Here is a 57,671-nt window from a genome sequence, read left to right as displayed (position 1 = left end):
CGCGAAGCCCGGGCCCTCTACGTCTCCGCCGTCCAGGAAGGATCCTGGGGCGACGAATGCCTCTTCGCCGAAACCGCCGATGAGGCCTACCAAATCCTTGACGCAGAACTCCAACCAGGGGACCTGGTGCTGTTCAAGTCCTCCAACAGCGTTGGGCTTCGCCATTTGGGCGATCGGATAGCATTACCCACATCCCCGACACCTGCCGACGAAAGGAGCACTCTGCTGTGATTGCTCTCCTGATCGGTGCGGGCCTTGCCCTGCTCTGCGCCCTCGTCGGCACCCCGCTGTTCATCCGGCTGCTGGTCCGCCGCGGCTACGGCCAGTTCATCCGCGACGACGGTCCAACTTCGCACCACACCAAACGCGGAACGCCCACCATGGGCGGCACCGTGGTGGTGGCCGCGGTCCTGCTCAGCTACGGGCTGACCCACCTCATCATGCTGATGATGAACCCGGACTCGCCCGGCCCCTCCGCCTCGGCCCTCATCCTGCTGTTCCTGATGGTGGGCATGGGCCTGGTGGGATTCCTGGACGACTTCATCAAGATCTCCAGGCAGCGGAGCCTTGGCCTCAACGCCAAAGCGAAACTGATCCTCCAGGCAGCCGTCGGCATCATCTTCGCCATCCTGGCCCTGAACTTCCCCAACGACGCCGGACTCACTCCGGCGTCCACCAAGATCTCCCTTGTCCGCGACCTGCCGTGGCTGGACCTCGCATTCGGTGGAACAGTCCTGGGTGCGATCCTGTTCGTCATCTGGTCCAACCTGATCGTCACGGCGGCCACCAACGGCGTCAACCTCACCGACGGCCTGGACGGCCTGGCCGCGGGAGCCTCCATCATGGTGTTCGGTGCATATACGCTCATGGGCATATGGCAGAGCAACCAGGCGTGCGGCTCTCCACGGGAAGCCGGCAGCGGCTGCTACTCCGTCAGGGACCCGCTGGACCTCGCCCTGCTTGCCGCAATCCTGAGTGCGGCCCTGGTGGGCTTCCTCTGGTGGAACACCTCACCGGCCAAGATCTTCATGGGCGACACCGGCTCCCTTGCCATCGGTGGAGCGGTGGCCGGATTCGCCATCCTGTCCAGGACGGAGCTTCTCCTGGGCATCGTGGGCGGCCTCTTCGTGCTGATCACCCTCTCCGTCATCATCCAGGTGGGCTACTTCAAAGCCACGGGCGGAAAGCGCGTGTTCAAGATGGCGCCGCTGCAGCACCACTTCGAGCTCAAGGGGTGGGCCGAGGTTACCGTTGTGGTCCGGTTCTGGATCCTGGGCGGACTCTTCGTCGCCGTGGGCCTGGGCATCTTCTACGCTGAATGGGTTGTACTGCTGTGACCGTTTCCTCCCGCCTGGCCAATCTCGTCTCCTGGGACTCCGACTGGGCCGGCCTGCGCGTTGCCGTCACCGGCATCGGCGTCTCCGGGTTCGCAGCGGCAGACACCCTGATCGAACTTGGCGCGCGCGTGGTGGTGGTGGACGCCGCCACCAGCGACACGGCGCGGGCGCATGCCGACACCCTGAAAATCGTTGGTGCCGCCGACGTCCTGTTGGGCCCGGGTGCCGTCACCCATATTCCCCGGATTGACGGCGAACTCCCGGAACTCATTGTCACCTCGCCTGGCTGGCGCCCGGACCAGGCCCTTCTCGCGGCCGCGGCCCGTGCGCACATCCCGGTATGGGGGGACGTCGAGCTTGCCTGGCGCGTACGGATCAGGGAAGGCCGGAAGACGGCGGACTGGCTGGCCATCACGGGGACGAACGGAAAGACCACCACGGTTGGTCTTACGGAATCGATGCTGCGGGCCGCCGGGCTCAAAGCCATCGCCGTCGGCAACGTCGGCACACCCATCCTCGACGCCCTCCGGGACCCGGTTGACTACGACGTGTTCGCCGTCGAGCTCTCCAGCTTCCAACTGCACTGGGCCGAATCGCTTTCGCCCGTGGCCAGCGTGTGCCTCAACGTCGCTGAGGATCATGTGGACTGGCACGGCTCCTACGATTCCTACCTGGCGGACAAGGCCAAGGTTTACGAGCACACCCAAAGAGCGTGCATCTACAACGCCGAGCAGATTGAAACCGAGCGGATGGTGGAAAACGCCGACGTCGTTGAAGGCTGCCGCGCGGTGGGCTTCACCACGGTCACCCCCGCCATCAGCATGCTCGGCGTCGTGGAAGGTCTGCTGGTGGACCGGGCGTTCATCGAAGAACGCCGGGACAGCGCAGCGGAACTTGCGTCCATGGCCGACCTCGGACCGCTGGCACCGCGACACATGGTCGCCAACGCCCTCGCCGCTGCCGGCCTGGTGCGCGCCTACGGTGTTGACGCCAAGGCCGTCCGCCAGGGCATCCTGGACTATGTCCCGGGGGACCACCGCATCCAGCCCGTGGCCCGCTTGAACGGCGTCCTCTGGGTCAACGACTCCAAAGCCACCAACCCGCACGCTGCCTCGGCGTCCCTCTCGGCCTTCACCAAGGTGGTCTGGATAGCCGGCGGACTGTCAAAGGGCGTCAGCTACGACGATCTCGTCAGGCAGCACTCCGCCCGGCTCAAGGCGGTGGTCCTGATCGGAACAGACAGGAGCCCCCTGCGTGAGGCCCTCCGGCGACACGCGCCGGATGTCCCGGTCATCGAGCCGGACGCGGGCGACACTGAAGACGTGGAGACTGCTTCGGCGCCTGGTGCCACACCGGCCGGTTCCTCCGGCAACGGAGAACTGGTGATGACCCGGGCCGTCGCGTCAGCAGCCCGGCTCGCCGACTCAGGCGACACCGTGCTGATGGCCCCGGCCGCGGCCTCCATGGATCAGTTCTCTTCCTACGCTCACCGTGGTGGTACTTTCATCGACGCTGTCCGCGAGCTGGTGGAAGGGCAGGCCCAGACCGGCGAGGAGTAACAATGGTCAGCACGCCCACCCGGCCACAGGGCAGCAAGCCGCGCTCCGGCTCCGCAGCCAAGGCCGCGCGGCCGCCGGCTTCAGCCGGTGCGAAACTGCGGGCCGTCCACCATAAATTCTGGTCGGCCCTGGAGGGCACCGGAACCTCCAGGAACGGCTCCACCTACTACCTGATCCTTGGTGCCACCCTGGCGCTGACCGCCATTGGGATCATGATGGTCCTCTCCGCCTCCAGCGTCGAATCGATCGCCGCCGGTAAATCCCCCTACGGCGACGCCCTGAAACAGGGTGGCTTCGCGGCGATCGGGATCTTCACCATGTTCGTCCTCTCGCGCGTCAATGTGGTGTGGCTCAAGCGGCTGGCATGGCCCGCCGTCGGGGTCGCCGTGCTGTTATTGGGGCTGGTCCAGGTGGTGGGCTCCGAAATCAACGGCAACAAGAACTGGATCGACGTCGGCGGCATCACCTTCCAGCCCTCCGAGGCCGCCAAGCTTGCCCTTGCCCTCTGGATGGCAACGGTCCTGGCCATGAAAGGCAGGCTGCTCAACCGCTGGCAGCACGTGCTGGTTCCCGCTGTGCCCATGGCCGCCGTCGTCATCGTCCTGATCCTGGTGGGCAACGACCTCGGCACGGCCATGATCATCATGATGATCGTCGCCGCCGCCCTGTTCTTTGCCGGTGTGCCGCTCTACCTCTTCGGGATCGCCGGCCTCATCGCCGCCGCAGGCACCGCCTTCATGGCCGTCACCAGCTCCAACCGGATGTGCCGCATCACGTCGTGGTGGACCGGGCAGTCCTGTGCTGACGGCGTCGACGCCAACTACCAGGCAACCAACGGCCTCTACGGCCTCGCCTCGGGAGGCTGGCTCGGCGTGGGCCTGGGCCAGAGCCGGCAGAAGTACAGCTGGATCCCCGAAGCCCACAACGACTTCATTTTCGCCATCATCGGCGAGGAACTCGGCCTGGTGGGGACCGTCGTCGTACTGGTCCTGTTCGCCATCCTGGGCGCTGCCATCTACCGCGTCGTGGTGGCGCAGGAAGACATGTTCCACCGCGTCCTGGCAGGCACCATCATGGTGTGGCTCCTGGGCCAGGCCACGGTGAACATGTCCGTCGTCACCGGCCTGATGCCCGTCATCGGCGTGCCCCTGCCGTTCATCTCCTACGGCGGCTCGGCCCTGCTGATGTCGCTCTGCGCCGTCGGCGTGGTTCTCTCGCTGGCCCGGGAACAAATGGCACCTTCCATGCGGCCCAAAGGAATGCTGAAGTTCAAGGCCAGGAAAAACCGCGACAAGAGCCAACCAAAGAATTCCAGAAAGCGTGCATAACCCGAGATGACACCAGCCACCCCCTCTATCGTCTTGGCCGGCGGCGGAACAGCCGGCCACATCAGCCCGCTCCTCGCCATCGCCGCGGCCCTCCGGAACGAAGCACCGGGGGCGGAAATCCTCGCTGTCGGAACGCCATCGGGGATGGAAACCCGCCTGGTTCCCGCTGCCGGCGTGCAACTGGCCACGATCGACCGCGTGCCCTTTCCGCGGAAGCCGTCAGCGGATCTGTTCCGCCTGCCCGGCAGGCTGGCCGGTGCGGTCCGCCAGGCCGGCGCAATCCTGGACCAGGCCAACGCCGATGTGCTGGTGGGAGTGGGCGGGTACGTGTGCACCCCGATGTACCTGGCGGCACGCAAACGCCGCATCCCCGTGGTGATCCACGAAGCCAACGCACGCCCGGGTTTGGCCAACCGCGTGGGAGCATTCCTCAACGGCACGGTTGCCGTGGCATTCGAGGGCACCCCGCTCCGGCACGCCGTCCACGTCGGCATGCCCATGCGGAAGGAAATCTCCGGGCTGGACCGGAAGAGCGCCCGGACCGCGGCCCGGGCAGCCTTGGGGCTCGATCCGCAACAGCCGACGCTGATCGTCACCGGCGGGTCTTCCGGGGCGCAAAGCATCAACCGGACCATCGCCGCCGCGGTGGGCCGGCTTGCCGGTGCCGGCATCCAGACACTTCATGTCACCGGCCGCGGCAAGACCGTGCTGGACGAGGCCGGCCAGCCCCTCGCCGCGGACGGGTACCGGCAGGTGGAGTACATCGATGGCATGGAGCTCGCCTACGCCGCAGCCGACCTTCTGCTGGCACGCTCGGGCGCCGCCACTGTCTGCGAGGTGGCTGCCGTTGGCGTTCCCGCGGTCCTGGTGCCCCTGCCCATCGGCAACGGTGAACAGGCCCTGAACGCGGCCGGCCTGGTGGCCGCAGGCGGCGCGCTGCTGGTGGCCGACCGTGATTTCACGCCCGACTGGGTGGCACGCGAACTGATCCCCCTGATCACCGACAAAGCACGGCTCGCGGCCATGGAAGCCAAGTCCTACCGGCTCGGTATCCGAAACGCCGACCAGCGGATGGCTGGTCTTGTCCTGGAAGCGGTATCCGCATGAATCCCCACACCAACGCACGCCCTGACACCCTCGGCAAGGTGCACTTCATCGGCATCGGGGGAGTGGGCATGTCCGCCGTAGCCCGGATCATGGTGGCGCGCGGGGTCCCGGTCAGCGGATCCGATGCCAAGGACCTCCCCGTCATGGCTGACCTCGCGGCCGCCGGCGCCCGCATCGCGGTCGGGTACGCCGCGGAGAACCTCGGGGACGCGCAGACAGTGGTGGCCGGGTCCGCCATCAGGGAAGACAACCCGGAGCTGGCTGCCGCGAAGCAGGCGGGGCTGCCCGTACTCCACCGCTCCGAAGCCCTGGCAGCCACCATGGGGGACGACGCCGTGGTGACAGTGGCGGGAACGCATGGAAAATCCACCACCACGTCCATGATCACCGTATTGCTGCGGGCCGCCGGCCTGGACCCCTCCTTTGCCGTGGGGGCGAATATTCCTGCCCTGGGCGTCAACGCCGCCCACGGGACATCCGGCATCTTCGTAGCGGAAGCGGATGAATCCGACGGCTCCTTCCTGAACTACCGGCCCCGGATCGCCGTCGTCACCAACGTCGAGCCGGACCATCTTGACTACTACGGCACGGCCGAGGCCGTCTACGAGTCGTTCGACCGGTTCACCGCCCTGCTGCCCGCTTACGGGCTCCTGGTTGCCTGTGCAGACGACGCCGGGGCGTTGGCCCTCGCGGAAAGGACCCGGCACCGCGGCGCCACGCGCGTTGTCCTGTACGGCACCAACGAGGCGGCGGATGTACGGCTGCTCGACGACGGCCCGGGCCAGGCGGCCGTGGCAACCTCCGCCGGGCAGTGGGCGCTTGCCCTGCAGGTTCCCGGCCGGCACAACGCGCTCAACGCCGCAGCAGCGTTTGCCGTGGCCCTTGAACTCGGCGTGGAGCCGGCGGCCGCCGCGGCCGGCCTTGCCAGCTTCTCGGGCGCCTCGCGCCGGTTTGAACTGAAAGGCACAGCCCGGGGGGTGCGGGTTTTCGACGATTACGCCCACCACCCGACGGAAGTCCGCGCTGCCCTTGCCGCGGCCCGCTCCGTGGCCGGAGACCACAAGGTCCACGTCCTGTTCCAGCCGCACCTGTTCTCCCGGACCAGGGAGTTCGCCGCCCAGTTCGCCGACGCCCTGAACCTGGCGGACACGGCCTTGGTCCTGGACATCTACCCGGCCAGGGAGGACCCCATTCCGGGCGTCACCAGCCAGCTCATCGCCGACCACCTCACTGGCGGAGGACGGCTGGTGGCCGCCGCCGACGCCGTCGCCACCCTGGCAGCAGCCGCCGGCGATGGCGACGTCGTCCTGACCGTCGGTGCCGGTGACGTCACCGCCTACGGCCCGCGGATAGTGGAGGCGCTGGATGCCTAGCTCCCGCCGCCCCACCTACGCTCCTCCGAAGCGGAACAACCGCACTGACGCTGCGGCAGGCACCGGCGCCCGGAAGGACCCGGAAAAAGACGCACCCCGTCTCGCCGGTGGCGATGTCATTACCGCTTCCCGCAGCATTCCGGAGCAGACGGTGCAAAAGCCGGCCAAGGCGCAGGAACCCGCCGGTGCGACGGTCCTGGCGTTTCCGGAGCCTAAAGCCAAGCGGCGCCGGAAGAAAGTCCTGCTTGCGATCGGCACCGTGCTGGTGCTCGTGGCGGGACTCCTCGCCGGGGCCATCTATTCGCCCGTCCTCGCCCTGCAGACCATCTCGGTCAGTGGCACCCGGTTGCTGACGCCCGCCCAGGTGCAGGCCGCCCTGGAACCCCTCCGCGGCAAGCCGCTGCCGCAGATCAGTGACGACGACGTACGCGGCCTCCTTGGGCCCCTGGTCCAGGTCAAGTCCGTCTCGGTCGAGGCACGGCCGCCCTCCACGCTGGCCATCGCCGTGCATGAGCGGGTCCCGGTGGCCCTGGTCAAGCAGGGGGAGCAATACCAGCTGGTGGACGTCGACGGCGTCCAGCTGGGCACCACGGCTGACCCGGCTTCGGCTTCCCTGCCGGTGATTGACGGCGGCGCCGGTGCGATCGGCCAGGATCTTTTCCGTGCCACGGCAGCAGTCCTGGGGGCGTTGCCGGCGGACGTGCTGGCCAAGCTTTCCAATGCGTCCGCCCAGTCCGTGGACGCCGTGGAGCTGAAGCTTGTGGACGGCCAGACGGTCGTGTGGGGCAACGCCTCGGAGAAGGAACTCAAGGCCAAGGTGCTGGCCGCACTGCTCAAGGTTCCGGCGGATCCGAAGAATCCCGTCAGGGTCTACGATGTCAGTGTGCCCCGGCACCCCGTGACGCGCTGAGCGCTTTCTTTCCCGGTATTAATCCGACACGCGGACCCGGTTATTGAATGTCGGAACCAGAGGAAATACCGTCACAGACATGAGTTACTTGACATAACTATAACCTTCAAGTCGAAGGTTAAGGTTGCAGGCTTCAAGCTCACCATCAGTTTTCGCAATACAGACACGAACAAGGGACACGTAACGTGGCAGCTCCGCAGAATTACTTGGCCGTCATCAAAGTCGTCGGCATCGGCGGCGGTGGCGTGAACGCAGTCAACCGCATGATCGAGGTCGGCCTCAGGGGTGTTGAATTCATCGCCATCAACACCGACGCCCAGGCCCTGCTGATGAGCGACGCCGACGTCAAGCTCGACGTCGGGCGCGAGCTGACCCGCGGCCTGGGGGCCGGCGCCAACCCGGAGGTGGGGAAGCAGGCTGCCGAGGACCACGCGGACGAGATCGAGGAAGTCCTCCGCGGCGCCGACATGGTGTTCGTGACCGCCGGCGAAGGCGGCGGGACGGGCACTGGCGGCGCGCCCGTCGTCGCCCGCATTGCACGCTCCCTCGGGGCCCTGACCATTGGCGTGGTAACCCGTCCGTTCACCTTCGAGGGCCGGCGCCGCGCCGGTTCCGCCGAGGCCGGAATCGACGCCCTGCGCGACGAAGTCGACACCCTGATCGTGATCCCCAACGACCGCCTGCTTTCCATCAGTGACCGGAACGTCTCGGTGCTGGACGCCTTCCGCTCCGCCGACCAGGTCCTGCTGTCCGGCGTCCAGGGCATCACCGACCTCATCACCACCCCTGGCCTGATCAACCTCGACTTCGCGGACGTCAAGTCCGTGATGCAGGGTGCCGGCTCGGCCCTCATGGGCATTGGCTCGGCACGCGGTGAGGACCGCGCCGTCAAGGCTGCCGAACTGGCCATCGCGTCACCGCTGCTGGAAGCCTCCATCGACGGCGCCCACGGCGTGCTGCTTTCCATCCAGGGCGGCTCGGACCTGGGCCTGTTCGAGATCAACGAAGCCGCGCGGCTGGTCCAGGAAGTGGCCCACCCCGAGGCCAACATCATCTTCGGTGCCGTCATCGACGACGCCCTGGGCGACGAAGCACGCGTCACCGTTATCGCTGCCGGCTTCGATGACGTCAAGGCCACTTCACCTTCCATGGACCAGTCCCAGCCGCAGGCCGCCCCCCAGCGGCCCGCTGCCCCCGCGGCAGCTCCCGCCTCGGCCCACCCCCAGGGCGGAAACCACCAGGGCAATGGAAGCCACCAGCAGAACGCCCAGCCCATCCACGCCGGTGTCGGCGCAGCGGGCCTGAGCAACTGGGGCCAGCAGCGTCCGTCTGCTGTCCCGGCCGACTCCGGCTTCGACGTAGACCTCCCCTCCGTCGTGGAGCCGGACATCACCGGCAACCACCCGGATGACCTGGATGTCCCCGACTTCCTGAAGTAGGCACCGGCTTGTTCCATTGGCAGGCCGACATCCTGCCCGGGGTGTCGGCCGCATTTACCGACGCCACTGCGGGAAACCTGGCCCTCCACGTGGGGGACGACCCCGCGCAGGTCATGGAGCGCCGGAGCCGCCTGGAGGAATCCATCGGTGCCGCCCGGCGGTCACTGCGCTTCATGAACCAGGTTCACGGCACCACCGTCGCCCTGATGGAGTGGGACTCTCCCGTGCCCGAGGCCGATGCCATGGTGTCCCGGGGCATTCCCCTGGCTGTCATGGTGGCGGACTGCATTCCCGTGGTGCTCGCCGGTGAATCGGGCAACGGGCCGGTCCTCGCCGCAGTCCACGCCGGCCGCCCGGGTACCGCCAATGGTGTCCTTCCCGCCGCCGTGGACGCCATGAAGTCCCTTGGGGCGTCCCGTATCCGCGCCTGGCTGGGGCCCTCGATCTGCGGAGCCTGCTACGAGGTCCCGGCCGCCCTGCGCGAGGAGGTAGCCGCCAAGGTGCCGGCAACGTGGAGTACCACCTCCTGGGGGACCCCCGGGCTGGACCTCCCGGCCGGTGCGCGGAGCCAGCTCGAGGCCGCCGGCGTGGAAGTGGCGTACTCCGGTCCCTGCACCCTCGAGACTGAAACCTTGTACTCCTACCGCCGCGACCGGAATACCGGCCGTTTCGCCGGGCTGGTGTGGTGCCATGACTGAGCATCCGCACGACGTTCAGGACCCGGCGCTCGACCCCCGCGCCGCAGAGCTGGCAGAGCGGCTCGCCGCGGTACGGAATAGGATCGCTGCTGCTGCTGAGGCGAGCGGACGCGGTGACCGGCCGCCGTCGCTCATCGTGGTCACCAAGTTCCACCCGGCCGCTGACATCCGGCGCCTCGCAGCGCTCGGGGTCACCGACGTCGGCGAGAACCGGGACCAGGAGGCAGCCGCCAAAGCCGCCGAACTGGCCGCGCTTGCCCTCAACTGGCATTTCGTAGGCCAGCTGCAGAGCAAAAAGGCCAAGTCGGTGGTCCGGTACGCCGCCGCCGTCCATTCAGTGGACCGCGTCCAGCTGGTGGACGCCTTGGCCAAGGCGGTGCGGAACGAGATGGATGCCGGCGGCCGGAACCCTTTGGCCTGCTTCATCCAGGTCAGCCTGGAGGACGACGGCGGCACGCACCGCGGCGGGGCGGCCCCGGCCGAGGTGCCGCTCCTGGCGGAGAGGATCGCCGGTTCCGCCGGCCTGCACCTGGCAGGCGTGATGGCGGTGGCGCCACTGGGTGCCCCGCCTGAACCGGCGTTCGAGAAACTCGCAGCTGTCTCGGCCCGGCTCGTGGCGGACCACCCGGGCGCCGCGGCCATCTCGGCAGGCATGAGCCAGGACCTGGAGGCGGCCATCAAGTTCGGGGCGACACACCTGCGAATCGGTTCCGATATTCTCGGATCGCGTCCCGCGGTGGGGTAGCGTCGGACCTGTTGGAAGTGATGGGCGGGGGACTCCAGTGCTGTCAAGTCATTGGGCGGCCCGCTTACGGGACACGATTAGGAGTCGACCATGGCCGGCGCTCTGCGCAAGACAATGATCTATCTTGGGCTCGCCGACGGCGATGAGCATTACGAGTCCGAGCACCAGACCACACGTAAGGATGAGGACGAACCCATGGAAGTCGACCGCGATGAGCGCCGTGCCCCGGCACCGGTCCGCGAAGTCAGCCGTGAGGCGTCTTACACCCCTGAAGAGGAATACCGCGCCCCTGTGACCCCGATTAAGCGTGCAGCGTCAAGCCGTGAAGAGAACACCGGACTTCGCCAGATCACCACCATCCACCCCCGCTCCTACAACGATGCCAAGCTCATCGGTGAGAGTTTCCGGGACGGTATCCCGGTGATCATGAACGTCACTGACATGGGCGAGGCAGACGCAAAGCGCCTGGTGGACTTCTCGGCCGGGTTGGTATTCGGCCTGCGCGGAAGCATCGAACGGGTGACCAACAAAGTGTTCCTGCTCTCACCGTCCTACGTCGAAGTGATCGGCGACGACAAGAAGGTCAGCGAAACGCAGGCCAGTTTCTTCAACCAGAGCTGACGGCCAAAGCCGCAGACAGATGCCAGGCAGGGACACCTGTCTGGCATCTGTGCTGAAATAGACAAGACAACAGCAGGACAACGCGGCATCCGGACGGGATGTCCGCACGAAATATGGAGATATGAAATAAGTCATGGGAATTGTTTTCGGACTTCTCTATCTCGCGCTGCTGCTGTTCTTCGTCGCCCTCATCATCCGCCTGGTCTACGACTGGGTGCAGATGTTCGCGAGGGAATGGCGGCCCCGGGGCGCGGCACTTGTGGTGGCACACGCTGTGTACTCCATCACCGACCCGCCGCTCAAGGGACTGAGGCGCATGATCCCGCCCCTCCGGCTCGGCGGCATCTCCCTGGACCTGGGCTTCCTGATCCTGTTCATCGGCGTCAGCATTGCGATGAGCATCACCAGGAACCTGGCCTGATTCACCAACAAAGACTTGGCAATGCAGGATGATCCTCCCGGGAACAGCTACTGTAAAGCAAAGAAACCTCCCGTTTGACACCGCAGTGTTGAATTAGAGTAAGCAGACCAAATTTAGGTACCGTAGTTTTGACGGCCGGAAGGCCTACTGACTAACCAGACCAGTGAGGTGACCAGATGGCTTTGACGCCAGAAGACGTTGTCAACAAGCGCTTTCAGCCCACCAAGTTCCGCGAGGGCTATGACCAGGACGAGGTTGATGACTTCCTGGACGAAATCGTCGTTGAACTCCGCCGCCTGAACCAGGAAAACGACGAGCTCCGCAAGAAGCTCGCCGAGGCCGGTTCCAGCGTTCCGGCAAGCACCGCTGCCGCACCTGTGGTGGAAAAGGTCCCCGCCCCGGTCAAGTCCGACAAGGATGAAGCCCGCGAGAAGGCTGAAGCCGAAGCGAAGGCTGCCGAAGCCAGCAAGAAGAAGGACGTCCAGCCGGCCGCTCCGGTCGCCGCCGCCCCCGCAGCGTCTGCCGCCTCCACTCCTTCCGCCGAATCCGCTGCCGGCCTGCTGGCCATGGCGCAGCAGATGCACGACCGCCACGTCGCCGAAGGCCAGGCCCAGAAGGACAAGATCATCGCGGAAGCGCAGATCGAAGCCAGCAGCCTCGTCAACGACGCACAGGAGAAGTCCCGCAAGATCCTGGGCGCACTGGAACAGCAGCGTTCGGTCCTGGAGCGCAAGGTGGAGCAGCTCCGCGGCTTCGAACGCGACTACCGTTCACGCCTGAAGGCCTACATCGAGGGCCAGCTCCGCGACCTGGACGCCCGTGGTTCCGTCGCGACGCCGGAAGTCAGCGAAGCGAACTAACCCTGGCAGCACGTATTCTGAAAGCCGGTGGCTGAGGATTCCTCGGCCACCGGCTTTTGGCATTGATACCTAAGTTTTTCGAAGTGAAAGCACCATGACTGACGAACTTGCAGCCGACGCCGCACGCCCTGTCCCATCCTCTCCGCGCCCCCGACGGGCTGTGCTGTTGTCCCTCTTCGGCGGGTTCGCGGTCTTTGCCTACGTCCTGGACCAGCTGACGAAACTCTGGGTGACTTCCACCATGGTGGAGGGAGAACGGATCCCTGTGCTGCCGCCCCTTCTGCACTGGTACTTCATCCGGAACTCCGGTGCCGCGTTTTCGATCGGGGAGAACGTCACGTGGGTGTTCTCCATCATCATGGCCGGCGTCGCCGTCGCCATCCTCTTCCAGGTCCGCAGGCTGGGCTCGGCCTGGTGGTCCCTCGCGCTCGGCCTGCTGCTGGGCGGCGCCCTGGGCAACCTGACGGACCGGCTCTTCCGCGAACCCTCCTTCGGCATGGGGCACGTGGTGGACTTCATCCAGCTCCCCAACTTCGCGATCTTCAACATCGCGGACTCCGCCGTCGTGTCCGCCGTCGCCATCATCTGCATCTTGACCATCCGCGGAATCGCCCTGGATGGCACACGCCTCGGGAACGCGCACAAGGACAAGCCCGGCCATGAGTGAGCGAATCGTTGTCGCCGAGGAATTCGGCGGAACACGGGCCGACGCCGGACTGGCCGGCCTCCTGGGCGTCTCGCGGTCTGTGGCCGCATCCCTGCTGGCAGAGGGCCATGTGCTCACCCGGGGGAAGGCGCTGGGGAAATCGGCAAAACTTGTGGCGGGGGATGTCCTTGACGTCACCGTCCCGGAGCGGCGGGACCCGCTGGAAGTCGTGGAGGAAGTTGTGGAAGGCCTGAAGATCCTGCTGGATGACGAGGACTTTGTCGTCGTCGACAAGCCCGTGGGTGTCGCGGCGCATCCCTCGCCGGGCTGGGTTGGGCCCACCGTGGTGGGCGGATTGGCCGGCGCCGGCTACCGCATCTCCACCTCCGGCGCGCCGGAGCGGGCCGGAATCGTGCACCGGCTGGACGTCGGAACTTCCGGGGTGATGGTGGTGGCGAAGTCCGAGCGGGCCTACACGGCCCTCAAGCGGGCCTTCAAGGAGCGCACGGTGGACAAGGTGTACCACGCGGTGGTGCAGGGCCTTCCGGACCCGCTGACAGGCACCATCGACGCCCCCATCGGGCGGCACCCCGGACACGACTGGCGTTTTGCCGTCATCGAGGACGGCCGCCCCTCAGTGACCCACTACGAAGTCCTGGAAGCCTTCGGCAAGGCCAGCCTGGTGGAAGTCCACCTGGAAACGGGCCGGACGCACCAGATCAGGGTCCACTTTTCCGCCCTCCGACACCCGTGCGCCGGCGACCTCACCTACGGTGCCGACCCGCGCCTTGCCGCCACCCTGGGGCTCACCCGGCAGTGGCTCCACGCCCGCCAACTGGGATTCGACCACCCGGTGACGGGGGAGCGCGTCACCGTCACCAGCGATTACCCGCAGGACCTGGCCTACGCCCTGGACGTGCTGGAATCGGGTCAGGCCTGACACGGGCAGCCTGCGCGGGGCCGCCAAGCGGCAGCGCTTAGAATAGTGCGGTGAGTTCCAGCAAAGATTCGTTTGTCCACCTGCACACCCACACCGAATATTCCATGCTGGATGGAGCTGCCCGCCTGGGCGAGCTGTTCGATGAAACCGAGCGCCTGGGCATGCCGGCCCTTGCCACCACCGACCACGGCTACTTGTTCGGGGCGTTCGATTTTTGGCGCAAGGCCACGGACAAGGGCATCAAGCCGATCATCGGTGTCGAAGCCTACGTAACGCCCGGCACCGCCCGCACGGACAAGGAACGTGTCCGCTGGGGCGATGAGTCCCAGCGCAAGGACGACGTCTCCGGCGGCGGCTCCTACACCCACATGACGCTCCTGAGCTACAACAACGTGGGCATGCGGAACCTTTTCCGGGCCTCCTCCATCGCCTCCCTGGATTCCGTGTTCGGCAAGTGGCCGCGGCTGGACCGGGAGCTGCTCAACACCTACTCCGAAGGGCTCATCGCCACCACCGGATGCCCCTCCGGTGAGGTGCAGACCCGGCTCCGGCTCGGCCAGTACCGCGAAGCACTGGAGGCGGCAGCCGAATTCCGGGACATCTTCGGGGCGGAAAACTACTTCTGCGAGCTCATGGACCACGGGCTGGACATTGAACGGCGGGTTACCGGCGACCTCCTGAGGCTCGCCAAGGACCTGAACCTGCCGCTGGTGGCCACCAACGACCTCCACTACACCCACGAGCACGATGCCAAGGCCCACGAGGCCCTGCTGGCCATCCAGTCCGGCTCCACGCTGCTCGAACCCACCTATGACAACGGCGGCTCCCGGTTCGCGTTCTCCGGCAGCGGCTACTACCTCAAATCCCCGCAGGAGATGCGCGAGCTTTTCCGCGACCACCCGGACGCCTGCGACAACACCCTGCTGATCGCCGAGCGCTGCGAGGTGTCCTTCAACACGGACGCCAACTTCATGCCCCGGTTCCCGTGCCCGCCAGGCGAGGACGAGACCTCATGGCTGGTCAAGGAAGTGGACAAGGGCCTGCAGTACCGTTACCCGGGCGGCATTCCGGACGAGGTCCGCAAACAGGCAGACTACGAGCTCGGCGTCATCACGTCCATGGGGTTCCCCGGCTACTTCCTGGTGGTTGCCGACTTCATCAACTGGGCCAAGAACAACGGCATCCGTGTTGGCCCCGGCCGTGGCTCGGGTGCAGGTTCCATGGTTGCCTACGCCATGCGCATCACCGACCTCGACCCCCTGCGCCACGGCCTGATCTTCGAACGCTTCCTCAACCCGGACCGCGTGTCCATGCCCGACTTCGACGTCGACTTCGATGACCGGCGCCGCTCGGAAGTCATCGACTATGTGACCCGCAAGTACGGTGACGAACGGGTCGCCATGATCGTCACCTACGGCACCATCAAGACCAAGCAGGCCCTGAAGGACTCCTCCCGCGTCCTGGGCTACCCGTTCAGCATGGGCGAGACGCTGACCAAGGCCCTGCCTCCCGCCGTGATGGCCAAGGACATTCCGCTCGCGGACATCCAGAACCCCGAAGCCAAGCGCTACAGCGAGGCCGGCGACTTCCGGCAGCTGATCGCCACCGACCCGGAAGCCGCCAAGGTCTTCGAGACGGCCCTGGGCATCGAAGGCCTGAAGCGCCAGTGGGGCGTGCACGCGGCCGGCGTCATCATGTCCTCGGACCCCATCATCGACGTCATCCCCATCATGCGCCGCTTCCAGGACGGCCAGGTGATCACCCAGTTCGACTACCCGACGTCCGAGGGCCTTGGCCTGATCAAGATGGACTTCCTGGGCCTGCGGAACCTGACGATCATTTCCGATGCCCTCGAGAACATCAAGATGAACCGCGGCATCGAGCTGGACCTGGAAAACCTCGAGCTCGACGACGCCCCGTCCTACGAACTCCTGGCCCGCGGTGACACCCTGGGCGTGTTCCAGCTCGACGGCGGCCCCATGCGGTCCCTGCTCAAGCTCATGAAGCCTGACAACTTCGAAGACATCTCCGCGGTGCTGGCGCTGTACCGGCCCGGCCCCATGGGCGCCAACGCCCACACCGACTACGCGCTGCGCAAGAACGGGATCCAGGAAGTCATCCCCATCCACCCGGAACTGGAGGAACCGCTCAAGGAGATCCTCGGCGGAACGTATGGCCTGATCGTGTACCAGGAGCAGGTGATGGCCGTGGCGCAGAAGCTGGCCGGCTACTCGCTGGGCCAGGCAGACATCCTCCGGCGCGCCATGGGCAAGAAAAAGAAGTCGGAACTGGATAAGCAGTTCGCCGGATTCTCCCAGGGCATGCAGGACAACGGCTACTCCATGGAGGCGGTCAAGACCCTCTGGGACATCCTCCTGCCCTTCTCCGACTATGCCTTCAACAAGGCCCACTCCGCCGCGTATGGGGTCATCTCCTACTGGACCGCTTACCTGAAAGCGCACTACGCCCCCGAGTACATGGCGGCACTGCTGACCTCCGTCGGCGACGACAAGGACAAGTCCGCCATCTACCTGAACGAATGCCGGCGCATGGGCATCACGGTGCTTCCGCCGGATGTCAACGAGTCCGCCCTGAACTTCACCCCTGTGGGCAATGACATCCGCTTCGGCATGGGCGCCATCCGCAACGTGGGTGCCAACGCCGTCGAGGCCATGGTCACCGCACGTGAGAGCGAAGGCGCCTACACGTCCTTCAAGGACTACCTGATGAAGGTGCCGGCGGTGGTCTGCAACAAGAGGACCATCGAATCCCTGATCAAGTCCGGGGCCTTCGACTCGCTGGGCCACCACCGGCGTGCGCTGGCCATGATCCACGAAGAAGCCATCGACTCCGTCATCACCTTGAAGCGGAACGAGGCAATCGGCCAGTTCGACCTCTTCGCCGGCTTTGAGGAAGCCGAATCGGAAGCGTCGCTCAGCATCGAGATCCCGGACCTGCCCGAGTGGGAGAAGAAGGACAAGCTGTCCTTCGAGCGGGACATGCTGGGCCTGTACGTCTCGGACCACCCGTTGCAGGGCCTCGAAGGGCTGCTGAGCCAGCACGCGGAAATGAGCATCACCAGCATCATCGGCGAGGACGGGCCGCAGGACGGCGCGATCATCACCATCGCCGGCATGATCACCTCGCTGAGCCGCCGCATCGCCAAAGCCAGCGGCAACGCCTACGCCCGGGCCGAGATCGAGGACCTGGGCGGTTCCATCGAAGTCATGTTCTTTGGCCAGGTTTACGGACCCATCGCCTCCGTGCTCGCGGAGGACCTGATCGTGGTGGTCAAGGGCCGCCTGCAAAAGCGCGATGACGGCGCGATCACCTTGAACTGCATGGAATTGTCCGTTCCGGACCTGAGCGAGGGCCTGCACGGGCCGCTGGTCATCACCATGCCCACTTACAAGGCCACCGAGGCCGTAGTCACGGAACTGGGTGATGTGCTGCGCACGCACCGGGGCAACTCGGAAGTGCGGCTGCATTTGCAGGGCGACACCCGCACGGAGATCATGGGCCTGCCGGTCCACCTGCGGGTGAACCCCAGCCCGTCCCTGTTCGGTGATTTGAAAGTGCTGCTGGGCCCGGCCTGCCTGGACGCCTGACAGGGGAGGGCGACGCCGGAAGCCGGCTTCCGGCGTCGCCCGCGCCTTTAGCCCCGGGCACGGCAGCCCGGCGCCAAGGCCGGAGGCCGCTAGATTTCGTAGTCCAGCGGAACGGGCTGCCCGTAGGCGCCGCCGTGGTACAGCAGCGGCGCACCGTCGCCGCCCACCTGGCCGTCCACCACCTGGACCACCACCACGGCGTTGTTTTCGAAGGACAGCCGCATCTGCACCTCGCCGATCAGCCAGCCGGCCACATCCTTCAGGATGGGCACCCCGTGGGGCCCGATTTCCCAGTGGTTGCCCTCGAACCGGTTGCCCGGCCTGGCGAAGCGGGCTGCCAACTCCTGGTTTTCCAGGCCCAGCATGTGGACTCCCAGGTACTGGGTGTTGGCAACGGCGGGCCAGGACCTGGAACTGCGGGCCATATTGAACGTGAAGCGCGGCGGTTTGGCGGACAGTGAGGCCACCGACGTGGCGGTGAACCCGTAGGGCTCGTCCTGGTAGTTCACGGTGATGATGGCGACGCCTGCGGCATGCCGACGGAACATCTCCCGGAACGTCTGCTCAAAGGGCTCGCTGTTGTCGGTCACCGGAACTCCTGCACTAAGTGGCATATCTCTTTCCCCAAGCGTATGGGCCCCCGGGCCAGGCGGGAAAACACGCAGCCGTGGAACCCCTGATGGGCTCCGCAGGAACCTTTGTTAAGGTGTCTTTCATGACGAACTTTGCCCGCCCCGCGCGGCGGCAGCTGCCATGGTCCCTGCTGCTGGTCCCCGCGGCGGCAGGCGTTCCGGCCGGCCTCCTCTGGTGGCTCCTGGCCCCGGGGGGATTGAACCTGATCACCGGGAACCCCTCCCTGGCCTCGGGCACAGCTCCGTTGGTGTGGCTTCCGCGCGACCTGACACTCGCCGGGATCCAGGTGCTGGCCGGCTGCCTGCTGGCGGTGTTCCTGGCGGACGGTAAGCGTCCGGACCCCCGGGCGGCGTTGTTGGCCGGCCTGGTCGGAGCGGTAGCGGGCAGCCTGGTTGCCTGGGGAACCGGTCTTCTCGCGGCCCGGCTCTGGGGCCCGGCGGTGGACACCTCAGCGAACGCCAGCATCGCCTTCTCGCTCCGGGCGTTGCCTGTGCTGCTGCTGTGGCCGGCTGCCACGGCAGTGTCGGTCTTCGTCTTGGAGCTGGTGGGTATGGCGGGCCGGAAGCCGGACGGCAGCGCCGGGGGAACTGCGGCCGGGAACATCGCCGTAAAATAGTCCGGTGACCACTTCCCCGCAGCCACTTGCCCCCGTGACAGCCGCCGTCGACTTCCGCACCATCGACCTTCGGGGCCGCACCCTGACGCTCGCGGCCCTGCGCGCCGCCGTTCCACGCGCCAAGGGCCAGACTGTGGCGGATGCAGAGGAAAAGGTCCTGGACATCATCGCTGCCGTCCGGCAGCGCGGTTTCGCGGCGCTGGCGGACCTTGCAGAAAAGTTCGACGGCGTGCAGCAGCGCCATCCGCTGGTTCCCCGGGAGGCGATCGCCTCAGCCCTGGACGGGCTCGACCCGGATGTCCGGGCAGCATTGGAGGAATCCATCAGCCGGGCACGGAAATTCGCCGACCGGCAACGTCCCCGCAACGTCGATGTCGAACTGGGCGACGGCGCCGTCGTCAGCCAGAACTGGGTGCCCGTGGCGCGCGTGGGGCTGTATGTTCCCGGCGGCCTGGCCGTGTACCCGTCCTCGGTGATCATGAACGTGGTGCCGGCGCTGGCGGCGGGGGTGGAATCCATCGCCCTTGCTTCACCGCCGCAGAAGGAGTTCGGCGGCCTGCCGCACCCCACTATCCTTGCCGCCGCGGCGCTGCTGGGCATCACTGAGGTCTACGGCATCGGCGGGGCGCAGGCCATCGCCGCGTTTGCCTACGGCGTGGAGGCCGCTGACGCCGGTCCCGCGCTGGAGCCCGTGGACGTGGTGACCGGGCCCGGCAACATCTTCGTCGCCACCGCCAAGCGCCTGGTCAAGGGTGTGGTGGGCATCGATTCCGAGGCAGGAACCACGGAGATCGCCATCCTGGCCGATGATTCCGCGCAGCCGGCGCTGGTGGCCGCGGACCTGCTGAGCCAGGCCGAGCACGACCCCAAGGCGGCATCGGTCCTGGTCACCGATTCCGAGCCGCTGGCCACGGCGGTGCGCGCCGAGCTGGAACTGCAGGCCGCCGCAACCAAGCACTCCGCCCGGGTCCGGGAGGCGCTGTCCGGTCCCCAGTCCGGCGTCGTCCTGGTGGACAACCTGGACCAGGGTATTGCCGCGTGCGATGCCTACGCCGCCGAGCACCTGGAGATCATGACGCGGGACGCCGCCGCCGTGGCCGCGCGGATTCGGAATGCCGGCGCGATCTTCGTGGGGGACTACAGCCCGGTCAGCCTGGGCGACTACTGCGCAGGCTCGAACCACGTCCTGCCCACCAGCGGGACTGCTGCCTTTTCATCCGGCCTGAACGTCACCACGTTCCTGCGCGCCATCCAGGTGGTCAACTACAGCCGGGAGGCGTTGGCGGAGGTCAGCGGCCATATTGTGAGTCTGTCCCTGGCCGAGGACCTGCCTGCCCACGGGGACGCAGTGAGTGCACGGTTCCCTGTCCGCGGATAGCCACTACATATAGCGTCCCGGCCACTACATATAGTAATTACAGGCTTGTTATTACCCCAGATGTAGCCGTAAACTGGGATGGCAGGCCGTCCAACGGCGCTGCCGGCTCCGTTGCCGTTCGACGCCGGAAGTGAGAGGGGAAACGCCATGTACTGTCCGTTCTGCCGCAACCCCGACTCCCGCGTGGTGGACAGCCGGATGGCGGATGACGGCTCGGCTATCCGACGCCGGCGCCAGTGTCCCGAATGCGGCCGCCGGTTCACCACCGTGGAAACCACCAGCCTCTCCGTCATCAAGCGCTCGGGAGTCGGCGAACCCTTCAGCCGCAGCAAGGTGATCAACGGGGTGCGTAAAGCATGCCAGGGCCGGCCTGTCAGCGAAGACGATCTCGCCATGCTGGCCCAGGAAGTGGAGGAGCAGATCCGCTCGTCCGGCGCCGCCGAAATCGATGCGCACGAGGTAGGCCTGGTAATCCTCGGACCGCTCCAGAAGTTGGACGAGGTAGCGTACCTGCGCTTCGCAAGCGTGTACCAGGCGTTCGAGTCCCTGGAGGACTTCGAGTCGGCTATTGCCCTGCTTCGCCACGAGGCCGAGGAAGGCGCAAATGGCGCTGCCGGCCCGAAGAGTTCCGAGAAGAGCCCTCTCTAAGCTCCGGTGACGGCAGCGGAGGGGAAGCCGCAGCCGTCACCGGCACCACCCTTACTTGGCCAGTTTGTGCTTCAGTGCGATTTCCAGGGCGGCGCCCACAATGCCGGCCTCGTTCCGCAGGACGGCCGGGACGATGGGGGTCCTGAGCTTGAGGTTGGGAAGGTACTCGTCCGCGCGCTTGGAGATTCCGCCGCCGACGATGAACAGCTCCGGCGAGAACAGGAACTCCACATGCGAGAAGTACCGCTGCAGCAGCACGCTGTACTCCTCCCATGACAGTCCGTCCCGTTCCCGGGCTACGGCTGAGGCTTTCGATTCGGCGTCGAAGCCGTCGATCTCAAGGTGTCCCAGCTCCGCGTTCGGTACCAGTTTGCCGTCGAAGATGAAGGCGGAGCCGATGCCTGTGCCCAGGGTGATGACCAGGACGGTGCCTGCGACGCCTTCGCCGGCGCCGTAACGGGCTTCGGCCAGGCCTGCTGCATCGGCGTCGTTGATGACCTCCACGGGGCGGCCCAGCCGCTCCGTGAGGAGTGCATCGATGTCCGTGTCCAGCCAGCTCTTGTCAACGTTGGCTGCAGAGTGGACCACACCGTGCTGGATGATGCCGGGGAAGGTCACGCCGACGGGGGAGCCGGCCTCCGGGGCCTCGGGGCGCGCCGAGAGTTCGGCGACCACGAGGGCCACGGCTTCGGCGACAGCTTCGGGGGTGGCGGGCTGGGGGGTGGGCACCCGGAAGCGTTCACCGAGGAGCTTGCCCTTCTTCAGGTCGACAATGCCGCCCTTGATGCCCGTACCCCCGATGTCGATGCCGATCAGTGGTGCGTTCTTGTGCGACTTCTCGTCCTTCTTGGCCAATGGGATTCCGTTCTAGGCTGGGGCGGGCAGGGAAGGGGCGCCCTGGGGCGGCCCCAAATACAGGTGTTGGGCCTGCACGGGCAGCGGATGCCGCATGCAGGCAGGGGACAGACTACGGCAGGGTGAGGATTTCCGCACCGGTTTCGGTGACCAGCAGGGTGTGCTCGAACTGGGCTGTGCGCTTGTGGTCCCGGGTCACCACGGTCCAGTCGTCGCTCCACATGTCCCACTCCACGGTTCCGAGGGTGAGCATCGGTTCGATCGTGAACACCATTCCCGTTTCGATCACGGTGTTGTACGCGGGGGCGGCATCGTAGTGCGGGATGATCAGGCCGGTGTGGAATGCTTCGCCGACGCCATGGCCGGTGAAGTCGCGCACCACGCCGTAGCCAAAACGCTTGGCGTAGGACTGGATGGCGCGGCCGATCACGTTGATTTCCCGCCCCGGGGCCACCGCCTTGATGGCCCGGTTGAGCGACTCCCGGGTGCGTTCGACGAGCAGCCGGGATTCCTCGTCCACGTCACCCACCAGGAACCTGTAGTTGGTGTCGCCGTGGACCCCGTTGATGTACGCCGTAATGTCGATGTTCAGGATGTCGCCGTCCTGGACCACAGTGCTGTCCGGGATGCCGTGGCAGATGACCTCGTTCAGCGACGAGCACAGGGATTTGGGAAATCCGCGGTAGCCGAGCGTGGAGGGGTAGGCCTGGTGGTCCAGCAGGAATTCGTGGCCCACCTTGTCCAGTTCATCGGTGGTGATGCCGGGCTGGATGTGCTTGCCGACCTCGACGATGGCCTGGGCCGCGATCCGTCCGGCGATGCGGATCTTTTCGATGGTTTCGGCGGACTTGACCTCCGAGCCGGTGAATTTGGCCGGGGCAGGCTTGCCGACATACTCCGGACGGGGGATGGACGCCGGGACGGAACGCTGCGGGCCCACGGTACCCGGGGTGAGGGTGCCGGTGGGTGCAGTGGAGGCAAGGGAAGGCATAGATTGATCATATAAGGCACCGCAGAACGCCTAACAACCGACAAGCGGCGGAGGACGCACGTAGGTGTTTGTGTTACGTGGATCACCCGCGGCTTTCCTGTCGCCGGAACGAGGAGCAACGATGACTGAGTACTGGTTCAACGTCAATACCCACGAAGTGGAAGAGGACCGGCTCTCTGACTGGAGCCAGCTCATTGGGCCCTATAAGACCCGCGAAGAAGCGGAGCACGCCATTGAGAAGGTCAGGGCGCGCAATGAAGCCTGGGAAAAGGGCGACGACGACTGAACAGTTGGGTGGGTTGGGCGCCTTGGTGTCGGGGTGTCCGGACGGCACTCCTCCGCGGACTGCCTCGGCCGCGGGCGGCCTCACCTTGACGTCCGCTTCCGGAGTACCGCCCGGACGCCGCACGTCGCGCTGGCATTTCCGTCAGGTCGACCGTTCCTCTGCGGCCTCGGGACAAAGTAAAAAGCTAGAACGAATGTTCCGGGCCGGGGAACTGGCCTGACCGGACGTCCTCGCCGTAGGCGGTGGCTGCGTCCAGGAGGGTGGTACGCAGGTCCGCGTATTGTCTGACGAATTTCGCCATCCGGCCGCCGCGCAAGCCGGCCATGTCCTGCCAGACGAGGACTTGGCCCGTGGTCGCGTTCCCGGCGCCAATGCCGATGGTGGGAACGTCCACGGCGGCGTCCACTGCGGCTGCGGTGTCGGCGGGGACCATCTCCATGAGCACGCAGAACGCGCCTGCGGCGGCGAGGGCGCGGGCATCGTCGATCAGCCGCCGGGCGTCGTCGCCCCGGCCTTGCACCCGGTATCCGCCCAGTGCGTGTTCGCTCTGCGGGGTGAAGCCGATGTGTGCCATCACCGGGATGCCCGCCTGCACCATTGCACGCACCGTGGGTGCGTAATACGCGCTGCCCTCGATTTTCACCGCATGGGCCAGGCCTTCCTTCAGGAAGCGGACGCCGGTGGCGACGGCCTGTCCGGCGCTGACCTCATAGCTGCCGAAGGGCAGGTCGGCGACCACCATGGCGCGCTTCGCGGACCTGGCGACGGCGCGGCACAGCGGCAGCAATTCGTCCACGGTGACCGGGAGGCTGGTTTCGTTGCCGAAGACGTTGTTCGAGGCCGAATCACCGACCAGCAGCACTTCAATGCCCGCAGCGTCGAAAATCTCCGCTGTGTACTGCTCGTAGGCGGTGAGCATGGCGAACCTGGTGCCGTCGCGCTTGGCCTGCTGCAGGTGGTGGATGCGGACCTTGGCTGGTTTCGGCGCGGCGGCCGCCGGTGTTCCGGGGCCGCTGCCGTAAGGGGCTGGTACTTCTGCGGACGCGCTGGAGTCGGAGCTGTTGCTGGTGGCCATGGGATGAGCGTAGTGCGGGACCTGCCGTGCTTGCTACCGCAGCCGGCTCCCGGTAAAGGTGATTAGCGTCATAGCGGCTGTGCCGGAACGCCGTGGAAGTCCCGCAGTAAACCCCGCCGGTGCGCGCTGCGGGCGCCGCGGGAGGTTAATGCTGTGTTACGCACGGCGCAGGCTCAAGCATCGGCGCCGAATGATTAGTACAGTGTTGGTGAACTGCTGCCGGCTTTCCCCTTTGCGCGGGCCCCGGAGCACGAACGTTGACCGGAGAAGAGGCCATCATGGACCGCCAGCAAGAATTTGTCCTGCGCACGATCGAAGAGCGCGACGTACGTTTCGTGCGGCTGTGGTTCACCGACGTCGTGGGATCGCTGAAGTCCGTGGCGCTGGCGCCGGCGGAAGTCGAAGGAGCCTTCGAGGAAGGCCTCGGCTTCGACGGTTCCTCCATCGAAGGCCTGGCCCGCGTCTTCGAATCGGACATGCTGCTGCAGCCGGACCCGGCAACCTTCCAGATCCTGCCGTGGCGCGGCGAGACGGAGCAGACCTCACGCATGTTCTGCGACATTCTGACTCCCGACGGCGAGCCCTCCACCGCTGATCCGCGCAACGTCCTCAAGCGGACCCTTGCCAAGGCTGCGGACATGGGCTTCACCTGCTACACGCATCCCGAGATCGAGTTCTACCTGCTGAAGTCCCAGGAGCCGGGTCCGGACGGCGCACCCGTTCCGGTGGATGAGGGCGGCTACTTCGACCACGTTCCCGGAGGCGTGGCCCAGGACTTCCGCCGCACCGCCGTCACCATGCTGGAATCGGTGGGAATCTCGGTGGAGTTCAGCCATCACGAAGGCGGTCCCGGCCAGAACGAGATCGACCTTCGCTACGCCGACGCACTGCAGACCGCGGACAACATCATGACGTTCCGCACGGTCATCAAGGAGGTGGCCCTGCAGCAGGGAACCTACGCCACCTTCATGCCCAAGCCGTTCACCGATCACCCCGGCTCCGGCATGCATACGCACTTCTCGCTGTTCGAGGGGGACAGCAATGCGTTCTTCGAGGCAGGTGCCGAGTTCCAGTTGTCCAAGACGGCCCGGCAGTTCATTGCCGGCATCCTCAAGCACGCCCCCGAGTTCACGGCGGTCACCAACCAGTTCGTCAACTCCTACAAGCGGCTCTGGGGTGGCGGCGAAGCTCCGAGTTACCTGAGCTGGGGGCACAACAACCGTTCCGCACTGGTCCGCGTGCCGCTGTACAAGCCGGGCAAGGGCCAGTCCGCCCGCATCGAGTACCGCGGCATTGATTCCGCGGCCAACCCCTACCTTGCCTATGCCGTCCTGCTCGGTGCAGGGCTGAAGGGCATCGAGGAAGGCTACGAGTTGCCGGCAGCCGCCGAGGACGACGTCTGGTCGCTCAGCTCGGCCGAACGCCGAGCCATGGGCCACGATCCGCTGCCGGCAAGCCTGCACGATGCCATCCGCTCCATGGAGGACTCGGAGCTGATGCCGCAAATCCTCGGCGAGCAGGTCTACGAGCACTTCCTGCGCAACAAGCGCGCCGAGTGGCAGGACTACCGCCTGCAGGTGACGCCCTACGAGCTGCAGCGCAACCTCGGCATCCTCTAGGTGCCCGGCGTGAGTCTGGCACGCCGCCTCATCGCGGCCGGATTCAGCGACCTGGAGAAGGGCGAACGGTTCCTGGCCGCGCGCGAACTCGAGGGGCTGGACCAGGACACGCTCTTCGCCGGGCTGCAGCTTGCGGCCAGCCCGGATACTGCCCTGCAGTCCTTGGTCCGTCTGATCGAAAAGCATCCGCAGCTCCGGGAGCTGGCCGCCGCCGGGACGGAGGCCAGCGAGCCGATGTACAGGGTCCTTGGGGCCTCCGAAGCGCTGGGGGAGTTCCTGATCCGGCACCCCGAACACCTGGACGCCTTCTGGGTCCGTGCCAGTCCCGAGCCGCTGCCGGCCGATCCTGACCGGCTTCGGGCAACACTTTTGCAATCAGTCGGCGCCGACCCACGCGCCGCCCGTCCCGTCGCCGCCGTGACCGGAGTCGACGCCTACGCCGCCCTGCGCACGGCGTACCGGCGCGGGCTGGTGGACCTGGCCGTCAAGGACCTGTGCGCTGCGGATCCGCTGGACTTCCTGCCGTCTGTCGGCCGTGAACTTGCGGACCTCGCGGCGGCCGCCATCGAAGCCGCCCTCGCTGTGTCCCGTGCCGAAGCGTCCGGCCAGTACGGCGCCGCCGACGTCGCCGACGTCGGCCTCGCCGTCATCGGCATGGGCAAATGCGGCGCCCGCGAGCTGAACTACATCTCCGACGTCGACGTTATTTATGTGGTGGACGCCGGCAGCTTGGAGGACGCGGACGCCAACACCATCGGCACGGCCCTGGCCAGCGGCATTTCGAGGGCCATCTCGTCGGTGGCCCGGGAACCCGGACTGTGGGAAGTGGACGCGAACCTGCGTCCCGAAGGCAAGTCCGGTCCGCTGGTCCGCACCCTTGCCTCGCATGAAACGTACTACGCCAGATGGGCTGAAAGCTGGGAATTCCAGGCGCTGCTGAAGGCCCGCGCCATGGCCGGTGATGCCGTGCTGGGCCGCAGGTACGAGGAAGCCGTGGCGCCCCTGATTTGGAACTCGGCGGGGCGGGACGGCTTCGTTGAATCCGTCCAGGCCATGCGGCGGAGGGTGACAGAGCACATTCCGCCAGCGGAGGAACAACGGCAGATCAAGCTGGGCCGCGGCGGCCTGCGGGACGTCGAATTCACCGTCCAGCTGCTTCAGCTGGTGCACGGCAAGGCCGATGAGTCATTACGACGACGGGACACCACCTCGGCGATCGCCGCATTGTCGGCCGGGGGCTACATCGGGCGTTCCGACGCTGCTGCGTTCGACAACGCGTACCGGTACCTGCGCCTGCTGGAACACCGGATCCAGCTCTTCCAGCTGCGCCGAACCCACCTCATGCCCGTGGCGGAGCCGGCCTTGCGCTCCCTGGCCAAGGCCGTGCTGGGGCCCTTCTCCAACGAACGGCCGGGACCCGATGCACTGTTGTCCGCGTGGCAGCGGACCAAGCGCTCGGTCCGGGAACTGCATGAGCGCATCTTCTACCGGCCGCTGCTGAACACCGCGGCCAAGCTCAGCACCGAGGACGCAAAGCTGACCCCGGAAGCAGCCCAAGGGCGGCTTGCCGCCCTCGGCTACCGGGACCCGCAAGGGGCGATGCGCCACATCGAGGCATTGACGGCCGGCGTCAGCCGCCGCGCTGCGCTCCAGCGGCAGCTGCTGCCCATCCTGCTGGACTGGCTCGCGGAAGGGGTTGATCCCGATGCCGGGCTGCTCGCCTTCAGGCGCGTCAGCGAGGCACTGGGCACCACGCACTGGTACCTGGGCATGCTGCGCGACTCCAACGCTGCCGCTGAACGCCTGTGCCACATGCTGTCCAACTCCCGGCTGATCGCCGACCTGCTGGAAGTATCTCCGGAGTCCGTGGCATGGCTGGGGCAGGACAAGGACCTGGTTCCGGTGGGCTTCGAAGCCCAGTGGCAGGAAATTACCGCCAAGATGTCCCGGCACGCGGACCCGGAGAGCGCCATGCGCCTGATCCGCCTGATCCGGCGCCGGGAGATCCTGCGCATTGCCATCGCCGACTCGGCAGGCCTGCTTGACCAGGACCAGGTGGGCAGGGCGCTGGCGGACACTGACCGTGCAGCCGTCCTGGGCGCGCTCAGGGTGGCGGAGGGGATCGTTTCCGCCGGCGGCCCGCTCAAGACCACAGTGCTGGTGGTGGCCATGGGCCGTCAGGGCGGCCGGGAGATCGGCTATGGCTCCGACGCCGACGTCATGTACGTGCACCGGGCCCTCCCGGGCTTCACCGAGGCCGAGGCCCAGGAACAGGCCACCCGCCTCGTGGCCAAGGTATCCAGCCTGCTCACCCAGCCCTTGAGACCGGCCATCATGGCCGAACGCGTGCTGCAGATGGACGCCGACCTCCGGCCGGAGGGCAAGAACGGGGCCATGGTGCGTTCCCTGGACTCCTTCGCCGAGTACTACCGCCGCTGGTCCCTGATTTGGGAGGCGCAGGCACTGCTGCGGGCACGCCCGATGGCCGGCAACGATAGCCTCGCCGCTGATTTTCTTGAGCTGATCAATCCCATCCGGTATCCGGCGTCGATTTCCGACCAGGACGTGCGCGAGATCCGGCGGATCAAGGCCAGGGTGGAATCCGAGCGGCTGCCGCGCGGCGCCGACCCCGCACGCCACCTGAAACTGGGCCGTGGCGGGCTGAGCGACGTCGAGTGGCTGGTACAGCTGCTGCAACTCCAGCACGCCGGAAGGCACCCGGAGCTGCGGACCACGTCGACCCTGGAGTCTTTGGCCGCGGCCGCGCGGTTGGGGTTACTGGAGGACGGCGACGCGGGGCTCCTGGCCGACGCCTGGCGGCTGGCCAGCCGTATCCGGTCCGCCAACGTTATCTGGAGTGGCAAAGCCTCAGACCTCCTGCCGTCTTCCCGCCGGGACCTCGAAGCGGTAGCGCGCTGGTGCGGCTACGAGCCGGGCCGGGCCGCAGCGCTGGAGGAGGACTACCTGAGGGTAAGCCGGCGGGCCCGGGCTGTCTTTGAACGCGTCTTCTATGGCCAGTAAGGCCCGGGACTGGGTCTGGCTCATCCCGCTGCGCGACCTCGACTCCGACGCCCGCGCCATCCAGCTCGGTGCCATCGCCGGCATGGGGCTGCAGCCCGGCCAGGAGCGCTTTGTCGGCGATCCTTTGCGGATGACTCTGGCAGGGCTGGAAGAAGAGTCACGGCGGCCGTATGTGGTGGAGGCGTCAGGAGCCGCCGCAGGCGTGTTGACGCTCCAGCTGGGGGCGGCAGGACTGGCCGGCTGGCCTGACGACCATTCAGCCTGGCTGCTCCGTGGCTTCCTCATCGACCGGAGGCACCAGGGCAAAGGGCTTGGGTCGCTCGCGGCCGCCGCTGCCGTGGACGCCGCCCGCCGGCTGACCGCGCGCCAGCACAGCGGTGAGTCCGGCGTCGTCCTGTCCGTCAACGAGGCAAACCCTGCCGGACTGTCCGCTTACCGGCGCGCCGGTTTCGTCGACGCCGGACCGTACCTGGGTGGGTCCGCCGGGCCGCAACGGACCATGTTCCACAGTTTCGGTGGCGTGGCGCAGCCGTAACGCGCCGGACCGGCATTGCGCTCAGCAAGCGTTTGCCCGATCATGTGGATTGGCGGTGTTCTTCAACCTTGTTGGGGGGAAGGCTGTACTGAGTCTTCGTCTCGGGGGGCATTCGTCAGGGGGGCCGGCTCCCGGTCTCAGCACGTCTGGAGCCGGGCCCCCACCTTGCGGCCCGCCGTTCCGGGAGACGGGAGCCATGAACGCGAAAAGGCGGCCACCGGATGGTTCCGGTGGCCGCCTTTCGTTACGTCAGCATGCCTGGCAGGCAGGCTGCAGGCTAGACGCCGTAGTAGAGCTCGAACTCGTAGGGGTTCGGGCGCAGCGACAACGGGCGGATCTCGTTCTCGTACTTGTACTCGATCCAGGTGTCGATCAGGTCCTGGGTGAACACGCCGCCGGCCTGCAGGAACTCGTTGTCCTCGGCCAGGGCTTCCAGGGCTTCTTCGAGCGTGCCCGGGGCTTTGGGGATGTCCTTGGCTTCCTCGGCGGGGAGCTCGTAGAGGTCCTTGTCGATCGGAGCCGGCGGCTCGATGCGGTTGCGGATGCCGTCGATTCCGGCCATCAGCTGCGCAGCGAAGGCCAGGTACGGGTTGGAGGAGGGGTCCGGTGCGCGGAACTCGATGCGCTTGGCCTTGGGGTTGGTGCCCGTGATGGGGATACGGATACCGGCGGAGCGGTTGCCCTGCGAGTAGACCATGTTGACCGGGGCTTCGAAGCCCTTGACCAGTCGGCGGTAGGAGTTCACCGTGGGGTTGGTGAAGGCCAGGACGGCGTTCGCGTGCTTGAGCAGGCCGCCGATGTACCAGCGGGCGGTATCGGACAGGCCGGCGTAGCCCTTCTCGTCGTAGAACAGCGGCTCGCCGCCGTTCCACAGCGACTGGTGGCAGTGCATGCCCGAGCCGTTGTCACCGAAGACCGGCTTGGGCATGAAGGTAACTGACTTGCCCCAGGCGTCTGCGGTGTTCTTGATGACGTACTTGAACTTCTGCAGGTCATCGGCCGCGTGGGTCAGGGTGGTGAACTTGTAGTTGATCTCGGCCTGGCCGGCGGATCCAACTTCGTGGTGGCTGCGCTCGACCTCAAGGCCGGCTTCGTCCAGGGCAACGCACATAGCATCGCGCAGGTCCGCCTGCTTGTCGGTGGGGGAGACCGGGAAGTAACCGCCCTTGACGGGGGTCTTGTAGCCCAGGTTGCCGCCCTCTTCCTCGCGGCCGGTGTTCCAGTGGGCTTCCTCGGAGTCGATCTTGTAGAAGCTGCCCTGCGGTGAGGACTGGTACTGGACGTTGTCGAACACGAAGAACTCGGCTTCGGGAGCGAAGAACGCGGTGTCGGCGATGCCGGTGGAGGCCAGGTAGGCCTCTGCCTTTTCAGCCACGCCACGGGGGTCGCGGTGGTAGGGGTCGCCGGTGCGCGGGTTCACGATCGAGAAGTTCAGCGCGAGCGTCTTCTCCATGCGGAAGGTGTCCAGGAACGCGGTGGTCACGTCCGGGATCAGCTGCATGTCAGATTCGGCGATGCCCTGGAAGCCGCGGATGGAGGAACCGTCGAAGAGCTGGCCGTTGACGAAGAAATCGGCGTCAACACTCTTTGCGGGGACGTTAAAGTGCTGCTGGACGCCCGGAAGATCGGTGAAGCGGATATCGACGAACTTTACATCTTCGTCCTTGATGAACTTGAGGACTTCGTCCGCAGTCTTGAACATCTATGCTCCTAACGCATATGTAAATATCTGGCATGCAAGCCATGTGGTCCAGCGCAATCCAAAGGCAGGGAGAACGCAAGGTTTTCCCTGCTGGTACACCTGCCGAGGGGATTTGCTTGAAACTTCTCACAGCCTATGGATCCGGCATTTCCCGTCCGTGTCCGCATTGTTTCGGGCAGGTTACAGAATGCCCTGCTATGGAAACGCTATCGCCGGTCCACAGTGTGGTCCAACCCCATCCACACTGTGGGCGCCCACCTGCCGCAGGGCCGGTAGGCTTGGATGGTGGTAGATCGCAAAGACATTGGTTCCTGGCTCAGCGGACCGGATACGTCCGGCGTCTCCAAATATCCGGGTGAGCGGCTGGGCCTGCCGGAGTCCGGTCCCGGCTCCATCGCACGGGCAGGACGCAGGATCGTCGCGATCATGATCGATTGGGGCATTGCGCTCCTGATCAGCAACTTTGCGTTCGGCGGTGACTCCTGGGCCACGCTTGCGGTCTTCGCCATCGAACAGATCCTGCTGGTGGGAACCCTTGGCTACAGCATCGGCCACCGCATCATGGGCATTGCCGTGGTGAGGCCGGGTGGGGGCACGCCCGGACCGCTCGCCGCCCTGGTGAGGACGGTCCTGCTGTGCCTGGTCATCCCCGCCGTCATTTTCGACCCCGACCAGCGCGGACTTCATGACAAGGCGATGAATACGCTGCTGATCCGCCGGTAGGTGCCAAGGCGGTCAGCTGCGGCTGGACGCGAGGCGGTCGGGGGTGCTCTCCGGCAACGCGGTGTCAAGGTAGCCGCGACGCCCGGCCCAGCGCTCGAACAGGATGGTTGCGAACGGGAAGACCGCGGAGAAACCTGCCAGTGCCGCCACCCGGAAGGGCCATCGCTCCACGCGCCAGAGCATCAGTGCTGCCAGCCCATAGCCCATGAACAGGGCGCCGTGGACGGGCCCCGCCACCTGGACGCCAAGCTCTGTGGTTCCGGCGATCCATTTGAAGTACATCCCGGCCAGCAGCGCTGCCCAACTGCAGGCTTCGGCGATGGCAAGGATCCGGAAGGCCCGGACCACTGTGGTCCTCAGCGGCATGGTGGTGTTCCTGTCGTTGGTTAGATGCACGGTCCGTCACATGGTGGGTGCCGCCGGTTCGGCGGCAAGAAAAAACGCCCCGGCGCCCGGCGATGCCGGTACCGGGGCGTTCGGCCAGTTAGCGTCCGCGGTTGGGACGGGCCTTGTAGGGGTCTATTCCCTTGGGGATCGGAAGCCGGGTGCCCATGGAAGCGATGCGCTTGGACACAGTGCTGACTTCCAGCTTGGTCAGTTCGTTCTTCATCTTGCCCATTTTCTTGGCCACCTGGCTAAGCGGGACCTGGCCTTCGCCGTGCCCGGTCTGGATGGTGTGGACCGGAACGTTGGGCAGGATCCGGGCGAGGCGCTTGCGTTCGGCATCCAGCAGCGGCTTTACCCGGTGGGTGGGGCCTTCACTGACAAGGACGACGCCGGGACGGCCCACCGCACGGAACACGGCATCCTGCGTGCGAGGATTGACAGCCACGGGCTGTTCCTCGGTAATCCAGCCACGGCGGAGCGTGCCCAAGGCGGCGCCGGAGGCGCCGGGCTGGTTTTCGATCTGCGCGAACGCTGCGCGCTCAGCGCGGCGGGACAGAATGAATGTGGCTGCCAGCAGGCCCAGCGGAATACCGATGATCAGGCCGGTGATCCAGTTATCCAGCCAGAAGCCCACCAGGAAGCTCACAGCCACAACGCCCAGGAATGCCAACAGCATCAGCCACGGAACCATGGGGTCGTGGCGGCGGGTCATGGTGAAGACCTCGCCGATCTGCTTAAGCCTGCTGGGCTTCTTGGCCTTCGCTTCCTTCGGCTTGCGCGTGAACAGGCCGCGCTTCACCGCGCTGGAGCCCGCCGGGGTGGAGTTGCTGGAGTCAGGGGATTTAGCCATAGTGCCTCAATTCTACGTGACTTAAACGCAAGGGCCGGACGCCGGAATCTTCCGGTGTCCGGCCCTTTGCCAGTCCTCGCAGAGGAGGTCAGGAATGTGAGGCGAGGAGGGTGCTGGCTTCCTGGCGGGTGGTGCCGGAGTCTTGGATGCCGTCGGCGATGTGGGCGAGTTCGGCGGGGATGTCGCGGCCTTTTTTGCGCATGGCGGTGGCCCAGAGGCGGCCGGCGCGGTAGGAGGAGCGGACCAGGGGGCCGGACATGACGCCGAGGAAGCCGATTTCTTCGGCTTCGTGCTGGAGGTCCACGAATTCCTGGGGTTTGACCCAGCGGTCCACGGGCAGGTGGCGTTCGGAGGGGCGGAGGTATTGGGTGATGGTGATCAGGTCGCAGCCTGCCTGGTGGAGGTCGCGGAGGGCTTCGGAGATTTCCTCGCGGGTTTCGCCCATGCCCAGGATGAGGTTGGATTTGGTGACCATGCCCAGGTTCCGGCCTTGGGTGATGACGTCCAGGGAGCGGTCGTAGCGGAACGCGGGGCGGATCCGTTTGAAGATCCGGGGGACGGTTTCGACGTTGTGGGCGAAGACTTCGGGTTTGGAGTCGCAGATCGCCTTGATGTGGTCGGGGTTGCCGGAGAAGTCCGGGATGAGCAGTTCGACGCCGGTGCCGGGGTTCAGTTCGTGGATTTTGCGGACGGTTTCGGCGTAGAGCCAGACGCCTTCGTCTGCGAGGTCGTCGCGGGCGACGCCGGTGACGGTGGCGTACCGGAGTTGCATGGATTGGACGGAGCGGGCCACTTTGGTGGGTTCGAACATGTCCACGGGGGAGGGTTTGCCGGTGTCGATCTGGCAGAAGTCGCAGCGGCGGGTGCATTCGGAGCCGCCGATCAGGAAGGTCGCTTCCTTGTCTTCCCAGCATTCGAAGATGTTCGGGCAGCCGGCTTCCTCGCAGACGGTGTGCAGGCCTTCTTTTTTGACCAGGTTCTTCAGCCCGACGAACTCCGGGCCCATCTGGACCTTGGCCTTGATCCATTCCGGCTTCCGCTCCACCGGAACGGCAGCATTGCGCTGCTCGATCCGCAGCATCTTCCGGCCTTCAGGTGCCAATGTCACAGTAGAGCTCCTTCAGGGCTCGAAACCAATGCTTCTTCGTGCTTGTGGAATTCCTCCACGAACCGGTCCACGACGTGGGCCGGACGGATGTCCTGTCCTGTTTCCAACGACATGGTGGTCACGCCTGCGTCGGTGATGCCGCAGGCGATGATCTGGCCATAGGGGGCAAGGTCGTTGCTGCAGTTGATGGCAATGCCGTGCATGGTGACGCCGTTCAGGACCCGGATGCCGATAGCGGCAATCTTGCGGTCGGGGCCCTTGGCGTCTGCCTTGATCCAGACGCCGGCCCGTCCCTTGATGCGTTCTGCGTTGATGCCGTAGTCCGCCATGACCGTGATCATGATGTCTTCGAGGCGCTCCACGTAGTCGCGGATGCCGGCGCGGTTCTTTAGCTTCAGGATGGGGTAGGCGACCAATTGCCCGGGGCCGTGCCAGGTGAGTTTGCCGCCGCGGTCCACGGAGACGACCGGGGTGCCGTCAAATGGCCGCTCGTGGTCCTCGGTGAGCTTGCCGGCCGTGTAGACGGCTGCGTGCTCCAGGAGCAGGACTGTACTGGGGGCAACTCCGGCGACAACTTTGTCATGGAGTTCGCGCTGGGCTTCCCAGCCTTCCATGTAGTCAACGAAGTCGGGGGCAAGACCCAGCTGTGAAAACTCAAGAGTCATGGGATCCAGCTTAGACCCCGCAGCCGTTCCGGCCCGGTTTAGTGTCCAAGCTCACCGCAGGCACCCAATGTGACTGCTGCGGCGAGTGCCTGTGGATAACTTCTGCAGCCCTGCCGGGATTCCGCTAGACATGGACTATGGATGTTGCACAAGCGCCAGAGGTTCCGGGCTACGACGTCGGCCGGCTGTTGGGCCGCGGCGGCAGCGCGGACGTGTGGCTGGGCACGGAACAACGTACGGGCAGGGCGTACGCGCTCAAGTGCTTCCGCACCTCAGGTACGGGGGTCCCGGGGCCGGGCGTGCGGGAGGAAGAGGTGCGGAGGGAGATCCGCATTCTTTCGGTCCTGGACCACCCGCACCTCATCAGGGCCCACGACGCCGTGCGTGTGGTGGCGCCGCGGACCGGGACGGCCCTGACCATGGACTATGCCGCCGGTGGCTCGCTGGCGCAGTTGGTGGCTTCCCGGGGCAGGTTGAGCGTGGGGGAGAGCGTTACCGTGCTGACGCCCATTGCGCAGGCCCTGGGCTACCTGCACGGACAAGGGTTTACACACTCGGACGTTTCACCCGGGAACGTACTGTTCACCGGGCAAGGGAAACCGATGCTGTCCGACGTCGGCGTGGCCCGGATGCTCGGCGATCCAGGCGGTGCGTTGACGGCTGGAACCGCCGGCTTCCTTGACCCGTCACCCGTAGATGCCGTCCGCGCGGGGCTTCAGCCCGAGCGTGATGTCTTCTCGCTGGCAGCGCTCGGCTGGTATTGCCTGACGGGCGAAGTGCCCGGCCGTACGCTGGACCGGCCGCCGTTGTCCCTGCTGGTTCCCGGCGTCCCGAAGGAGCTTGCCGCAGCCCTCGAACAGGGGTTGAACGAGGACCGCCGGTTACGGCCCACTGCCATGGCGCTGGGTACTGCCGTCTACCGCAGCGCGGCGCCACTGCCGCTGGACCTCTCGGGTGCCGTCCATCCCACGGTCCTGCCGGAGTTGCTCACCCGCCGAAATATGCCCGCCTCATCGAAGGGTACGGCCCTGGGTACGAAACTCGGGAGCCTGCGCCGGCGGGCCTCAACCTTAAGATGGTCCGGGCCGGGATCGCGGGCACGGAACCGCCCCTTTCCCATCACCCGGGCCGAGGCAGCATCGCACGGAAAACATGCGGCCGGACCAGTCGGGACCCAGGCATCACGAATCCCCCGACAGACGGCCCGGGTCGCCTTGCCGGCAGTGGCCGTGGCGGCGGGAATATGGTGGCTGTCCGCTTCCGGTGGTGCAGGACCCTGGCGCGGCGAGGCTGCACCGGGCATGCCGGTGGACTCCGCTGCCCACGCTTCGTCTGTTCCAGCCACGTCAGGCCATGACGGCGAAAACGGCCTTGCCGGCGTGCTTGGCGAGGCCCGGCAGCAGGCCGCGGCTGCCGACCCCTTGGTGGCTGTGCGGGGGCTGGCAGCGCTGCGCGACTACGCCCTCCATACCGGCAGCGTGGAACTGCTGTCCGCCGTCAACGCGCCCGGTTCGCCCGCCGCCGCGGCGGACCAGGACATTGCCGGGCAACTGGGTGCCTCCGGGCAGCGCCTCGACGGTTTCACCACTACGGTTTCGGACGTCACGCCCGAATCCGGCTCGACGCAGGGCCGTGCCGTGGTCCGTCTGACCTCCGCCTCGTCCGGCTACCAGGCCATGAGTGCGGAGGACGAGGTGCTGGCGGCAGGCGCAGCCAGCCCGGCCCAGCGCCTCAGGTTGGTCCTGGTGTCCGTTGACGGCCAGTGGAGGATCAGCGACATCCTTCCGGGCGGGTGAAGCGGGTGACGGATCCCCGGCCGTCCGGCATCGGTGCTCCCGGTCAGTTGCCGCTGTCCTTCCCTGCGACCCAGCGGGCGGCAGAGTCGAGGTTCCCGTGCTGCCACCGGAAGCCGGCTGCCGACAGGACCGCAGGTTCCATCCGCTGGCTGAACAGCAGAAGCTCCTCGGCGAGCCTGGGCATCACCGTCCGCAGGACCGGTGCCGGAACCCGCAGCACGGCGGGGCGGTGGAGGGCATGGACGAGTGCCGCAACGATCGCGTTGACGTCCGCCTGCTCCGGTGCCGCCACGTTCACCGGCCCTTTCACCCGGGATTCGAGAAGGAACAGGAAGGCAGCTGAGACATCCGGAAGCGTCACCCACGGCCAGAACTGGCGGCCGTTGCCGAACGGGCCGCCCAGGCCCAGCCGCAACAGGGGGAGCAGCTTGCCCAGTGCCCCGCCGGAACGGCTGAACACCACCCCGGTCCGGGGCGTCAGCACGCGAACACCCTCGGGCGCCAGGTTGGCTTCCCGTTCCCACTCGACGCAGATCTGTGCCAAGGTGCCTGAACCGGCAGGTGCGTCCTCGCGCAGGACCGTGTTGCCGGCGTCGCCGTAGTAACCTGACGCCGATTGGCTGATAAAGGTTGCCGGCGGCGTTTCCAGCTGACCCATGGCCTGCACCAGGGTCCGGGTGGGTGCCAGCCGTGAACTGAACAGTTCCTCGACCCTCCGCCGCGTCCAGGGCCTGTCGCCAATGCCGGCTCCGGCCAGGTTGACGACGGCGTCCGCGCCGGCAAGGGCGCCGGGGTCCAGGACGCCAGCCGCCGGATCCCATCTGATTTCGGACGCGGCGGCGGGCGTCCGGCGGACCAGCGTCACCACCGAGTGGCCGGCATCGCGGAAGGCTGCGGACATGGAGGTGCCGATGAGCCCCGAGGCGCCGGCCATGACGATATGCATGGTCCATCTCACCACGGCAGCGCGGCTCCGGCACCTCCCGCAGGGGCACGCGGCGGTTGACTATGATCGAACGATGACTTCCTCGAGCTACTTCCGTTTCCCGCATCTGCACGGCGACCTGGTCACTTTCGTGGCCGAGGACGACGTCTGGATCGCGCCGCTGGACGGCGGCCGGGCCTGGCGCGTCTCGTCCCTCCAGCTTCCCGCCCGCAACCCCCGGTTCACGCCGGACGGCGAGCGGCTGGTGTGGACAGTGGTGCAGGGAACAGCGCCGGAGGTTGTCTCGGCACAGGTCGACGGCGGCGGGTACCGGCAGCTCACGTACTTTGGGCACAGCAGCACAAGGGTCAAGGGGTTCACCGCCGGCGGTTCCGTGGTGGCCACCAGTGCGTTCCGGCAGGCTGAAAGCCGGCACACCTACGCCTACAGCGTCCCGTTGGATGGCGGGTGGGCCCAGGAGTTGCCGTACGGTCCGGTCGAGTCCGTGGCCTTCGGCCCCGAAGTAGGCGACGAACGCCCCGTGGTGCTGGGGACGGTGCTGTCCCGCGAACCGGCATGGTGGAAGCGGTACCGCGGCGGCACGGCCGGAAAATTGTGGATCGACAACGACGACAACGGCGAGTTTGAGCGGCTGCTGCCGGACCTGGACGGCAACCTCGCCGATCCCCTCTGGGTCGATGGCCGGATCGCCTTCCTTTCCGACCATGAGGGCTACGGCAACCTCTACTCGGTGCTGCCCAACGGAGAGGACCTGCGCCGGCACACCGACCACCAGGACTTCTATGTCCGGCACGCCGCCACCGACGGCAAACGGGTCATCTTTGAATCCGCCGGCGAGCTCTGGGTCCTGAACGATCTTGGGTCGGACGCTGTCAAGCTGGACATCTCCCTGGGCTCCGCCTCGCAGACCAGGCGCCCGGCACTCCTCGATGCAACCAAGCACCTGGGCGCTGTGGCACCCGATACCACCGGTGCCGCCAGCGCCGTCGAGTCGCACGGAACCATCCACTGGGTACGCCACAAAGACGGGCCGTCCCGCATCATCGAGGCAACCCCCGGCGTCCGCGGACGGCTGCCCAGGCCGCTGGGCGACGGCCGCATCGCCTACATTGCCGACCACGACGGCGTCGAGGCGCTGCACATCAAGGACATCGCCGCACCTGTCCCGCACGGGACCCAGCAGGCGGAAGCACGCGATGCAAAGGCTGTGTCGGGTTCCGCCGCGGGCGACTCCGCCGGTGCCGGACAAGCCGGCGGGGAGGGGCCGGAAACAGTCAGCCTGCCGCAGCCGGTCCCGGCCTCCGGTGCCGCAGTGCTTGCGGGCGGCACCCAGCATGTTCCCTCTGACGACGACCACCAGGCGGACGTGGCACCGGAAGACTCAACTGCCGCGGCGGAAGCCCGGGCAGATGCGGCGGACACCGGCATCGCGGTCCCCACGCCGTCGCGGGCCAGCTCGCTCGAAGCCAGCCCGGACGGCCGGTGGGTGGCCCTGGGTACCTCGTTTGGCGACGTCCATGTGGCCGATACCCGCACCGGAAACCTCACGCGGGTCGCCAGCATCGGCGAAGGCAGTATCTCCGAGCTGGCCTGGTCCGCGGACTCGCGCTGGCTGGCGTGGTCTGAGCCGGTCACGTCCTTCGGCTCGCGCAGCCGCCTGCGCCTGGCCACCGTGGACAACCTCGACGCGGACCCCGTGGATGTCACGGATGGGCGCTTCCGTGACGATTCCCCATCATTCACCCCGGACGGCAAGTTCCTGGCGTTCCTTTCCAACCGCAGCTTCGACCCCGTCTATGACGGGCACTCGTTCGACCTCTCCTTCCCCAGCCCCATCAAGCCCTACCTTGTGGCACTCGCGGCTGACACGCCGTCGCCCTTTGGCCCGTCGGTGGATCCGGCCGGCGAGGAGCCGGCAACCGAAGCGGGAACGGGCGGCACGGACGCAAGCGAAGGGCAGCACGGCGGGGCGGCCGTCCACGTCGACGCGGAGGGCCTGGCGCACCGCGTCATCGGGGTTCCCGTACCCCAAGGCAACTACAGCTCATTGAAGGCCGTTGACGGCGCACTCCTGTGGCTCGACTCCGTCCTGGCCGGTGTAACGGGCGACGGCAAGGCCAGCCAGGAGGACAAGGACGCCCGCCCCAGCCTGGTCCGGTACGACATCGCCCGCCGCAAGCCGGCCACGCTGGTGGACGCCGTGGACAGCTACCGCCTGTCCGGGGACCGCAGTAAGGTGGTCCTGGTCTCGGACAAGCACGTCACTGCCGTCCCGTCCGATGCTAAGGCGGATGAGGAATCCGGCAAGGCCGTCAAGGTGGACCTGGGCCGGATCAGGGTCCTGCTGGACCCGCTCAGCGTCTGGGGACAGGCGTTCGACGAAGCCTGGCGCCTGCAACGCGACTTCTTCTGGACCGAGGACATGGCCGGCCAGGACTGGGAATCGATCCGTGCCCGGTACCGGCCCCTGGTGGACCGCCTGGGCTCACACGACGACCTGGTGGACCTGCTGTGGGAGTTGCACGGCGAACTCGGCACGTCCCATGCCTACGTGCGCCCGGCCGCTGTGACCGAACGCGGCAGCCGCGGGCAGGGCCGGCTCGGCGCAGACCTCACCCACACGCCGCACGGCTGGGAGATCACCCGCATCCTGGCCGGTGAGTCCTCCGACCCCCTCGCGACCTCGCCGCTGACCCGGCCGGGCGTCGGCGCCAAGGCCGGGGATATCCTGCTGGCTGTTGACGGCATCCCCTTGTCACAGGCCGTCACGCCTGCCATGCAGTTGGTGGGCGCCGCCGGCCGCGCGGTGGAGCTGACCCTGCTCAACGGCCCGGGACACGGCGGGGCTGCGGGCACCCAGCGGCGGGTCGCCGTCGTGCCGGTCAAGGACGAGGAGCGGTTGCGGTACCAGGAATGGGTTGCCGGCAACCGGCGCACCGTCCGGGAGGCCTCCAACGGGACATTCGGCTACCTCCATATTCCGGACATGATGGCCAATGGCTGGGCGCAGTTGCACCGGGACCTGGACACGGAAACCGCGCTGGACGGCCTGATCGTCGATGTGCGCCGGAACCGCGGCGGGCACACGTCCCAGCTCGTCGCCGAACTGATCGGCCGCAAGGTCACCGGCTGGAGCATGCCGCGCGGGGAAAAGCCCCGGACGTATCCGCACCACGCGCCGCGCGGGCCGGTGATCATCCTCGCCGACGAATTCGCCGGGTCCGACGGCGACATCATCACCCAGGTCTCCAAGCTGCGGGGAATTGGACCCGTGATTGGGACGCGGACCTGGGGCGGTGTGGTGGGCATCGACAACCGCTTCTCCCTGGCAGACGGCACAGGTGTCACCCAGCCCAGGTATGCCACCTGGTTCGGCGGCGGGGTCGGCTGGAGCGTGGAAAACTACGGCGTTGATCCGGACATCGAGGTGACCTACCCGCCGCACGCCTACGCCGCCGGCCGCGATCCCCAGCTTGAGTACGGCATCGGCGCGCTTAAGGAAATGATCCAGGAACTGCCCACCGACCGTCCGCCGGTCCGTTCGGGTTACCGCCGCCTGAAGCCTGCGCCGCTGCCGGCCCGCCGGCAGGGGAGCCAGGCTGAGGCCCCGGCCTAAAGTTCCCGCGGGCAAACGAAAGGCCCTGCCCCGCCGGATGTCCGGCGGGGCAGGGCCTTTTCGCGTGTATATGCCGGCGCGGCCTACGCCTGCAATGTGGCATCCAGGGTGATCTCGATGCCGGTGAGGGCCTGGGACACCGGGCAGCCCTTCTTCGCGGCCTCGGCGATCCGCTGGAAGTCCTCCTCCGAGATGCCCGGAATGCGGGCGGTCAGGGTCAGGTGGCTGCCCGTGATGCCGGTACCCGGCTGGAAGCCGACCTCAGACTTCGTGTTGACTTCCTCGGGTGTGAAGCCGGCCTGGCTCAGTTCGTGGCTGAATGCCATGGAGAAGCATGCCGAGTGTGCAGCGGCGATCAGCTCTTCCGGGCTGGTCTTTCCGCCGGCGGCCTCGGTGCGCGCCTTCCAGGTGACATCAAAGGTACCCAGGCCGGAGCTGTCCAGGGTGGTGTTGCCTGAGCCTTCGGTCAGGCTTCCGGTCCATACAGTGTGCGCGTTGCGTGTTGTCGCCATGTCACTCCTCAACGTCGATTCGATTTCGGGCCGGGCACCCGCGGCCGGGCCCGCTGTTTCCCATCCTAGGGACCACGCCTGCCGGGTGCACGGGTTGTCCGCTCTCAGAGGATTATGACCGGACGGCCGGACGCGCCGGCTCCTGCGGGCTTACTGCCAGATGGTGGCGATGGCCACGTTGACCAGGGCCAGGCCGCCCACGCCGTGGGCGAGGCCGGTGGAGACGGGCTGACCGTTCTTCACCTTGCGTGTCCCAATGACGGCCAGGACTGCCACCACGAGGCCGACAGCGAACTTGATGCCCAGCTTGGCGTAGTTCGGATCGAACTCGGCCGGGTTCTGGCCGTGGAGGACCGGAAGGAGCCCCATCATGGCGATGCCGGTTATCAACTGGACGAAGGCACCGTCACGCTGACGGGGGTGGACCGAGGGCGTCTTCATGTTGGCGATCCAGATACCCACCACCATGGAGGCGCCGACGATGTGCAGGAAAAGCAGGATGTAGAAAAGTATGGTCATGGACCCAGCTTAGCCAGTCAGTTCTACGCCACGTAGCAAAACCACGCTGGCGCCGGGCGGCAGGTATAGTGCGCCGGGTTAAACGGCGACGGCGGCGCCGGCAGCGGGCGGTTTCCCACCCACGCCGGCACCGCCGTCGTTGAATCCGGCGGCGTTACAGCCCCAGGTCCGCTTCGAAGGCGCCCTCTTCCAGGCGTGCCTTCAAGGTCTGGAGGAAACGGCCCGCGTCGGCGCCGTCCACCAGGCGGTGGTCGTACGTCAGGGAAAGGTACATCATGGAGCGGATGGCGATCGAGTCGTCACCGTTCTCGTCCGCAACCACAACGGCCCGCTTGACGATGGCGCCGGTGCCCAGGATGCCCACCTGCGGCTGGTTGATGATCGGGGTGTCGAACAGGGCGCCAACGGAACCGATGTTGGTGATGCTGAACGTGCCGCCGGACAGCTCGTCCGGGCCGATCTTGCCGTCGCGGGTGCGGGAAGCGACATCCGCGATCTTGCCTGCCAGTCCTGCAAGGTTCAGGTTGCCGGCATCGGCGATGACCGGTACCAGCAGGCCCTTGTCGGTGTCGACGGCGATCGCCAGGTGCTCGGCGTTGTGGTAAGTGATTTCCTGCTTTTCCTCGTCGTACGCAGCGTTGAGCTTCGGGTGCTGCTTGAGGGCCTCGGCCACGGCCTTGGCGATGAAGGGCAGGAACGTCAGCTTGACACCGTTCTGGGCCTGGAAGGAGTTCTTGGCCCGGGCACGCAGCTTGGCGACCTTGGTCATGTCCACCTCATGGACCTGGGTCAGCTGCGTGGAGATCTCCAGCGATTCACGCATGCGCCGGGCGATGACCTGGCGGATGCGGGGAGCCTTCTGGCTGGTGCCGCGCAGGGAGGAGGCAGCAGCACCGGAAGCGGCCGGAGCGGACGCTGCAGGGGCTGCGGCCGGACTTGCGGCGGGAGCGGCTTTTGCCTCTGCCGCGGCAATGACGTCCTGCTTGCGGATGCGGCCGCCGACGCCGGTGCCGGACAGCGAGGAGATGTCAACGCCGTGCTGGTTGGCCAGCTTGCGGACCAGGGGGGTGACATAGCCGGACTCGGAGCCACCGGCCGGGGCTGCCTCCTGGGCTGCCGGAGCAGCAGGTGCGGCAGCCGGCGCGGGAGCAGCAGCAGGGCCGGGAGCTGCGGCCTGAGCAGGAGCTTCCTGCTTGGGGGCTTCCTGCTTGGGGGCCTCCTGCTTGGGGGCCTCGGGTGCGGGTGCGGCAGCCGGAGCCGGGGCCGCAGCAGCGGGAGCACCGGAGCCGATAACGGCGAGCACGGAGCCAACCTCGGCGGTCTCGTCCTCGTTGACCCGGATTTCCTGCAGGGTGCCTGCCACCGGAGACGGAATCTCGGTGTCCACCTTGTCAGTGGAAACTTCCAGCAGCGGCTCGTCCACCTCAACGGAGTCGCCCACGGCCTTCAGCCAGCGGGTGACGGTGCCTTCGGTGACGCTTTCGCCCAGCGCGGGCAGTGTGACCTCGTGGCTGTCGCCGCCGCCGGCAGCCGGTGCTGCCTGGACGGGAGCTTCCTCGGCAGGTGCTTCCTGCGCGGGGGCCGCCTCAGCCTGGGCTGGAGCTTCCTGCGCGGGGGCTTCCTGGGCGGGTGCTTCTTCGGCAGGCGCGGAACTGCCGCCGGAGCCGTCGCCAATACGCACCAGCGGTGCGCCTACCTCGGCGGTCTCATCTTCAGCGACCAGGATTTCTTCAATCACGCCAGCTACAGGAGAGGGGATTTCAGTGTCTACTTTGTCGGTGGAGACTTCGAGCAGCGGCTCGTCCACCTCTACCCGGTCACCTACCTGCTTGAGCCAGCGGGTGACGGTTCCTTCGGTGACACTCTCACCGAGGGCGGGCAAGTTAACGGATTCAGACATGTCGTCCCCGTTCTCCTTATTGATCTTTAGTGCGAATGATTGCTGCCATGGTGGAAGCCTAGTGCACCCGGTCTGCGCGGCCGGGTGCACCGGGCCTGGTAATACTGTGGAAAATCAGCCGTGCAGCGGCTTGCCGGCCAGCGCCAGGTGGGCTTCGCCGAGGGCCTCGTTCTGGGTGGGGTGGGCGTGCACCAGCTGGGCCACGTCCTCCGGGTAGGCTTCCCAGTTCACGATCAGCTGGGCCTCGCCCACCTGCTCGCCCATGCGTGCACCGATCATGTGGACACCCACCACGGGGCCGTCCTTCTGGCGGACCAGCTTGACCAGACCGGAGGTGCCCAGGATGGAGCTCTTGCCGTTGCCGGCGAGGTTGTACTCCTGCGTCTGCACCTGGTCTTCGCCGAACTTTTCCTTGGCAGCCTTTTCGGTGTAGCCAACGGTGGCGATTTCGGGTTCGGAGTAGGTGACCTTGGGGATGTTGATGTCCTCAACGACCACCGGCTTCAGGCCCGCGATTTCCTCGGCAACGAAGATGCCCTGCTGGTAACCGCGGTGCGCCAGCTGCACGCCGGGAACAATGTCGCCCACGGCGTAGATGTTGCCGACGCCCGTGTGCAGGCGCTCGTTGGTGATCACGAAGCCGCGGTCAATGGTGATGCCGGCGTCCTCGTAGCCCAGGTTGGCGGTGACGGGGCCGCGGCCAACGGCCACCAGCAGCAGGTCGGCTTCGAAGGTCTTGCCGTCCACGAGGGTGACCTTCACGCCGTCGTCATTCTGCTCGACGCCCTGGAAGAAAATGCCGGTGGAGAACTTGATGCCGCGCTTCTTGAAGGCGCGCTCGAAGTTCTTCACGATGGTCGCGTCCTCGTTGGGAACGAGGGAGGGGAGTCCTTCGACGATGGTGACGTCCACGCCGAACGACTTCCAGACCGAGGCGAATTCGACGCCGATGACGCCGCCGCCGAGGATGATGGCGCTCTTGGGGATGTAGTCCATGGTGAGGGCCTGGTCCGACGTGATGACCTTGCCGCCGATTTCCAGGCCGGGCAGGGTGCGGGAGTATGAGCCGGTGGCCAGGACGATGTTCTTGCCCTTGTAGGCGGTGCCGTTCACGACGACGGTGTCTGTGCCCTGCAGCTTGCCTTCGCCCTCGATGACGGTGATGCCCTTGGACTTGATGAGTCCCTGCAGGCCCTTGTATTTGCCGGCGATAATGCCGTCCTTGTAGGCGTTGACAGCGTTGATGTCGATGCTGTCGAGGGTGACGTTCACGCCGTACTTGGCGGAGTCACGGGCGTGGTCGGCCAGCTCCGCTGAGTGCAGCAGGGCCTTGGTGGGGATGCAGCCGTTGTGGAGGCAGGTGCCGCCCAGCTTGCCCTTCTCCACGAGGCCGACGGTAAGGCCCAGCTGTACCGCCCGCAGCGCCGCGGCGTACCCGCCGCTGCCGCCACCGAGTACCAGGATGTCGAATTCTTGCGCAGTTGCCTGATCGGCCACTAAAACGCTCCCTCGCGTGAACGATGACGCGATCAGCGCGCATCATCTGGTCTTGGAACTTGCACTGCCGTGATTATGTCAGCAGGGCAACTCTCTTGCATTTGTGACTACCGTGGTTCACCTTAGCGAACCACCTATCCATGCTCCACCTTGGCGGCGCGTTTGTGGAGCGCTTGTGGCCAGTGTCACGCGGCTTTGTGGTGGAGGGATCACCCCCGCCGCAAAGCCGCGTGGCACCGTGCACCAGCCCTTGATCAGGCCGCGGCGAGGATGTCCTCGACGTACGCAACCAGGGTCCGGACGGTGCAGCCGGTGCCCTGCTTGTGGGTGTAGCCGTACGGGCTGCCGTTATTGAACGACGGCCCGGCAATGTCGATGTGCGCCCAGGGGATTTGTGCGCCCGCCTTGTCCTTACCCACGAACTCGCGCAGGAACACCGCCGCTGTCATCATTCCGCCATGCCGTTCGCCGATGTTGGCAAGGTCCGCCACCTGGGAGTCCAGGCTGGGGCGCAGTTCCTCCGGCAGGGGCATGGGCCAGACCAGTTCGCCTGCGCGGTCGGCCGCAGCCTTGAGCGGGCCCGTGACGCTGTCCGAGCCCATGATGCCGGCGGTACGGTTGCCGAGTGCAATGAGCTGCGCGCCGGTGAGGGTGGCGACGTCGATAATGGCGTCCGGGTATTCGCCGCTGGCGGCGACGATGCCGTCCGCCATGACCAGGCGGCCTTCGGCATCCGTATTAAGCACTTCCACGGTCTTGCCGCCGAACATGGTCAGGACATCGGCGGGGCGGGAGGCGCTACCGCCGGGCATGTTCTCGGCGATGCACAGCCAGGCGGTCGCCTTCACGGGCAGGCCCAGCCCGGCGATGGCCAGGACAGTGTTAAGGACGACGGCGGCCCCCGCCATGTCGCTCTTCATGTCGCCCATGTTCAAGGCCGGCTTGAGGGAAATACCGCCGGTATCGAACGTGATGCCCTTGCCGACGAGCGCGATCTTCGACGTGGCCTTGGCGGGGGAGTACTCGACCTTGACCAGCCGCGGCTGGCGCGAGGAGCCCTTGCCAACGCCCATGATGCCGCCGAAGCCTTCCTTTTCCAGGCGCTTTTCGTCCCACACGGTCACCTTCACGGGCAGGCCCTTGGCCAGGTCCTTGGCGGCCTCTGCGAACGATTCCGGGTACAGGTGGCTGGGCGGGGTGTTGACCAGGGACCGTGTTGCGTTCACTGCCTTGGCCACCAGGCCGGCCCGCTTCAGCGCGGAGTCCACACCGCCGTTGCCGGCCAGCTCGGTGAAGATCACGGCATTGCGGACGGGATCCTTAAGCCCGTCCGTTGAAGACCGGAACTCGGTAAAGGCATAGGCGCCCAGCGCTGCACCCTCGGCGACAGCCGCGACGTCCTGCACCGTCGCCGTCGGAAACGCCAAGGTGACTGTGGCCAGGCCCGCAAGCTGCCGGACCGCCGAGCCCGCGGCGCGGCGAAGCGACTCGCCAGACAGAGGCTCCATGGCCGCGACCTTGCCCACGCCGGCGAGGACCAGGATTCCGGCTCCGGTTTCGGGCAGGCCCGGCAGGCGCACCAGCTGGTCTGCGGCTCCGGTGACGCCGAGCGCCTTGAGGGAGTCCGTGATGGCTTCAGCGGACTTTGCCGTCAACGGGTTGTCCAAGAGGACGGGTCCGTCGGTTCCCTGCCCCACCCCGATGACCACTGCATCGCTGGGGCTCTTCTTCAAGTCCCGCGAGACGGTACTAAGGTTGATTTCAGTATTCTTGACCACAGGGATGAGTCCTCAATTCTCGAAACGTTCGGGCAGGGATGCATGTTGGGCGCTCTGCCATGGTGGCCCGGCTCCGGCCGTTGTTGGACCGCTCCGGGTGCGTGCAAGCCCGCCTGGCAGGCCAGTTCCGATCGTAGCCCTTCCGCACCATGGCGGGAGAATTTCCTGAGATGTGCGCCACACGTGGTGTCGGAATGCCCGGAACCCCCGCCGCGTTATGCAAGATGTCCACCTGAACCGCTGAAAGGAACACGCCGTGCTTGAACGGATTTCCGGCTCCCTGCTGGACCCCGACGCGCTCTACGCCAGCAACATCGAGCTGTTCCACAGCCCCGACCTCCAGGGGCTGAACATGGTCATGGGATTCACCGGTTTCGCCGACGCAGGCCACGTGGTGAAGCAGATCAACGCCGAGCTGCTGGACACCCTCGATGCCCAGCCCGTCGCCGTCTTCGACGCCGACCAGCTGATCGACTACCGGTCCCGCCGGCCGCACCTGAGCTTCGTGGAAGACCATATCCAGGACTACCAGGAGCCCCGGCTGGCCCTCTACCGCCTCGTTGACGGCCTGGGAAAGCCGTTCCTCCTCCTGGCAGGATTCGAACCGGACCTGCAATGGGAGCGGTTTGCCCGCGCCGTGGTGAACATCGTGGAGAAACTCGATGTCAACCTGGTCACGTGGATCCACTCGATCCCCATGCCGGTTCCGCATACCCGTCCCGTTGGCGTCACCGTGCACGGAAACCGGCCTGAGCTGATCGAAGGCATCTCGGTGTGGAAGCCCACGGTGGAAGTTCCGGCCGCCGTCGGCCACATCCTGGAGCTGCGCCTCGTCGAAGCCGGACGCAACGTCGCCGGTTACGTCATCCACGTTCCGCACTATCTCGCCGAGGCCGAGTACCCCACGGCTGCCGTCGCCGGCCTCGAATATCTGGGTGCTGCGACCTCGCTCATGCTGCCCACCGACAGGCTGCGTGAATCGGGCCGCGACGTCAGCCGCCAGATCGCCGAGCAGATCGAGGCCTCCGAGGAAGTCCAGCAGGTGGTTTCCCGCCTTGAAACGCGCTACGACGAGAAGTCGGACGGCATGGTGCGGCGTTCGCTCCTGGCCAACGAGAACGACGAGCTTCCCGACGCCGACGACCTCGGCGCTGCGGTGGAGGCTTACCTGGCCAGGGAAAATCCAAGGCCGTAGCGGCGCGTCACGGCTTCAGGGGAGCCGGCCCGGTCCGGGCATAATGAACATGTGACTGCACCCCGCGCCTGGCTTATTTGGACCGTTGGAATTTTTGGGTACCTGGTGGCCGTGGCGCAACGGACCTCCTTCGGGGTGGTGGGACTTGAGGCCACCGAGCGCTTCCACGCCAGCGCCTCAGCTATCTCCTTCTTCACGGTCCTGCAGTTGCTGGTCTACGCCGGATTGCAGATCCCCGTTGGCTTGCTGGTGGACAGGTTCGGCTCGCGGGCCATGATCGCCGGCGGCGCTGTCCTGATGGGGCTCGGCCAGTTGCAGCTTGCCTTTGCCGAAAGCATTCCGGGCGGGGTCCTGGGGCGCGTGCTGGTGGGGGCCGGCGATGCCATGACCTTCATCTCCGTGATCCGGCTCATCCCGCTGTGGTTTGCGGCGTCCCGCGTTCCGCTGGTCACCCAGCTGACCGGCATGTCCGGCCAGCTGGGACAGCTCTTTAGTGTGCTTCCCTTCGCTTTCGTCCTGCACCTGTCGGGCTGGACCCCCGCCTTCCTGATGCTGGCCGGGATGTCAGCCCTCGCCGTCGTGCTGGTCCTCCTGCTGCTGCAGGACGTTCCCCCTGGCACCGAACGCCCGGATGCCCGGCAGGGGCTGAAAGCCACCGGCGTCTCGCTGGCCCGCGCCTGGCGCCAGCCCGGGACCAGGCTGGGAATGTGGAGCCACTTCACCATCCAGTTCAGTGGCACCGTGTTCGCCATGACCTGGGGCTACCCGTTCCTGATCTCCGGGCAGGGGCTGGATGCCGGGACCGTCGCGGCCCTGATGGCACTGTACGTAGCGGCCGCCATGGCCGTTGGCCCGTTCATTGGCCGCTTCGTTTCGCGCCACCCGCTGCGTCGCTCCACGATGGTCCTGCTCATTGCCGGTACCACAGCCGCGGCCTGGGCTGCGGTGCTGCTGTTGCCGGGGCGTGCCCCGCTGTGGCTGCTGGCAATGCTGGTGGTTGTCCTCGCGATCGGCGGCCCCGGTTCGATGATCGGCTTCGACTTCGCGCGGACTTTCAATCCGGCCCACCGGATCGGAACTGCCACAGGCATTGTCAACGTTGGCGGTTTCATTGCCGCCCTGGTGTCCATCTTCCTGATCGGCCTGGTGCTGGACCTGCTCTACGCCACCGGGTTTTCGCAGGGAGCCCTGTACGGCCTGGACCCGTTCCGGCTGGCCCTGAGCGTCCAGTTCGTACTGCTGGCGGTTGGCTCGGCCGCGATCGTGGCCTCCCGGCGGAAGGTGCGCCGGCAGATGGCGGCACAGGGGATCGTCGTGCCGCCGCTGCGCAGCGCCCTGGCACGGCAGCGCCGCGAGAGCCTGGCGCGCCGCCGGCAGGCGGCACCCACCGACGACTAAGGTTGCCCGGCATCACTGGTCCTCCACCGCACAGGTTTCCCACATAGCTGAGCTGCCCACTGCTCGCTGCGCTGCCGGGGGCGGATGCTGGAGCCATGACAGCTTCAGAACGATTGACAGTGCGCGGCCCCGAAGACATCCTCGGCTTTATCCCGCATTCGTTGGGATACTGGCCGGCATCAAGCCTCGTGGCCATGACCTTGCGCGGCACAACACTGGGAGCCACGCTGCGGCTTGACCTTCCCGGGCTGGAAACGCAGGTGGACCCGTCCGCGTTCGCCCGGGCCGTCCTCCGCTACCTGCAGTCGGACGTCGATGCCGACGGCTCGCTGCTGGCCGTCTTCACCACCGACGCCGGGGCGGCACCGCCCACCGCGTACGACCAACTGGTCCGCGAGGTGCAATCTGTCCTGGACCAGGCCGGCATGCCCGTACGCGACGCCTGGTTCGTGGGCGACGAGTACTGGCGGGACGCGTTTTGCCGGGATTCTTCGTGTTGCCCGCTGCCCGGCCGCCCGGTGCAGCAGATCAGGGACAGCATGCTGAATACCGAGATGGTGTACCGGGGCAGCAGCATCGGGGCCGCGCCGAAAACCCGCACCGCGCCCGGGCCGCCGCTCCTTGCCAGGTATGTGGCCTCCGTCCTGGAGGGGGGAGGACGTCTGGACGGAGGAACTGGCTGCCCGGACCCGGAACAGGGCACAATTCAGCGCCGTGCTCGACTTCTGGGAATTGATCCTGGCCAGGCCTGCCGGGGCTGCCTGGATCCCGGACGCTGAGCGCGATGCCTTCCTTCGCGCCACCCTCGCCGTTCCCACCTGGCGCGACGCCGTCCTGGTCATGGCGGCGGCGGGCAGGAACGCGGCGGAGGCAGGGGCGGAACATTTCGGCGTCCTGGACGACATCAATGATCCGGGTGCCGGCGGCGATTCCGCCGTGTCCCCGCCGCTGGCCGCTCCGGCCACATGGCGGGACACTTCAGCACGGTTGCGGAAATCGGGGCTCGACGCAGCCACGGCGCCCGCACGGTTGGACCGGGACGGTGAGCCTCGTGGGCTGACCCCCGCCGGTTGCCCCGCGGCCGGGTACGGCGAAATCCTGATGGGAACCGCCCCGGAGGTGCCTGACTGGGCGGCCCTGGACGTGCTGGACTGCGTCCTCGAACAACTGGCAGGGCCAGGCGGACGGGCGGGAGCTGCAGCCTTGACCGGCAGGGGCTGGGTGGCCTGGTGCCGTGGCCGCGGATCGTACTCGGCCGCCTACCTGGGGGAGGCACTACACCTTGAGCCCGGGTACCGGTTGGCGGAATTGCTGCTGGACATCGTGGCCCGCGGAACGCTCTGCGGCTGGGCGGCGCGGAAGGAAGCGGCCTGGCAGAAGTTCCGCGGAGATCCCTTGGCGCCAGGCGGGGGCGCGGTGGGCTGACAACCGGCCTTGATGGTCACCGGGTCCACCCGGCGGGGGTGCCGGAGGCGGGGCAGCGGTAACGGATGGCGGCACGAGAGGCCGGATTCGGCCAAATCATGAGACAATGGATGCCGAGACCCGGTTGGGTCCGTGTATCGAGTGCTTGTAACCGTGCCCGCGAGGGAACATTACAGCCGCTCCGGGAGTTGTCTTAAGTGACTCTGCCGGCCGTGGTGGCGCTTGATTTTCACCACGGACTTGACAGGGTCATAGTGGTGTTGCCCGTATGGTGATTCCACAGACCACCGCTAGAAAGGTTTTCTGTGACCCCGTCTTCCACGAAGAAGGATTCTGCCGCCCAGGACGTCGTGTCCCCTGAGGAGAAGCAGGCCGCGACCAACGCCAAGCGGGCAGCTACGCGGGCTGCCAATAAGGCTTCGTCCGGCGAGGCTGCAGCGGACGGCAAGCGCGAGCCAAAGAAGCGCGGGCCCAAGCCCGGCGCCAAGGCTGCAGCAGAGGCTGCTGGAAAGTCCGCCGCCGGGGACGTTGACCCGGACGACGTCGAGGAGGACATCGACGACATCGTCCTCGAAGGCCCCGACGCGGCCGAGGACGCCGACGCCGATCCCGTCAAGGGGGCCGCCGGCAGCGGCAAGGGTTTTGTCTACTCCGACGCAGACGACGACGACGCCCCGGTCCAGCAGGTCATGTCCGCCGGCGCCACCGCCGACCCCGTCAAGGACTACCTCAAGCAAATCGGCAAGGTGGCACTGCTCAACGCCGAGCAGGAAGTCGACCTGGCGCTCCGGATCGAAGCCGGACTGTTCGCCGAGGAGAAGATCGCTGCCGACGGGGACACCATGGACCCCAAGTACAAGCGCGAACTCGAATTCATCATCCACGACGGCAAGCGCGCCAAGAACCACCTCCTGGAGGCCAACCTCCGCCTCGTGGTTTCCCTGGCCAAGCGCTACACCGGCCGCGGCATGCTCTTCCTGGACCTCATCCAGGAAGGCAACCTGGGCCTGATCCGCGCGGTGGAGAAATTCGACTACACCAAGGGCTTCAAGTTCTCCACGTACGCCACCTGGTGGATCCGGCAGGCGATCACCCGCGCCATGGCAGACCAGGCCCGCACCATCCGTATCCCGGTGCACATGGTTGAGGTCATCAACAAGCTGGCACGCGTCCAGCGCCAGATGCTGCAGGACCTCGGCCGCGAACCCACGCCCGAGGAACTGGCCCTGGAACTGGACATGACCCCGGAAAAGGTTGTCGAAGTCCAGAAGTACGGCCGCGAACCCATTTCGCTGCACACCCCCCTCGGTGAGGACGGCGATTCCGAGTTCGGCGACCTGATCGAGGACTCCGAGGCGGTGGTCCCTGCGGACGCCGTGAGCTTCACCCTTTTGCAGGAGCAGCTGCACTCGGTGCTGGATACGCTCTCCGAACGCGAAGCCGGCGTCGTGGCCATGCGGTTTGGCCTGACCGACGGACAGCCGAAGACTTTAGACGAAATCGGCAAGGTCTACGGCGTCACCCGCGAGCGGATCCGCCAGATCGAATCGAAGACCATGTCCAAGCTCCGCCACCCCTCGAGGTCGCAGGTGCTGCGCGATTACCTGGACTAAGTCTCCGGCGCAACGAAACGGGCCGTCCCGATCCCACCCCGCGGTGGGCCCGGGACGGCCCGGCCGTTTAACCGGTGCGTGTCACCGGAAGAGTGGTTAAACGCCTGTGGGACCCATCCATTTGGACAGGTCCCACCGGGTTCGTTGTTACCGATGCCTCATCTAGTCGATTTCGACGGCAGCTTTCTCGTGAAGCTTTCCCGTCTCGTCGTGCCAGTCGGAGCTCAACGGCTTCAGCGTTGCCTCCACTGCACGGGCGTGGTGGCCGCAGAACAGCAGCTCACCGCCGGAGGACTCGAGTACAACCCGGACATATGCCTGAGCTCCGCAACGGTCGCACCGGTCCAGTGCGTTAAGCGTGCGGTCTGCCACTGCTGTTGTCATGTCGGCCTCCTTAGTAGATCAGTACATCTATATAACCAGTATTCGTATCCAATCCACCGCAAGGATGGGGCAAGTTCGCTGTGCGCGTATCCGCAAGGTTGGGTCAAGAATGACCCACTGCCCTGCCGGGGCCCGGCCCGTGGCGCGCCGCACACCGGCCGGCGGGTGTGGCACCCGGTTCCTGCCGCTGCCGCCGACTACCCTAGAGGGAGCGGTTCCAGTCCCGCACCCGCGTCCCTGAAGGAGTTCATCACCAGTGGCACCAAGCTCTGAGTACACCGCCCGGCACCTCTCCGTCCTGGAAGGGCTCGAAGCTGTCCGCAAGCGCCCGGGCATGTACATCGGCTCAACCGACTCGCGCGGCCTCATGCATTGCCTTTGGGAGATCATCGACAACTCGGTGGACGAGGCCCTGGCCGGCTTCGGCCACGACATCCGCATCATCCTGCACGCGGACAACTCCGTTGAAATCCACGACGACGGGCGCGGCATTCCGATCGACAAGGAACCCAAGACGGGGCTCACCGGCGTCGAAGTGGTCTTCACCAAGCTGCACGCGGGCGGAAAGTTCGGCGGCGGGTCGTACACCGCATCCGGCGGCCTCCACGGCGTCGGCGCGTCAGTGGTCAACGCACTCTCTGCACGCCTGGATGTGGAGGTGGACCGGGGCGGGAAGACCTACAAGATGTCGTTCCGGCGCGGCGAACCCGGCCGGTTCAAGGACACCGGGTCCAGGCTGGATCCGGCAGCGCCGTTCACGCCGTTCGTCAACGACTCTGTTCTTGACGTCACGGGCAAGGCCAAGCGCGGAGTCACGGGAACCCGGATCCGCTACTGGGCGGACCGGCAGATCTTCACCCCGGACGCGAAATTCTCCTACGAAGACCTCGCGGCCCGTGCCCGGCAGACCTCATTCCTGGTCCCAGGACTCAAGCTCACCGTGCGCGACGAGCGCAAGCTCCCGGGAACCCCCGGTGAGGCAGGCCCGCACGAGGAGGTGTTCCACCACGACGGCGGCATCTCCGAGTTCGTCGAATTCCTGGCCGCCGATCCGGCCGTTACCGACGTGTGGCGGCTGCACGGTTCCGGCAAGTTCAAGGAAACCGTCCCTGTCCTGGACGACCGGGGTCACAGCCAGCTGGCAGAGGTCGAACGGGACTGTGAAGTGGATGTGGCCCTTCGCTGGGGCATCGGCTATGACAGCACCGTCCGCAGCTACGTTAACATCATTGCCACCCCGAAAGGCGGCACGCACCAGTCCGGCTTCGAACAGGCCCTGGTCAAGACGTTCCGTAAAGCCGTGGAGACCAACGCCCGCAAGCTCAAGGCCGGCAACGACAAGATCGACAAGGACGACATCTTTGCCGGCCTCACCGCAGTCCTGACCGTCCGCCTCGCCGAGCCGCAGTTTGAGGGCCAGACCAAGGAAATCCTGGGCACCAGCGCCGTACGCGCCATCGTGTCCCGGGTGGTGGAACGGGAGATCTCCGCAAAGCTCACTTCCAGCAACCGGAACGACAAAGCACAGTCGGCCCTGCTGCTGGAAAAGATCGTCAGCGAGATGAAGTCCCGCATCTCGGCTCGCGTGCACAAGGAGACGCAGCGGCGCAAGAACGCCCTGGAAACCTCCTCGATGCCCACCAAGCTCGCTGACTGCCGCACGGACGACGTAGAACGCTCTGAACTGTTCATCGTCGAAGGCGACTCGGCCCTCGGCACCGCCAAACTCGCCCGCTCGTCCGACTTCCAGGCCCTGCTGCCCATCCGCGGCAAGATCCTGAACGTCCAGAAGGCATCGGTGGGGGACATGCTGTCCAACGCCGAATGCGCAGCCCTCATCCAGGTGGTGGGCGCCGGCTCCGGCCGCAGTTTCGACATCAGCGCCGCCCGGTACGGGAAAGTCATCCTCATGACCGACGCCGACGTGGACGGCGCCCACATCCGGACCCTGCTGCTGACCCTCTTCTTCCGGTACATGCGGCCCATGATCCTCGAAGGCCGGGTCTTCGCCGCGGTACCGCCGCTGCACCGGGTGGAGGTCATCAACGCCGGCCAGAAGGCCAACGAGATGATCTACACCTACTCCGAGGCCGAGCTCCATGTGCTGCTTGCGCGCCTGGCCAAGGAAGGGAAGCGGTACAAGGAGCCGATCCAGCGGTACAAGGGCCTGGGTGAGATGGACGCCGAGCAGCTGGCCGAGACCACCATGGACCCCCGCCACCGCACCCTGCGGAAGGTGGGCATCGAGAACGCCCAGCAGGCAGAGGAGATCTTCGACCTCCTGATGGGTTCGGACGTGTCCCCGCGCAAGGACTTCATTATCGCCGGAGCGTCCAGCCTGGACCGGGAGCGCATCGACGCCTGACGGTGCCTGGGTTTCGACAGGCTCAACCACCGGGATGCGGCTGACGGTGCCCGTGTTTCGACAGGCTCAACCACCGGGATGCGGCTGACGGTGCCCGTGTTTCGACAGGCTCAACCACCGCGACGGCGGCAGGTCAGCCGAGCAGCCCCGGAACCACGAGCAAAGCAGTCGGCAGTGCGAGCAGCAGGATGCAGCCGGCCAGGACGGCACTGCGGGCGGCGGCCGGCAACTGGGGTTGCGGCGTCAACAGGCGGCTGACCCTGGACGCCGCGGTCCGGACCGCGTCCGAGCCCGGACCCACGGAGGCGGCCTCCAGCCCGGACAACGCCAGGCTGGGTGAGGATGGCCGAATGTTACCGGTGCCGGAATTGGCCGCCGAGCCGCTGGCGACGATGGCGATGGCCTTGATCAGGGTCGCTTTGCTTTCGGTCCGCAGGGCGACATCGTCGGCCAGCATTTCGATGAGTGAGTTGACCGACTCCTGTGCAAGCCGGGTGGTGGGCAGCCAGGGCAGCGCCTGCCGCCAGGCGGCGAAGGCCCAGAGCAGCAGGTGGTGCCGTTGGCTCAGGTGCGCGTTCTCGTGAATGAGCACTGCGCGCAGTTCGGCAGGTTCGAGGGCGGCCATTAAGCCGTCCGACAGGACGGTCACCGAGCGGGCCCCACCCGGCAGGCAGTACGCCACCGGGGACTCGTGGCTGATGACCAGCGTTCCGGTTCCCTGCCCGGACGGTGAGGCGAGCAGGGCCAGGAGCTCGCGGTGCCGCCGGCGCTGCCGCTGGATCTTGTAGTACGTGAGCAGCAGGGTGAAAACCAGGTGGGCGGTCAGCAGGGCCGCGGCGGACAAGGCGAAGATGTGCCAGAACCCCAGTGCGGTGGTGGGGGCGCTGAAAAGCACCATGCCGGCAAGGGCCCGGAGGCCGGCAACCAGGTTGTCGCCGATCGGTTCCAGGCCGTAGACCAGCATGGCGCCGATCATGGACAGGCCACCTGCAAGTGCGATCGCCTGCCACAGCAGCATCGCCGTGAACGGCGACCTTGCCGGCCATTGTGCCCGCGACAGGAGGATCGGCACCGGCCAGGCAAGGACTATCGCAAAGACCGCCAGCAGGTACGAGGCCCAGAACATGGTCTGCTAGAGGTGACCAAGCAGTTTGCGCAGCGTAGCGGCTTCACCTTCGGAGACGGATCCAATGAAGCGGGCGAGGACAGCCTCGCGGTCAGGTGCTGAACCAAGGACCTCGTGCATGAGTTCGGCAGTGTGGTCGGCACGGCTGGACACGGCCTGGTAGCGGTGCGGGCGGGTGCCGCGTTCGCGTTCCACCAGCCCTTTCTTTTCCAGGCGGGAGAGTACGGTGAGTACCGTCGTGACAGCCAGTTCCTTGCCTTCGTGGCCCGCCCCGCCCTGTGCCGCCGACGCACGCGCCAGCTGGTCCCTCAGGGTGTTGGCCGTAGCCGCTTCCTGGCCCGCCCAGAGCAGGTCCATGACCGCCCGTTCCAGTTCACCAAGACTAGCCATTTCACTTTTCCTTTATTTCCCCGCACCGTGCGCTTTCGCAGCGCCGGTGACGTCACGCGGTTGTTCAACTACAGAACTAAATTTACCCCGAAACCCTACTTCTTTCTACATATGGTAGAACATCTGGCGCGTCGGGCAGTGACGCGCCATCCTAGGGGAGGGGCAGATGGTTTTTCGCCGCCACCGCCAATGTTCTACACTGTGTAGAAGTTACAGTTCTACGGAGCGTAGAAAACTGCACTGCTAACAGTAGGGACTGCCATGGACGCCTTGGAAATCGCACGCTGGCAATTCGGCATCACCACCGTCTACCACTTCATGATGGTGCCCCTGACCATCGGCCTGGGCCTGGTGGTAGCCGTGATCCAGACCGCCTGGCACCGGACCGGCAAGCCTGAGTACCTGCGGATGACCAAGTTCTGGGGGAAGCTCTTCCTCATCAACTTCATCATGGGGGTCGCCACCGGCATCGTGCAGGAGTTCCAGTTCGGCATGGCGTGGAGCGAGTACAGCCGGTTCGTGGGCGA

The 57,671-nt window shown here is 66.5% G+C and carries 51 protein-coding genes (2 of these 51 running past the window's edge); 33 read left to right on the top strand and 18 right to left on the bottom strand.

Annotated elements, in window-relative coordinates; genetic code table 11:
• The 16 genes from murF to dnaE form a co-directional block, all read left to right on the top strand.
• Positions 1-231: the end of a UDP-N-acetylmuramoyl-tripeptide--D-alanyl-D-alanine ligase gene (gene murF / locus QF050_RS16245; RefSeq protein WP_308931347.1), read on the top strand. 1,233 nt of this gene lie to the left of the window's left edge; only the last 231 of its 1,464 coding nucleotides appear in the window; its start codon lies off the left edge, out of view; its stop codon occupies positions 229-231.
• The gene (mraY, locus tag QF050_RS16240; protein ID WP_308931346.1) at positions 228-1,337 is read left to right on the top strand and encodes a phospho-N-acetylmuramoyl-pentapeptide-transferase; all 1,110 of its coding nucleotides are present in this window, start codon (positions 228-230) and stop codon (positions 1,335-1,337) included. Before murF ends, mraY begins: the two co-directional genes overlap by 4 nt.
• Positions 1,319-2,896 (top strand): UDP-N-acetylmuramoyl-L-alanine--D-glutamate ligase, encoded by a 1,578-nt coding sequence (gene murD / locus QF050_RS16235; protein WP_308931345.1) that lies wholly within the window; start codon positions 1,319-1,321, stop codon positions 2,894-2,896. Before mraY ends, murD begins: the two co-directional genes overlap by 19 nt.
• A gap of 2 nt (positions 2,897-2,898) precedes the next feature.
• Positions 2,899-4,224, top strand: coding sequence for a putative lipid II flippase FtsW (gene ftsW / locus QF050_RS16230; protein WP_308931344.1), 1,326 nt, complete (start codon positions 2,899-2,901; stop codon positions 4,222-4,224).
• Positions 4,225-4,230: 6 nt separating this feature from the next.
• Positions 4,231-5,331: an undecaprenyldiphospho-muramoylpentapeptide beta-N-acetylglucosaminyltransferase gene (gene murG / locus QF050_RS16225; RefSeq protein WP_308931343.1), complete on the top strand. Its 1,101-nt coding sequence runs from the start codon at positions 4,231-4,233 to the stop codon at positions 5,329-5,331.
• Positions 5,328-6,704 (top strand): UDP-N-acetylmuramate--L-alanine ligase, encoded by a 1,377-nt coding sequence (gene murC / locus QF050_RS16220; protein ID WP_308931342.1) that lies wholly within the window; start codon positions 5,328-5,330, stop codon positions 6,702-6,704. The genes murG and murC overlap by 4 nt, the downstream gene beginning before the upstream one ends.
• A complete protein-coding gene (locus tag QF050_RS16215) occupies positions 6,697-7,614 on the top strand; it encodes a cell division protein FtsQ/DivIB (protein ID WP_308931341.1) in 918 nt (305 codons plus the stop codon). The genes murC and QF050_RS16215 overlap by 8 nt, the downstream gene beginning before the upstream one ends.
• A 185-nt stretch (positions 7,615-7,799) precedes the next feature.
• Entirely contained in the window at positions 7,800-9,053 is a 1,254-nt protein-coding gene (gene ftsZ, locus QF050_RS16210; protein ID WP_308931340.1) for a cell division protein FtsZ, read from the top strand.
• Between the two features lie 8 nt (positions 9,054-9,061).
• Entirely contained in the window at positions 9,062-9,751 is a 690-nt protein-coding gene (locus QF050_RS16205; RefSeq protein ID WP_308931339.1) for a polyphenol oxidase family protein, read from the top strand.
• Positions 9,744-10,496, top strand: coding sequence for a YggS family pyridoxal phosphate-dependent enzyme (locus QF050_RS16200; RefSeq protein ID WP_308931338.1), 753 nt, complete (start codon positions 9,744-9,746; stop codon positions 10,494-10,496). Before QF050_RS16205 ends, QF050_RS16200 begins: the two co-directional genes overlap by 8 nt.
• Before the next feature lie 90 nt (positions 10,497-10,586).
• Positions 10,587-11,117, top strand: a complete 531-nt coding sequence (locus tag QF050_RS16195) for a cell division protein SepF (protein ID WP_308931337.1) — start codon at positions 10,587-10,589, stop codon at positions 11,115-11,117.
• A 133-nt stretch (positions 11,118-11,250) separates the two neighbouring features.
• The gene (locus tag QF050_RS16190; protein WP_308931336.1) at positions 11,251-11,538 is read left to right on the top strand and encodes a YggT family protein; all 288 of its coding nucleotides are present in this window, start codon (positions 11,251-11,253) and stop codon (positions 11,536-11,538) included.
• A gap of 176 nt (positions 11,539-11,714) precedes the next feature.
• The gene (locus tag QF050_RS16185; protein WP_308931335.1) at positions 11,715-12,398 is read left to right on the top strand and encodes a DivIVA domain-containing protein; all 684 of its coding nucleotides are present in this window, start codon (positions 11,715-11,717) and stop codon (positions 12,396-12,398) included.
• Positions 12,399-12,492: 94 nt separating this feature from the next.
• Positions 12,493-13,065 (top strand): signal peptidase II, encoded by a 573-nt coding sequence (lspA, locus tag QF050_RS16180; protein ID WP_308931334.1) that lies wholly within the window; start codon positions 12,493-12,495, stop codon positions 13,063-13,065.
• Positions 13,058-13,984, top strand: a complete 927-nt coding sequence (locus QF050_RS16175) for an RluA family pseudouridine synthase (protein ID WP_308931333.1) — start codon at positions 13,058-13,060, stop codon at positions 13,982-13,984. Before lspA ends, QF050_RS16175 begins: the two co-directional genes overlap by 8 nt.
• Before the next feature lie 50 nt (positions 13,985-14,034).
• Entirely contained in the window at positions 14,035-17,592 is a 3,558-nt protein-coding gene (dnaE, locus tag QF050_RS16170) for a DNA polymerase III subunit alpha (RefSeq protein WP_308931332.1), read from the top strand.
• A gap of 89 nt (positions 17,593-17,681) precedes the next feature.
• Here dnaE and QF050_RS16165 read toward each other — a convergent pair whose 3' ends face one another.
• Positions 17,682-18,182 (bottom strand): flavin reductase family protein, encoded by a 501-nt coding sequence (locus QF050_RS16165; RefSeq protein WP_308931331.1) that lies wholly within the window; start codon positions 18,180-18,182, stop codon positions 17,682-17,684.
• 125 nt (positions 18,183-18,307) lie between these two features.
• Between QF050_RS16165 and QF050_RS16160 the strand changes: the two genes are divergently transcribed.
• From QF050_RS16160 to nrdR, 3 genes are all read left to right on the top strand, one after another.
• A complete protein-coding gene (locus QF050_RS16160; RefSeq protein ID WP_308931330.1) occupies positions 18,308-18,841 on the top strand; it encodes a hypothetical protein in 534 nt (177 codons plus the stop codon).
• Positions 18,842-18,845: 4 nt separating this feature from the next.
• Entirely contained in the window at positions 18,846-20,219 is a 1,374-nt protein-coding gene (gene hisD / locus QF050_RS16155; protein ID WP_308931329.1) for a histidinol dehydrogenase, read from the top strand.
• A gap of 147 nt (positions 20,220-20,366) precedes the next feature.
• Positions 20,367-20,867, top strand: a complete 501-nt coding sequence (gene nrdR / locus QF050_RS16150) for a transcriptional regulator NrdR (RefSeq protein ID WP_308932192.1) — start codon at positions 20,367-20,369, stop codon at positions 20,865-20,867.
• Between the two features lie 51 nt (positions 20,868-20,918).
• Here nrdR and ppgK read toward each other — a convergent pair whose 3' ends face one another.
• Positions 20,919-21,722 carry a polyphosphate--glucose phosphotransferase gene (gene ppgK, locus QF050_RS16145; RefSeq protein ID WP_308931328.1) on the bottom strand — a complete coding sequence of 268 codons (804 nt, stop codon included), beginning with the start codon at positions 21,720-21,722 and terminating at the stop codon, positions 20,919-20,921.
• Positions 21,723-21,834: 112 nt separating this feature from the next.
• Positions 21,835-22,713, bottom strand: coding sequence for a type I methionyl aminopeptidase (map, locus tag QF050_RS16140; protein ID WP_308931327.1), 879 nt, complete (start codon positions 22,711-22,713; stop codon positions 21,835-21,837).
• Positions 22,714-22,834: 121 nt separating this feature from the next.
• Here map and QF050_RS16135 point away from each other — a divergent pair, with 121 nt between their 5' ends.
• Positions 22,835-22,999 carry an SPOR domain-containing protein gene (locus QF050_RS16135; RefSeq protein ID WP_159632225.1) on the top strand — a complete coding sequence of 55 codons (165 nt, stop codon included), beginning with the start codon at positions 22,835-22,837 and terminating at the stop codon, positions 22,997-22,999.
• Positions 23,000-23,183: 184 nt separating this feature from the next.
• Here the strand turns inward: QF050_RS16135 and panB are convergent, their stop codons facing one another.
• Complete coding sequence (panB, locus tag QF050_RS16130) at positions 23,184-24,074, bottom strand: 3-methyl-2-oxobutanoate hydroxymethyltransferase (RefSeq protein WP_308931326.1); 891 nt, start codon at positions 24,072-24,074, stop codon at positions 23,184-23,186.
• 278 nt (positions 24,075-24,352) lie between these two features.
• Here panB and glnA (QF050_RS16125) point away from each other — a divergent pair, with 278 nt between their 5' ends.
• From glnA (QF050_RS16125) to QF050_RS16115, 3 genes are read left to right on the top strand one after another with little or no spacing between them, the layout of a single operon-like run.
• Positions 24,353-25,693: a type I glutamate--ammonia ligase gene (glnA, locus tag QF050_RS16125; RefSeq protein ID WP_026266112.1), complete on the top strand. Its 1,341-nt coding sequence runs from the start codon at positions 24,353-24,355 to the stop codon at positions 25,691-25,693.
• Positions 25,694-25,702: 9 nt separating this feature from the next.
• Entirely contained in the window at positions 25,703-28,714 is a 3,012-nt protein-coding gene (locus QF050_RS16120; RefSeq protein WP_308931325.1) for a bifunctional [glutamine synthetase] adenylyltransferase/[glutamine synthetase]-adenylyl-L-tyrosine phosphorylase, read from the top strand.
• Complete coding sequence (locus QF050_RS16115; protein ID WP_308931324.1) at positions 28,704-29,249, top strand: GNAT family N-acetyltransferase; 546 nt, start codon at positions 28,704-28,706, stop codon at positions 29,247-29,249. The genes QF050_RS16120 and QF050_RS16115 overlap by 11 nt, the downstream gene beginning before the upstream one ends.
• Before the next feature lie 277 nt (positions 29,250-29,526).
• On the opposite strand, the gene glnA (QF050_RS16110) is transcribed toward QF050_RS16115, so the two are convergent.
• Positions 29,527-30,951 (bottom strand): type I glutamate--ammonia ligase, encoded by a 1,425-nt coding sequence (gene glnA, locus QF050_RS16110; RefSeq protein WP_308931323.1) that lies wholly within the window; start codon positions 30,949-30,951, stop codon positions 29,527-29,529.
• A 285-nt stretch (positions 30,952-31,236) separates the two neighbouring features.
• On the opposite strand from glnA (QF050_RS16110), the gene QF050_RS16105 reads away from it, so the two are divergent.
• Positions 31,237-31,674 (top strand): RDD family protein, encoded by a 438-nt coding sequence (locus QF050_RS16105; RefSeq protein WP_308931322.1) that lies wholly within the window; start codon positions 31,237-31,239, stop codon positions 31,672-31,674.
• Positions 31,675-31,686: 12 nt separating this feature from the next.
• Here QF050_RS16105 and QF050_RS16100 read toward each other — a convergent pair whose 3' ends face one another.
• From QF050_RS16100 to lipB, 4 genes are all read right to left on the bottom strand, one after another.
• The gene (locus tag QF050_RS16100; protein ID WP_308932191.1) at positions 31,687-32,040 is read right to left on the bottom strand and encodes a DUF3817 domain-containing protein; all 354 of its coding nucleotides are present in this window, start codon (positions 32,038-32,040) and stop codon (positions 31,687-31,689) included.
• Positions 32,041-32,158: 118 nt separating this feature from the next.
• Positions 32,159-32,911 carry a DUF4191 domain-containing protein gene (locus QF050_RS16095; protein WP_308931321.1) on the bottom strand — a complete coding sequence of 251 codons (753 nt, stop codon included), beginning with the start codon at positions 32,909-32,911 and terminating at the stop codon, positions 32,159-32,161.
• An 88-nt stretch (positions 32,912-32,999) separates the two neighbouring features.
• Complete coding sequence (gene lipA, locus QF050_RS16090; protein WP_308931320.1) at positions 33,000-34,019, bottom strand: lipoyl synthase; 1,020 nt, start codon at positions 34,017-34,019, stop codon at positions 33,000-33,002.
• A complete protein-coding gene (gene lipB / locus QF050_RS16085) occupies positions 34,016-34,684 on the bottom strand; it encodes a lipoyl(octanoyl) transferase LipB (RefSeq protein WP_308931319.1) in 669 nt (222 codons plus the stop codon). The genes lipA and lipB overlap by 4 nt, the downstream gene beginning before the upstream one ends.
• 137 nt (positions 34,685-34,821) lie before the next feature.
• On the opposite strand from lipB, the gene QF050_RS16080 reads away from it, so the two are divergent.
• Positions 34,822-36,480 (top strand): protein kinase, encoded by a 1,659-nt coding sequence (locus QF050_RS16080; RefSeq protein WP_308931318.1) that lies wholly within the window; start codon positions 34,822-34,824, stop codon positions 36,478-36,480.
• Between the two features lie 43 nt (positions 36,481-36,523).
• Here the strand turns inward: QF050_RS16080 and QF050_RS16075 are convergent, their stop codons facing one another.
• Positions 36,524-37,426 carry a TIGR01777 family oxidoreductase gene (locus QF050_RS16075; RefSeq protein WP_308931317.1) on the bottom strand — a complete coding sequence of 301 codons (903 nt, stop codon included), beginning with the start codon at positions 37,424-37,426 and terminating at the stop codon, positions 36,524-36,526.
• 73 nt (positions 37,427-37,499) lie between these two features.
• Here QF050_RS16075 and QF050_RS16070 point away from each other — a divergent pair, with 73 nt between their 5' ends.
• Positions 37,500-41,042, top strand: coding sequence for a S41 family peptidase (locus QF050_RS16070; protein WP_308931316.1), 3,543 nt, complete (start codon positions 37,500-37,502; stop codon positions 41,040-41,042).
• Positions 41,043-41,125: 83 nt separating this feature from the next.
• Here QF050_RS16070 and QF050_RS16065 read toward each other — a convergent pair whose 3' ends face one another.
• The 5 genes from QF050_RS16065 to QF050_RS16045 all read right to left on the bottom strand — a co-directional run bounded on the left by QF050_RS16065 (position 41,126) and on the right by QF050_RS16045 (position 47,248).
• Positions 41,126-41,554, bottom strand: coding sequence for an OsmC family protein (locus QF050_RS16065; protein WP_308931315.1), 429 nt, complete (start codon positions 41,552-41,554; stop codon positions 41,126-41,128).
• A 150-nt stretch (positions 41,555-41,704) separates the two neighbouring features.
• Positions 41,705-42,073 carry a hypothetical protein gene (locus QF050_RS16060; RefSeq protein WP_308931314.1) on the bottom strand — a complete coding sequence of 123 codons (369 nt, stop codon included), beginning with the start codon at positions 42,071-42,073 and terminating at the stop codon, positions 41,705-41,707.
• A 154-nt stretch (positions 42,074-42,227) separates the two neighbouring features.
• A complete protein-coding gene (gene sucB, locus QF050_RS16055) occupies positions 42,228-43,973 on the bottom strand; it encodes a 2-oxoglutarate dehydrogenase, E2 component, dihydrolipoamide succinyltransferase (protein WP_308931313.1) in 1,746 nt (581 codons plus the stop codon).
• Positions 43,974-44,087: 114 nt separating this feature from the next.
• On the bottom strand, positions 44,088-45,470 hold the full coding sequence (gene lpdA, locus QF050_RS16050; protein ID WP_308931312.1) for a dihydrolipoyl dehydrogenase: 1,383 nt from the start codon (positions 45,468-45,470) through the stop codon (positions 44,088-44,090).
• A gap of 254 nt (positions 45,471-45,724) precedes the next feature.
• On the bottom strand, positions 45,725-47,248 hold the full coding sequence (locus tag QF050_RS16045) for a leucyl aminopeptidase (RefSeq protein WP_308931311.1): 1,524 nt from the start codon (positions 47,246-47,248) through the stop codon (positions 45,725-45,727).
• A 256-nt stretch (positions 47,249-47,504) separates the two neighbouring features.
• Here QF050_RS16045 and QF050_RS16040 point away from each other — a divergent pair, with 256 nt between their 5' ends.
• The 5 genes from QF050_RS16040 to QF050_RS16020 all read left to right on the top strand — a co-directional run bounded on the left by QF050_RS16040 (position 47,505) and on the right by QF050_RS16020 (position 52,879).
• Positions 47,505-48,443 (top strand): PAC2 family protein, encoded by a 939-nt coding sequence (locus QF050_RS16040; RefSeq protein WP_308931310.1) that lies wholly within the window; start codon positions 47,505-47,507, stop codon positions 48,441-48,443.
• A gap of 51 nt (positions 48,444-48,494) precedes the next feature.
• On the top strand, positions 48,495-49,841 hold the full coding sequence (locus QF050_RS16035; RefSeq protein ID WP_308931309.1) for an MFS transporter: 1,347 nt from the start codon (positions 48,495-48,497) through the stop codon (positions 49,839-49,841).
• Positions 49,842-49,936: 95 nt separating this feature from the next.
• Complete coding sequence (locus tag QF050_RS16030) at positions 49,937-50,620, top strand: DUF4192 family protein (protein ID WP_308931308.1); 684 nt, start codon at positions 49,937-49,939, stop codon at positions 50,618-50,620.
• Positions 50,556-51,266, top strand: coding sequence for a DUF4192 family protein (locus tag QF050_RS16025; protein ID WP_308931307.1), 711 nt, complete (start codon positions 50,556-50,558; stop codon positions 51,264-51,266). The genes QF050_RS16030 and QF050_RS16025 overlap by 65 nt, the downstream gene beginning before the upstream one ends.
• Positions 51,267-51,571: 305 nt before the next feature.
• Entirely contained in the window at positions 51,572-52,879 is a 1,308-nt protein-coding gene (locus tag QF050_RS16020; protein ID WP_308931306.1) for an RNA polymerase sigma factor, read from the top strand.
• 162 nt (positions 52,880-53,041) lie between these two features.
• Here QF050_RS16020 and QF050_RS16015 read toward each other — a convergent pair whose 3' ends face one another.
• Positions 53,042-53,263, bottom strand: a complete 222-nt coding sequence (locus QF050_RS16015) for a hypothetical protein (RefSeq protein ID WP_013600696.1) — start codon at positions 53,261-53,263, stop codon at positions 53,042-53,044.
• A gap of 256 nt (positions 53,264-53,519) precedes the next feature.
• Between QF050_RS16015 and QF050_RS16010 the strand changes: the two genes are divergently transcribed.
• Positions 53,520-55,628 (top strand): DNA topoisomerase IV subunit B, encoded by a 2,109-nt coding sequence (locus QF050_RS16010; protein WP_308931305.1) that lies wholly within the window; start codon positions 53,520-53,522, stop codon positions 55,626-55,628.
• Positions 55,629-55,761: 133 nt separating this feature from the next.
• Here the strand turns inward: QF050_RS16010 and QF050_RS16005 are convergent, their stop codons facing one another.
• Positions 55,762-56,754 carry a M56 family metallopeptidase gene (locus QF050_RS16005; protein WP_308931304.1) on the bottom strand — a complete coding sequence of 331 codons (993 nt, stop codon included), beginning with the start codon at positions 56,752-56,754 and terminating at the stop codon, positions 55,762-55,764.
• Between the two features lie 6 nt (positions 56,755-56,760).
• Entirely contained in the window at positions 56,761-57,144 is a 384-nt protein-coding gene (locus QF050_RS16000; RefSeq protein ID WP_308931303.1) for a BlaI/MecI/CopY family transcriptional regulator, read from the bottom strand.
• A gap of 261 nt (positions 57,145-57,405) precedes the next feature.
• Between QF050_RS16000 and QF050_RS15995 the strand changes: the two genes are divergently transcribed.
• A protein-coding gene (locus QF050_RS15995; protein WP_308931302.1) for a cytochrome ubiquinol oxidase subunit I crosses the window boundary here: on the top strand, positions 57,406-57,671 show its start. The gene runs 1,339 nt beyond the window's last position; 266 of the gene's 1,605 nt are visible here — the first part of the coding sequence; it begins with the start codon at positions 57,406-57,408; its stop codon lies off the right edge, out of view.

It is taken from the genome of Arthrobacter sp. SLBN-112 (assembly GCF_030944625.1).
In the GTDB taxonomy this organism is placed as follows: domain Bacteria; phylum Actinomycetota; class Actinomycetes; order Actinomycetales; family Micrococcaceae; genus Arthrobacter.
Note: the sequence above shows the minus strand (reverse complement) of the source record. Positions and strands in the feature narration are given on the sequence as shown.

Excerpts from the sequence above, each read along its gene's own strand:
- murD (WP_308931345.1), top strand. The coding sequence starts at position 1,319 with ATGGGTTGTACTGCTGTGACCGTTTCCTCCCGCCTGGCCAATCTCGTC.
- ftsW (WP_308931344.1), top strand. The coding sequence starts at position 2,899 with ATGGTCAGCACGCCCACCCGGCCACAGGGCAGCAAGCCGCGCTCCGGC.
- murG (WP_308931343.1), top strand. The coding sequence starts at position 4,231 with ATGACACCAGCCACCCCCTCTATCGTCTTGGCCGGCGGCGGAACAGCC.
- murC (WP_308931342.1), top strand. The coding sequence starts at position 5,328 with ATGAATCCCCACACCAACGCACGCCCTGACACCCTCGGCAAGGTGCAC.
- QF050_RS16215 (WP_308931341.1), top strand. The coding sequence starts at position 6,697 with ATGCCTAGCTCCCGCCGCCCCACCTACGCTCCTCCGAAGCGGAACAAC.
- QF050_RS16200 (WP_308931338.1), top strand. The coding sequence starts at position 9,744 with ATGACTGAGCATCCGCACGACGTTCAGGACCCGGCGCTCGACCCCCGC.
- QF050_RS16195 (WP_308931337.1), top strand. The coding sequence starts at position 10,587 with ATGGCCGGCGCTCTGCGCAAGACAATGATCTATCTTGGGCTCGCCGAC.
- QF050_RS16190 (WP_308931336.1), top strand. The coding sequence starts at position 11,251 with ATGGGAATTGTTTTCGGACTTCTCTATCTCGCGCTGCTGCTGTTCTTC.
- QF050_RS16185 (WP_308931335.1), top strand. The coding sequence starts at position 11,715 with ATGGCTTTGACGCCAGAAGACGTTGTCAACAAGCGCTTTCAGCCCACC.
- lspA (WP_308931334.1), top strand. The coding sequence starts at position 12,493 with ATGACTGACGAACTTGCAGCCGACGCCGCACGCCCTGTCCCATCCTCT.
- QF050_RS16175 (WP_308931333.1), top strand. The coding sequence starts at position 13,058 with ATGAGTGAGCGAATCGTTGTCGCCGAGGAATTCGGCGGAACACGGGCC.
- QF050_RS16160 (WP_308931330.1), top strand. The coding sequence starts at position 18,308 with ATGACGAACTTTGCCCGCCCCGCGCGGCGGCAGCTGCCATGGTCCCTG.
- nrdR (WP_308932192.1), top strand. The coding sequence starts at position 20,367 with ATGTACTGTCCGTTCTGCCGCAACCCCGACTCCCGCGTGGTGGACAGC.
- map (WP_308931327.1), bottom strand. The coding sequence starts at position 22,713 with ATGCCTTCCCTTGCCTCCACTGCACCCACCGGCACCCTCACCCCGGGT.
- QF050_RS16135 (WP_159632225.1), top strand. The coding sequence starts at position 22,835 with ATGACTGAGTACTGGTTCAACGTCAATACCCACGAAGTGGAAGAGGAC.
- panB (WP_308931326.1), bottom strand. The coding sequence starts at position 24,074 with ATGGCCACCAGCAACAGCTCCGACTCCAGCGCGTCCGCAGAAGTACCA.
- glnA (WP_026266112.1), top strand. The coding sequence starts at position 24,353 with ATGGACCGCCAGCAAGAATTTGTCCTGCGCACGATCGAAGAGCGCGAC.
- QF050_RS16115 (WP_308931324.1), top strand. The coding sequence starts at position 28,704 with ATGGCCAGTAAGGCCCGGGACTGGGTCTGGCTCATCCCGCTGCGCGAC.
- glnA (WP_308931323.1), bottom strand. The coding sequence starts at position 30,951 with ATGTTCAAGACTGCGGACGAAGTCCTCAAGTTCATCAAGGACGAAGAT.
- QF050_RS16100 (WP_308932191.1), bottom strand. The coding sequence starts at position 32,040 with ATGCCGCTGAGGACCACAGTGGTCCGGGCCTTCCGGATCCTTGCCATC.
- QF050_RS16095 (WP_308931321.1), bottom strand. The coding sequence starts at position 32,911 with ATGGCTAAATCCCCTGACTCCAGCAACTCCACCCCGGCGGGCTCCAGC.
- lipB (WP_308931319.1), bottom strand. The coding sequence starts at position 34,684 with ATGACTCTTGAGTTTTCACAGCTGGGTCTTGCCCCCGACTTCGTTGAC.
- QF050_RS16080 (WP_308931318.1), top strand. The coding sequence starts at position 34,822 with ATGGATGTTGCACAAGCGCCAGAGGTTCCGGGCTACGACGTCGGCCGG.
- QF050_RS16075 (WP_308931317.1), bottom strand. The coding sequence starts at position 37,426 with ATGCATATCGTCATGGCCGGCGCCTCGGGGCTCATCGGCACCTCCATG.
- QF050_RS16070 (WP_308931316.1), top strand. The coding sequence starts at position 37,500 with ATGACTTCCTCGAGCTACTTCCGTTTCCCGCATCTGCACGGCGACCTG.
- QF050_RS16065 (WP_308931315.1), bottom strand. The coding sequence starts at position 41,554 with ATGGCGACAACACGCAACGCGCACACTGTATGGACCGGAAGCCTGACC.
- QF050_RS16060 (WP_308931314.1), bottom strand. The coding sequence starts at position 42,073 with ATGACCATACTTTTCTACATCCTGCTTTTCCTGCACATCGTCGGCGCC.
- sucB (WP_308931313.1), bottom strand. The coding sequence starts at position 43,973 with ATGTCTGAATCCGTTAACTTGCCCGCCCTCGGTGAGAGTGTCACCGAA.
- QF050_RS16030 (WP_308931308.1), top strand. The coding sequence starts at position 49,937 with ATGACAGCTTCAGAACGATTGACAGTGCGCGGCCCCGAAGACATCCTC.
- QF050_RS16015 (WP_013600696.1), bottom strand. The coding sequence starts at position 53,263 with ATGACAACAGCAGTGGCAGACCGCACGCTTAACGCACTGGACCGGTGC.
- QF050_RS16005 (WP_308931304.1), bottom strand. The coding sequence starts at position 56,754 with ATGTTCTGGGCCTCGTACCTGCTGGCGGTCTTTGCGATAGTCCTTGCC.
- QF050_RS16000 (WP_308931303.1), bottom strand. The coding sequence starts at position 57,144 with ATGGCTAGTCTTGGTGAACTGGAACGGGCGGTCATGGACCTGCTCTGG.